Annotated in this window: 47 protein-coding genes; 38 read left to right on the forward strand and 9 right to left on the reverse strand. The window is 47.6% G+C overall.

The window, feature by feature from the left end:
• Positions 1–140 precede the first annotated feature (140 nt).
• Complete coding sequence (locus GT1_RS18375; protein ID WP_075757765.1) at positions 141–593, forward strand: hypothetical protein; 453 nt, start codon at positions 141–143, stop codon at positions 591–593.
• A gap of 455 nt (positions 594–1,048) precedes the next feature.
• Entirely contained in the window at positions 1,049–1,384 is a 336-nt protein-coding gene (locus GT1_RS18380; RefSeq protein WP_188399932.1) for a DUF3969 family protein, read from the forward strand.
• 269 nt (positions 1,385–1,653) lie between these two features.
• Here GT1_RS18380 and GT1_RS18385 read toward each other — a convergent pair whose 3' ends face one another.
• Together GT1_RS18385 and GT1_RS18390 are read right to left on the reverse strand one after the other, a co-directional pair.
• Positions 1,654–2,544 (reverse strand): LysR family transcriptional regulator, encoded by an 891-nt coding sequence (locus GT1_RS18385; protein ID WP_188399933.1) that lies wholly within the window; start codon positions 2,542–2,544, stop codon positions 1,654–1,656.
• A 208-nt stretch (positions 2,545–2,752) separates the two neighbouring features.
• Positions 2,753–3,715, reverse strand: coding sequence for a 2-hydroxyacid dehydrogenase (locus tag GT1_RS18390; protein ID WP_188399934.1), 963 nt, complete (start codon positions 3,713–3,715; stop codon positions 2,753–2,755).
• A gap of 346 nt (positions 3,716–4,061) precedes the next feature.
• On the opposite strand from GT1_RS18390, the gene GT1_RS18395 reads away from it, so the two are divergent.
• Positions 4,062–5,738: an L-lactate permease gene (locus GT1_RS18395; protein ID WP_188399935.1), complete on the forward strand. Its 1,677-nt coding sequence runs from the start codon at positions 4,062–4,064 to the stop codon at positions 5,736–5,738.
• 465 nt (positions 5,739–6,203) lie between these two features.
• Entirely contained in the window at positions 6,204–7,049 is an 846-nt protein-coding gene (locus tag GT1_RS22660; RefSeq protein ID WP_188399936.1) for a methyl-accepting chemotaxis protein, read from the forward strand.
• 15 nt (positions 7,050–7,064) lie between these two features.
• On the opposite strand, the gene GT1_RS18405 is transcribed toward GT1_RS22660, so the two are convergent.
• Entirely contained in the window at positions 7,065–7,556 is a 492-nt protein-coding gene (locus GT1_RS18405) for a YbaK/EbsC family protein (RefSeq protein WP_075756655.1), read from the reverse strand.
• Positions 7,557–7,705: 149 nt separating this feature from the next.
• On the reverse strand, positions 7,706–8,101 hold the full coding sequence (locus tag GT1_RS18410; RefSeq protein ID WP_075756656.1) for a pyridoxamine 5'-phosphate oxidase family protein: 396 nt from the start codon (positions 8,099–8,101) through the stop codon (positions 7,706–7,708).
• Between the two features lie 268 nt (positions 8,102–8,369).
• On the opposite strand from GT1_RS18410, the gene GT1_RS18415 reads away from it, so the two are divergent.
• The 4 genes from GT1_RS18415 to GT1_RS18430 all read left to right on the forward strand — a co-directional run bounded on the left by GT1_RS18415 (position 8,370) and on the right by GT1_RS18430 (position 13,023).
• The gene (locus tag GT1_RS18415) at positions 8,370–9,593 is read left to right on the forward strand and encodes an MFS transporter (RefSeq protein WP_188399937.1); all 1,224 of its coding nucleotides are present in this window, start codon (positions 8,370–8,372) and stop codon (positions 9,591–9,593) included.
• 293 nt (positions 9,594–9,886) lie between these two features.
• Positions 9,887–10,183, forward strand: coding sequence for a hypothetical protein (locus GT1_RS18420; RefSeq protein ID WP_188399938.1), 297 nt, complete (start codon positions 9,887–9,889; stop codon positions 10,181–10,183).
• 474 nt (positions 10,184–10,657) lie between these two features.
• A complete protein-coding gene (locus GT1_RS18425) occupies positions 10,658–12,070 on the forward strand; it encodes a glycosyltransferase family 39 protein (RefSeq protein WP_188399939.1) in 1,413 nt (470 codons plus the stop codon).
• Positions 12,071–12,090: 20 nt separating this feature from the next.
• A complete protein-coding gene (locus tag GT1_RS18430) occupies positions 12,091–13,023 on the forward strand; it encodes a glycosyltransferase family 2 protein (protein WP_188399940.1) in 933 nt (310 codons plus the stop codon).
• A gap of 88 nt (positions 13,024–13,111) precedes the next feature.
• Here the strand turns inward: GT1_RS18430 and GT1_RS18435 are convergent, their stop codons facing one another.
• A complete protein-coding gene (locus tag GT1_RS18435) occupies positions 13,112–13,639 on the reverse strand; it encodes a ferredoxin domain-containing protein (RefSeq protein ID WP_188399941.1) in 528 nt (175 codons plus the stop codon).
• A gap of 187 nt (positions 13,640–13,826) precedes the next feature.
• Between GT1_RS18435 and GT1_RS18440 the strand changes: the two genes are divergently transcribed.
• Positions 13,827–14,195, forward strand: coding sequence for a helix-turn-helix domain-containing protein (locus GT1_RS18440; RefSeq protein WP_188399942.1), 369 nt, complete (start codon positions 13,827–13,829; stop codon positions 14,193–14,195).
• 207 nt (positions 14,196–14,402) lie between these two features.
• Here the strand turns inward: GT1_RS18440 and GT1_RS18445 are convergent, their stop codons facing one another.
• On the reverse strand, positions 14,403–15,275 hold the full coding sequence (locus GT1_RS18445) for a hypothetical protein (RefSeq protein ID WP_188399943.1): 873 nt from the start codon (positions 15,273–15,275) through the stop codon (positions 14,403–14,405).
• Between the two features lie 14 nt (positions 15,276–15,289).
• Complete coding sequence (locus GT1_RS18450) at positions 15,290–15,673, reverse strand: response regulator (RefSeq protein WP_075756905.1); 384 nt, start codon at positions 15,671–15,673, stop codon at positions 15,290–15,292.
• Positions 15,674–16,005: 332 nt separating this feature from the next.
• On the opposite strand from GT1_RS18450, the gene GT1_RS18455 reads away from it, so the two are divergent.
• Positions 16,006–17,190, forward strand: a complete 1,185-nt coding sequence (locus GT1_RS18455; protein WP_188399944.1) for an acyl-CoA dehydrogenase family protein — start codon at positions 16,006–16,008, stop codon at positions 17,188–17,190.
• 119 nt (positions 17,191–17,309) lie between these two features.
• The gene (locus GT1_RS18460; protein ID WP_188399945.1) at positions 17,310–17,840 is read left to right on the forward strand and encodes a hypothetical protein; all 531 of its coding nucleotides are present in this window, start codon (positions 17,310–17,312) and stop codon (positions 17,838–17,840) included.
• 13 nt (positions 17,841–17,853) lie between these two features.
• On the opposite strand, the gene GT1_RS18465 is transcribed toward GT1_RS18460, so the two are convergent.
• Positions 17,854–18,795, reverse strand: a complete 942-nt coding sequence (locus tag GT1_RS18465; RefSeq protein ID WP_188399946.1) for a LysR family transcriptional regulator — start codon at positions 18,793–18,795, stop codon at positions 17,854–17,856.
• A gap of 475 nt (positions 18,796–19,270) precedes the next feature.
• Between GT1_RS18465 and GT1_RS18470 the strand changes: the two genes are divergently transcribed.
• From GT1_RS18470 to GT1_RS18520, 11 genes are all read left to right on the forward strand, one after another.
• Positions 19,271–20,575 carry an MFS transporter gene (locus GT1_RS18470; protein ID WP_223226366.1) on the forward strand — a complete coding sequence of 435 codons (1,305 nt, stop codon included), beginning with the start codon at positions 19,271–19,273 and terminating at the stop codon, positions 20,573–20,575.
• A gap of 241 nt (positions 20,576–20,816) precedes the next feature.
• On the forward strand, positions 20,817–22,094 hold the full coding sequence (locus tag GT1_RS18475) for an MFS transporter (RefSeq protein ID WP_188399947.1): 1,278 nt from the start codon (positions 20,817–20,819) through the stop codon (positions 22,092–22,094).
• A 418-nt stretch (positions 22,095–22,512) separates the two neighbouring features.
• Complete coding sequence (locus GT1_RS18480; RefSeq protein WP_188399948.1) at positions 22,513–23,301, forward strand: SDR family NAD(P)-dependent oxidoreductase; 789 nt, start codon at positions 22,513–22,515, stop codon at positions 23,299–23,301.
• 79 nt (positions 23,302–23,380) lie between these two features.
• Positions 23,381–24,430: a zinc-binding dehydrogenase gene (locus GT1_RS18485; RefSeq protein ID WP_188399949.1), complete on the forward strand. Its 1,050-nt coding sequence runs from the start codon at positions 23,381–23,383 to the stop codon at positions 24,428–24,430.
• A 109-nt stretch (positions 24,431–24,539) separates the two neighbouring features.
• On the forward strand, positions 24,540–25,712 hold the full coding sequence (locus GT1_RS18490) for a CaiB/BaiF CoA-transferase family protein (RefSeq protein WP_188399950.1): 1,173 nt from the start codon (positions 24,540–24,542) through the stop codon (positions 25,710–25,712).
• Positions 25,713–27,203 carry a UbiD family decarboxylase gene (locus GT1_RS18495; protein WP_188399951.1) on the forward strand — a complete coding sequence of 497 codons (1,491 nt, stop codon included), beginning with the start codon at positions 25,713–25,715 and terminating at the stop codon, positions 27,201–27,203.
• Positions 27,204–27,372: 169 nt separating this feature from the next.
• Positions 27,373–28,506, forward strand: coding sequence for an acyl-CoA dehydrogenase family protein (locus tag GT1_RS18500; RefSeq protein WP_188399952.1), 1,134 nt, complete (start codon positions 27,373–27,375; stop codon positions 28,504–28,506).
• A gap of 36 nt (positions 28,507–28,542) precedes the next feature.
• On the forward strand, positions 28,543–29,331 hold the full coding sequence (locus tag GT1_RS18505) for an electron transfer flavoprotein subunit beta/FixA family protein (RefSeq protein WP_188399953.1): 789 nt from the start codon (positions 28,543–28,545) through the stop codon (positions 29,329–29,331).
• Between the two features lie 16 nt (positions 29,332–29,347).
• Positions 29,348–30,358: an electron transfer flavoprotein subunit alpha/FixB family protein gene (locus tag GT1_RS18510; protein ID WP_188399954.1), complete on the forward strand. Its 1,011-nt coding sequence runs from the start codon at positions 29,348–29,350 to the stop codon at positions 30,356–30,358.
• Positions 30,359–30,413: 55 nt separating this feature from the next.
• Positions 30,414–32,054: a medium-chain fatty-acid--CoA ligase gene (gene fadK / locus GT1_RS18515; protein WP_188399955.1), complete on the forward strand. Its 1,641-nt coding sequence runs from the start codon at positions 30,414–30,416 to the stop codon at positions 32,052–32,054.
• A 44-nt stretch (positions 32,055–32,098) separates the two neighbouring features.
• Entirely contained in the window at positions 32,099–33,322 is a 1,224-nt protein-coding gene (locus GT1_RS18520; protein ID WP_188399956.1) for a CaiB/BaiF CoA-transferase family protein, read from the forward strand.
• 78 nt (positions 33,323–33,400) lie between these two features.
• On the opposite strand, the gene GT1_RS18525 is transcribed toward GT1_RS18520, so the two are convergent.
• A complete protein-coding gene (locus tag GT1_RS18525) occupies positions 33,401–33,640 on the reverse strand; it encodes a DUF2164 domain-containing protein (RefSeq protein ID WP_075756664.1) in 240 nt (79 codons plus the stop codon).
• Between the two features lie 198 nt (positions 33,641–33,838).
• On the opposite strand from GT1_RS18525, the gene GT1_RS18530 reads away from it, so the two are divergent.
• The 16 genes from GT1_RS18530 (at position 33,839) to GT1_RS18605 (ending at position 51,876) form a co-directional block, all read left to right on the forward strand.
• The gene (locus GT1_RS18530; protein ID WP_188399957.1) at positions 33,839–34,567 is read left to right on the forward strand and encodes a GntR family transcriptional regulator; all 729 of its coding nucleotides are present in this window, start codon (positions 33,839–33,841) and stop codon (positions 34,565–34,567) included.
• 3 nt (positions 34,568–34,570) lie between these two features.
• Positions 34,571–35,218, forward strand: a complete 648-nt coding sequence (locus GT1_RS18535; RefSeq protein ID WP_188399958.1) for a B12-binding domain-containing protein — start codon at positions 34,571–34,573, stop codon at positions 35,216–35,218.
• 25 nt (positions 35,219–35,243) lie between these two features.
• The gene (locus GT1_RS18540; protein WP_188399959.1) at positions 35,244–35,942 is read left to right on the forward strand and encodes a DUF1638 domain-containing protein; all 699 of its coding nucleotides are present in this window, start codon (positions 35,244–35,246) and stop codon (positions 35,940–35,942) included.
• Positions 35,943–36,326: 384 nt separating this feature from the next.
• Positions 36,327–37,139, forward strand: coding sequence for a methyl-accepting chemotaxis protein (locus GT1_RS18545; protein WP_188399960.1), 813 nt, complete (start codon positions 36,327–36,329; stop codon positions 37,137–37,139).
• Between the two features lie 30 nt (positions 37,140–37,169).
• Positions 37,170–38,303, forward strand: coding sequence for a uroporphyrinogen decarboxylase family protein (locus GT1_RS18550; protein WP_075756669.1), 1,134 nt, complete (start codon positions 37,170–37,172; stop codon positions 38,301–38,303).
• Between the two features lie 126 nt (positions 38,304–38,429).
• Positions 38,430–39,854 (forward strand): sigma-54-dependent Fis family transcriptional regulator, encoded by a 1,425-nt coding sequence (locus tag GT1_RS18555; protein ID WP_223226367.1) that lies wholly within the window; start codon positions 38,430–38,432, stop codon positions 39,852–39,854.
• A 309-nt stretch (positions 39,855–40,163) separates the two neighbouring features.
• Complete coding sequence (locus GT1_RS18560) at positions 40,164–41,738, forward strand: acyl CoA:acetate/3-ketoacid CoA transferase (protein ID WP_188399961.1); 1,575 nt, start codon at positions 40,164–40,166, stop codon at positions 41,736–41,738.
• On the forward strand, positions 41,738–42,886 hold the full coding sequence (locus GT1_RS18565) for an acyl-CoA dehydrogenase family protein (protein ID WP_308507636.1): 1,149 nt from the start codon (positions 41,738–41,740) through the stop codon (positions 42,884–42,886). The genes GT1_RS18560 and GT1_RS18565 overlap by 1 nt, the downstream gene beginning before the upstream one ends.
• Before the next feature lie 32 nt (positions 42,887–42,918).
• Complete coding sequence (locus GT1_RS18570) at positions 42,919–44,058, forward strand: acyl-CoA dehydrogenase family protein (RefSeq protein ID WP_188399962.1); 1,140 nt, start codon at positions 42,919–42,921, stop codon at positions 44,056–44,058.
• A gap of 64 nt (positions 44,059–44,122) precedes the next feature.
• Positions 44,123–44,899 carry an electron transfer flavoprotein subunit beta/FixA family protein gene (locus GT1_RS18575; RefSeq protein ID WP_188399963.1) on the forward strand — a complete coding sequence of 259 codons (777 nt, stop codon included), beginning with the start codon at positions 44,123–44,125 and terminating at the stop codon, positions 44,897–44,899.
• Positions 44,900–44,920: 21 nt separating this feature from the next.
• On the forward strand, positions 44,921–45,853 hold the full coding sequence (locus GT1_RS18580) for an electron transfer flavoprotein subunit alpha/FixB family protein (protein ID WP_188399964.1): 933 nt from the start codon (positions 44,921–44,923) through the stop codon (positions 45,851–45,853).
• Positions 45,854–45,880: 27 nt separating this feature from the next.
• Positions 45,881–47,164, forward strand: a complete 1,284-nt coding sequence (locus tag GT1_RS18585) for an FAD-dependent oxidoreductase (RefSeq protein WP_188399965.1) — start codon at positions 45,881–45,883, stop codon at positions 47,162–47,164.
• A complete protein-coding gene (locus GT1_RS18590; RefSeq protein ID WP_188399966.1) occupies positions 47,161–47,451 on the forward strand; it encodes a ferredoxin family protein in 291 nt (96 codons plus the stop codon). The genes GT1_RS18585 and GT1_RS18590 overlap by 4 nt, the downstream gene beginning before the upstream one ends.
• A gap of 163 nt (positions 47,452–47,614) precedes the next feature.
• Positions 47,615–48,904, forward strand: coding sequence for an MFS transporter (locus GT1_RS18595; RefSeq protein WP_188399967.1), 1,290 nt, complete (start codon positions 47,615–47,617; stop codon positions 48,902–48,904).
• Between the two features lie 44 nt (positions 48,905–48,948).
• A complete protein-coding gene (locus GT1_RS18600; protein WP_188399968.1) occupies positions 48,949–50,406 on the forward strand; it encodes an S-layer homology domain-containing protein in 1,458 nt (485 codons plus the stop codon).
• Between the two features lie 108 nt (positions 50,407–50,514).
• A complete protein-coding gene (locus GT1_RS18605; protein ID WP_188399969.1) occupies positions 50,515–51,876 on the forward strand; it encodes an MFS transporter in 1,362 nt (453 codons plus the stop codon).
• The last annotated feature ends 149 nt before the right edge of the window (positions 51,877–52,025 follow it).

Raw genomic sequence — 52,025 nt, forward strand, 5'->3', positions numbered from 1 at the left:
TGAAGAGCCGGATGCCTTAGTTGGGCCCGTCCGGTTCTGTGAGGGTTGTCGGGCCGTGAGGCCCGCTTCTACTCGACTTGATGTCCCTAGGGCAGACGAGATTCCCGCAGAATAAAAAGGAGAGGAGTATGTAAATTAAAATGTTTAAGGATGACTTAATTTTTGAATTTATTAAATGGCGAAATGCTAATCCACAGAATTTTAATTGGTGGAATTATGTAAATTTAAAATCGGATTTGCAAACTGCACTAGGGTTTGCCAAATTCTATTATCCTGAAATTGTGGAATTAGATGGTTGTATTTTATTAAAAGATAAGTTTTCAAAAGAACTATATGAACTTTGGAGAGATGAATGCAAGGGAGAAAAAACATGCATAGAAAAAATGATGAATTTATATCAATTGAGAGATTTTTTTCATCGTAATACTCAGGATGATGGAAACCTAGAATCTCAAATTAAAGTTCTTGGAGATGTTTTAACACTGTTTTGGAGCATGAGCTTTAGGAATAGATTTCCTGGTAGGTCGATTAAAGTAAAAGTATTTGAGGAAACCGATGGAGAGAGTTTTATCACTGTATATGAAGAAATATAAATTGTAGATGTCATAACGGATGGGCTTTTGACAAATTTTTAGGTTAAGTTATGAAGATGTCAGTGGACGTAAAAATCCGCTGACCATTCTTTTTTAAGGATAAAAGAGACAAAAGGGGACGACAGACTGTGCGACAATGGTCTAGCCAACGCGTCTAACTGTTGAAAAATAAAAAAACGACAAATCCTAAACAGAAAATGTCGTTACCATCCTTAATTGACTCTATCAAATTTTTCGGTCCCCGCAATTTGAGCACGCGTTTTAGGTTATACATTAAGCAATGCATAATCGCTTCACCTTTCAGTGCGCACGTTGTGCGCTTCATATAGATTTCATAGAAATCATCGCTCCTGCAACGTGATGTAAGACAACCGACTGAAAGTAAATCTGGAAAGGTCTTTGATGTTGATGTAAAATCTGAATGGAGTAACCTGTAATAATGAAAGGGTGATTGTGTGGATATTACTATAAGTGCCAGAAATGAAAGAGAAGTTGAATGCCTTATGCTTATACTAATCTTAGGTTTTTCAACAGCATTGGAACGAAAAGTAATTTCAATTGAAGAGGCAGAAAAGCTCCTGTATAGTCCTTATTCGATGAAGAAATTAAAGGAAATTGGTGTAAACGAAAATATAGTTGATTTGATTCATCTCGGTTGTGAACTGGAAAATGTTGAACGATTAATTCCAGATAAATTATTAATGTCAATTGAAGATATAAAGGAAAGAGCCTTGGAAATATTACAAAAAATGCCTAAAGCTACTATACCTACAAAGAAGTGGATTGATTAAATAATTGTACTTCTTAAATTTAGGGCTGATATAATAATAAATAGCTTTGTTCTGATTATGTTGTAAGGTCAGCAGACGTAAAAATCTGCTGACCTTTCTTTTCCTTCTCAGGTATCGTCTGGTGATTAAGCCGGTTAGGGTGGTTCAGAAATCACTTTTGACTGGCTTTTCTTTGTTGATGCGAGGGCAATGGTGGTTATATAGAAAAACAACCTTCAAAGACTTGCAGCGCAAGTCTTTGAAGGTTGTGAAAAAGTGAAATTAACAGATTAGGCTGCTGACAAAAGTTTGGAAACGAATTGAAGCCATTGACGGGCCGCAAATGATAGATAGCGGTCTTTGTGCCAGATAATTGAAAGCTGTAAAAGAATCTGGGGATCATTAAAGGGTATTGATATGATTGTTTTTGGGTCAAATTGGTCGCATATTTTTCCGGGGAGCAGGGCAACGCCAAGGTTGGCTGCCACCATTTGGGTCATAAATTCACGCTGAGAAGTCTCACAAATGATTTTAGGTTGAAATCCAGCCAGCTTGCAACGATTATGGATGTGGTCGTACAGGCTAAAGTCTTCTCTGTAAAGGACAAAAGATTCATCCCTTAAATCAGCAAAATCAATCTGCTGGTTATGAGCCAACGGGTGCTCGGGATGGACGATTACTTTAAGCGGATCTTCGATAAAGGAAATGAATTCAAAAGTATCAGTTTTCGTAGGTGTGGTGCAGACGATGCCAATATCCAGCGTACCGTCATAAACACCTAATTCTACCTTTTTGGAACCGTATTCAACGAGTTGTAACTCAATATTGGAGTAATTCTTTTTAAATTCGCCGAGGATGGGTGGAAGAATACTGGAAGCGGCGATTGGCGGAACGCCGAGGCGGATTTTACCTTTCTTAAGCTGGATGACATCGTCAAGTTTTACAGTCAAATTCTGAACTAGGGTTACAATTTGTTGAGCCTGTTCGACGATTGCTTGCCCGGCGTCTGTAAGCTCAAGCGGCTTCACGTTCCGGTTAATTAATACGACCCCTAGCTCGTCTTCTAAATTTTGGATCATCTTGCTAATCGAGGGTTGGGTTATGTACAAAGTAGAGGCAGCTTTGCTGAAACTGCCTTGGCGAATCACTTCGAGGAAGTATTCCAGATGATGAATATTCAATTCTTCTCACCTTCTTTACGTTCATTTTAATATAGTTAAAAGCAATATACAACATTAAAAAAATGAAATTTATCTATAGTAGAACGTTTGAAGGCATCTTCTCACAGTTTTGTTTCAATATTTTATGTTAAAACCCCCTAAAGTAGCCGCTCTATTTTACCGCAACTACTTTAGGGGGTACTTTGCTGTCTCTAAGTGATTCTTGCCGTTAATTTACGATATTCACAGGCTTCCCTTGGGAAAACGCGGTAATATTGTCGGCAACCAGATTGAACAGGCGCTGGCGTGATTCAAAACGCCTCCAGCCGATGTGAGGGGTCATGATGACGTTATCCAAATGGAATAAGGGATTGTCCGGAGTCGCCGGCTCGACTTCCTGAACGTCAAGTGCGGCACCGGCAAGTTTTCCTGTCTTAAGGGCTTCGACCAAATCAGCCTCATTGACCAGTGGTCCGCGTGAAGTATTGACGAGATAGGCAGAAGGCTTGACAAGGTTCAGTGTTTCTTTATTGATGATATGTTTTGTCGACGGCATCAGCGGGCAGTGGAGGGAAATAAAATCACTGTTTTTGAGTAACTCTTCTAGCTGAACATACTGGACAGCGGCGTCGCCCCAGGGCTGCGGAAACGGATCACAAATAAGCACATTCATACCTAGGGCCAGCCCGGCTTTTATTGTTTGCCTGCCGATGGCACCGCCGCCAATTACCCCGAGGTTTTTACCAAGCACCTCATAATGGGGCACCTGCAGGTACTTTGAAAAGTTATCGTAATTGCCTTTGTCCAGCATCTTTTGCTGGAGGTGCAACGACGCACTTAACATTAATACAAATGTGATCGCCAGATGGCCAACAGATTCGGTACTGTATGAAGGTACATTACAAACGGCGATGTTCTTTTGTTTGGCAGCTTCAAGGTCGATGTTGTTAAAGCCTGTTCCTGCTTCGCATATAAGCTTTACCGATGCCGGGAATTTCAGAATGAGATCCCTGCCGATAGACATTTCCTTGGTAATAACAACTTCTTGCCCTTGAACCCGTTCCAGAATTTGTTCGTCGGTGACGGTATCATCGTATTTCGTGAATTCGGTTGCTTCCTCAAATTTTGAATAATCTAGTTTTTGATCAAAATCAACTTTTGCCGAGTTGAGAAAAACGGTTTTCATTTTCATCAGAATACACTCCCTTTGAAATAATATCATATTCTGCGTCCAAAACACCTATTAATATACCATCAAAAATCAAACCGGTAAAATAGAATATTGGAATAGTCAGTATGCTTTAATACAATAGCCATATCCTCCATCAAACCGGAGGATTTTCGAATTTTCGGGAGAAATTCATTCTTGTAAGAGCTTGATATTTATTTCACAATTTGTCATCGAAAAGGAGGTTGTATTTGACCGAATTTGCTATACAGCAGGGCAAGCAAAAAGATGGTTTCTATTTGCTATTGTTTAGTCATGCTTGCACCTAAATGTACCCCAGTACAAAAAAACAAAGGAAAGGATTGATAATATGCAGTGGCTACATAACTACTCAGCTTTAGGAGACAGCCTCGGCCTCACCGCTATAACAGTATCGATTCCGATTTTTTATCTTTTTTGGGCTCTTACCGTTAAACGAATGAAAGGACATATTGCCGGCCTAACCACTTTGCTGCTTACCATTGTCGTTGTAGTTGTTGTTTACGGTATGCCGGTAAATGTCGCTATTTCCGCCTCGGTACTTGGAATGCTCAACGGGCTTTTTCCGATTGGCTGGATCATTCTTACTGCGGTATTTTTGTACAATCTGACCGTGGAAACGGGACAATTCGACATTATAAAAAGCTCTATTTCTTCTTTGTCACCTGACCGGAGAATTCAAGCCTTGCTGGTTGCTTTCTGCTTTTCCGCATTTATGGAAGGTGTTGCCGGTCAGGGTGCGCCGGTGGCTGTTGCTGCAGCAATGTTAATCGGTTTGGGCTTTCCCGCGCTGCCTGCCGCAGCTATCTGCCTTGTCGGCAACACGCCCCCTGTTCCTTTTGGTCCTGTGGGTACGCCGACCATTATGATGGCTACCGTTACTGAACTCCCCAACTCGATTGTCGGGAGGGCTATCGGCTTGGATATGACGATTTTAGCTCTTGTTATCCCGATTTTTATGCTGGTGGTTGTAGCCGGACGGAAGAACGTCATGGGAGCTTTGCCGGCGGCTCTGGTAGCCGGCATCAGTTACGCAGTCACTAACCATCTGGTAAGTCAGAACTTTGGACCAGAGCTCCCGGCTATTTTTTCATCCTTCGTGTCCATGATCTGCTTAGTAGTCTTTCTCAAGTTCTGGAAGCCCGCTACGATCTGGCGTTTTCCCAACGATTCGGACATTGCGGAAGATTCTACCCATCGATATAGTGCCGGACAAATCATCAAGGCCTGGTCGCCGTTTATCATCCTTATGATTGTTATGGGCATCTGGGGAACGCCTGCGTTCAAAGCCTGGGTCGCCCAAGAGCTTAAGTGGTTCATTACAATTCCCTCCTGGCCTGGTCTGGACGGAATCGTATATCGTGCGGCACCCATTGTGGCTGTGCCGTCAAAATACGCAGCCAGCTACCGGATGGACTTTTTCTCTGCCGCCGGGACGGCAATGCTGATTTCTTCTATACTCTCCATGGTTGTGCTGGGTCTCAGCCCGGCTGCAGGTGTAAGAGTATTCAAAAAAACCTTTAACCAACTGATGTATTCCCTGATTACTCTGACTGCGGTTCTTGGCGTTGGTTTTTTGGCTAACTATTCCGGTATGTCGTACACCCTCGGCCTTGCTTTTGCCACCTATACCGGCATGTTCTTCCCGATTTTCTCCCCGGTCATCGGTTATCTCGGGGTGTTCCTGACCGGCTCGGTCACTTCTTCTGCCGCCCTGTTCGGAAAGTTGCAGCAAGTCACAGCCTCCCATCTGGGTCTTAATCCCCTGTTGACCATATCTGCAAACCTGTTCGGCGCCGTTATCGGTAAACTTATTTCCCCTCAGTCGATAGCTGTGGCCTGCGCTGCTACTGGCCTTGTCGGACGGGAAACTGATATTTTCCGGCTGACGGTGAAATATTCGATCTATCTCCTATTGTTCGTTATCGTTATCATTTTACTGCAAGCTTGGGCATTCCCGAATATATTGCCAAAGATTGCAGCGGTCATGCTTACCCAATTCTCATGATAATTGCTGCAGTTAAGCGTTACCCCGGGAAAATCTAACAGCGGGGAATCCACACAAAAAAGAAAAGACAGTAAAAGTCTTGAAAAATTAGTATATACCCTCTAGGCAGACCAAGTTTAAAATCTCATAAAGAACCATAAATACCTCAACGATAGAAGTGTTTATGGTTCTTTACTATTAGCGTTTATTGCAAGAGGCTCTGCGTTTCATTTCCGAAATTGCCGGTGCAGTCTTCACAGGCTCATATATAAGCCAATCGCTCGGAAGGTGGCTCATATGTGAGTCTGCGGGAAGGTGCGGTTCTCTGCGGAACGGCTGCTGAAAAAGGCGGCGCAGCCCGATAACACGCCAAAACCCCGGAACCGGCTTTTCAATACCGGGTCTTTCCCTGCTTATTGGCATAAAAAATGCATAAATTATTGCAATCTTAACTACTATCATGCCAATTTAAGGGGGAGGACAAATATGCAGCAAAATTTCGATCAAGATATTCTTGATGCAGTTTTACGGGCCTATCCTATCTTTCTGCAGTCTCTGCCATACAACATTGGAGTAACAATCACAGACAGGGAAAAATACCTGGTTTACAAACCGGCAGACCGGTTGCAGTTAAACCTGCCCGTAGGTCAGCCAATCCGGGAAGGCAGCCTTGTCGATAAAGCTATGAAAGAAGAGCGGAAGATCTTCTTGAAAGTTGACAAGTCGGCCCGTGGCTTGCCCTATATCGGCTGTGCGCAGCCAATCCGGAACGAAGGCGGCCAGGTAGTGGGCGCCTTTGCCACTTCCATGCCTGTCGACACTTATGAAAAAACCAAAGATATGGCCTGCAATTTGAATAATCAGGTCAAAACCCTTGCTGAGACATGTGAAACGATATCCGGTCAGACCGAAGAAATTACGGCAATTATTAATATGCTGCTGCAAACGGCGAAAGATTCCCAGCAACAAGCCAAAGAAACGGAACAAGTGCTGTTATTGCTGAAGGGAATTGTTTCGCAGACAAACCTGCTTGGCCTGAACGCCAGTATCGAGGCGGCAAGGGCAGGGACATCTGGTCGGGGCTTTCAGGTAGTGGCCGAGGAAATCCGGAAATTGGCTACAACCGGATCGTTGTCTGTTAAAAACGTTGTGGACATTGTCAGTATTATCCAGTCAAACAGTATCAGAGTCACGGAGGAAGTTACCTCAGTTGAACAGGCAGTGGTTAATATCGCGAATGCTATGCTGAGCCTAACGACGATCACACAGGATGTCAGCGTTTTGGCTGGGGAACTGGATAATGTGGCTAACGAACTTTGTGAGCAACTCTGACATATATCTTCTTAATCAATCATTGTATTCCGGCTGCCAGCTCTTACAGACGTCCACCCATTCGAGGGCCTGCGCATACCGGTAGAGTTCGTCACAATTGAGTTCTATAGCCGAGCTGCTGCTGCCGCAGGCGGGGAAAACCGTGGCAAAACGCTTAAGGGAAATATCCAGGCAGGTTTTAACACCGGCCGGGTTGGCAAAAGGGCATACCCCGCCGACAGCATGGCCGGTCAACTGGGCAACTTCATCCGGGGTGAGCATCTTGGGCTTTAAACCAAAATGCCGTTTGAATTTGCCGTTATCCACCTTGGCGTCGCCGGCGGCGACTACCAGAATACAATTGCCGTCGGTATTGTTTTGAAAGGAAAGTGTTTTAGCGATACGGGCCGGTTCTACATTCAGTGCTTGGGCCGCCAGGTCCACTGTAGCGCTGGAAACGGCAAATTCCCGCACATCCTGAGCCCTGCCCAGAGCGGCAAAATACATTTTAACTGTTTCTAATGACATAAAGCATGTCTCCTTTACGAAAAAAATAAAAACAAGCCGTAATTACTGTTAAATCATATACTAGCTTAATTTTTACAAAATGGCAAATCCACTCCCGGGCAAAACAGCAAAACCCCGCCTCCAAAAGAGGCGGGGCACAGGGATGACTTTTACAGCTTGATGGTCCGCGAGCCGCCTTTCATGTCACTGAAGGTTGCTTCCGCGTCTTCAATGTAAAACAGTTCAAACAGGGAATCGTCCACGCTGTACATGTTTTTAAGCATCGGCATGGCATCAAGGGCAGCCTGTTTGGTTTGTCTGGTGGTATTAAACACGGCCTTGCCTTTTAAACGCAGCCATTCGTTCGTTTTTGAAGTTGTGCATACTTCAAAATTAGGATTGGCTTTAAGCTGCCGGAAGACAGGCTTTTGGTTGCTGGTGCAGAAATACAGTTTGCCTTCAAAGTTCATGGCAAAGCCGAAAGGCCGCACCTTGGGAATATTGCCCTCCACCGTAGCCAGGTAAAACACGGGATTGTCTTTCAGAAATGCTAGCACTTCATCCATGAATCAACACTCCTTACTTTAATTTCATTTATGGTAATATTATACAATAACGATACCAAGAATCAAGTGGTTTATGAGTATCACTGCTAAAGACAGGAAAGAGCCATTGGAACAAGGTATGCGGAGAATATGTGGTAGTTATGTTATATTGGAATAATAAATACCCAGAGAGCCGCGTTTTTCTGCAGGCTCACATGTGAGTCTATTTCTATGTGAAAATAATAGATGTAATTTGATAAGTGAAAAATTATAAAGGACGGTAATTACAATGGAAGAAAAGAAAGGACCGCTGGGTATTCCCAGACGTATTTGGATTCAATTGTTTTTTCTGGCTTTGGGCTATGCGTTTTATTCTGCAAACAGACTTGCCTTCGGCGTCGGTCTTAAGTCCATCGCAGCCCAGTTCGCCTTGACCGCCATGCAGGTAGGTATGCTGGGTACTATCTTTACCCTTGGACAAGCGCTTATTGATATTCCTGCCGGTTATTTGTCCGACCGTTTGGGCCGCAAAAGAATGCTGCTGCTCGGCATGTTCGGTATTGGGTTTGCGACGATGGCCGTTACTACTGCCAACAGCTTCCTGGCTGCAGCTACCTGGAGATTTTTGTTTGGAGCTGCTGAAGGCATCTGGAACATCGTAATGTATTCAGTCGCAGGTTCTATATTCCCGGCCAGTCGTGCAATGATTAACGGCTTAATGATGACTTTTTACTCGGTAGGGGCCTATGTTGGACCCAGCTATTATGGGTGGACGCTGGAAATGAACCCCGGCAATTGGGGAGCAGGCCTGCTCAGTATGGGGGCTACGACGGTTTTATTTGCCTGTGTTCTTATTTGGGGACTTAAAGCTAAAGACACCGACGTTTCCAAGGATATTAAAACCATGCATATTACTGAAGCACTGCGGACTGTTGGTACTAATCGTGGCGTCTGGCTTGCCGTTCTTGTCCAAATTTTAAATGTTGTGCCGTATTGGGGTTTTGCTGCTATGGGTCCATACCTCTTCATGTCCTTCAAGGGTTTCTCGGCTACGATGGCGGGACAATTTTTTGGTATTATCTATGGTATCGGTGGCTTGAGTTCGGTGGTATTAGGACACTTTGCCGATAAGTTTGGCCGCAAGCCTGTTATTTTGACAATGGCAATTTTAAACGTCATTTGCGGCTATCTTATTTTCCATGTTATTCCCAACGACAACCTGCCTGTTTTGTATCTGGTTGGCGGTATGATGGGAATAGGCCTGCATGCCTTGTACATTCTAGGTTACACCATTGGACAGGATGCGGTGGATGCCCGTCAGGTAGGTCTGGCAACCGGCCTTGTCGGTGCGTGCATGTATTTTGCTTCCTTTTTCTCCGGCCCGGCGATGGGATATCTCAGCAAGGCATATGGCTACATGGCTGCTCTTGACATAATTGTAATAGGTTTTGAAGTTGCGCTGGTCGTAGTGGCTTTGCTCATGCGGGAGACAAAGCAGAAAGTGTTACAATAAAGACGGTAAAATTAACTATTGACTCGACAAAGTGAAAGACTTACCTTTGATCCCCGCAGGAAGCAGCACTGAGGAGTAGAGCAAATGCTCTGCTCTTTTTAGTTTGTCCCCATTTCCTGCGTACAACGCAGCAGCAAAGATGTTTATTTTTGCTTCTTAAATCAAATTGTGATAAGATAATCTAAAACCTAAGGGATAATATGGAATGATGTGCGGTGCAAACAGCAATTGCCGGTTTATTTAGCTTGTTTCAGCATATATTATAGTGACATTATGTTTAGGCGGGAGATTGTATGCAGAGATACCGTTCAACAGGGCAGTACCAGGAAGCGGATTCAGCAATAGAAGTTCAGCAGAGGCTTAGCTGCTGCTTTACGAACGACACAGCAAATTCTGTACAACTAAGAAGCCCGGTTGTCGGCAATGAATTGCAGCAGCTTGCGGAAACGTTTCAGCTGATTTGCAAAAAGATAGGCGCTCTTGACAGCACCACGCCGGAAGTCATACAGATTGTCGGGCAGATAACTTCTATCGCAAAAGAAATACATGAGCTGACAGGATACGAAGTCCCGACAATGAAAAAACCATAATTCTTTTGTCCTAAAGCCAGCATGTCTGGCCGGCTATTTGCAGCATTGGTCTGGCTGGCCGAAGCAATAAATTTTATATAAAAAGCCAGGAAAATGCACTTTGGATAGCAGGTGCATTTTTTATTTGGCAATATGTCAAATAAATTGATAACAATGCCACCGCATTCCGTATATAGTGAAACCATATTTCCGGCCTTAGGGTTTAGAGGGTTAAATTTTTAAACTGGGAGGGCTTTAAAGCCGGAATGGAGAATTATGCTTAATGCCAATTAACGTTATCTCCGTTGTTCGTCAGGGGCAGGAGGCTGACAGTAACGGTGATGTTATTGGCAGGAAAGGGTGTTAGCAAAGTTTATGCACAATTATCGAAGCTTTACATTAACAGACAGATTGGACCGGTACTGGCAGTTAGGCTATGCAGGGCTACTCTTTGCCGGGCTTTTATTTTTCGTCTCATGTGCCTTTTATAAGGAAATGTGGTTTGATGAGGCGTATACCGTAGCTATGGTCAGACATGATTTTTTTAGAATTTGCGAAATCACAGCCCGTGATGTTCATCCACCTTTGTACTATATGCTGGCCAAACTGGCGTCCTTGGTCTGGGGGCAGGATATTGTGGTTTACCGGCTGGTGTCGGTAAGCGGGATGCTGCTGTTTGTGCTGCTGGGCGTTAGCCATATCCGCCGGCTGTGCGGTGACCGGGCGGGTCTCTATTTTACCTTTTTTGCCGTATTTTTACCGGTGATGCTGGAGTATTCAGGGGAAGCCAGAATGTATTCGTGGGCCATGTTTTTTACAACCGGTGCCGGGATATATGCTTATCTGGCCTACCGGCAAAATCAATGGTACCATTGGGTATTGTTTGCAGCCTTGTCGCTGGGCAGCGCTTACACCCACAATTATGCTTTGCTTGGCGCTTTTTTTATTAATCTTAGCCTGTTGATTGCGGTTTTTACCAGGAACCGATATTTGCTCAAACGCTGTCTGTTGGCAATTTTGGCCCAGATAATTCTTTATTTGCCTTGGCTGTTTGTATTAATCAGCCAGATAGTTGCGGTGACCCAGGAATACTGGATTGTCATCAATTATCAGCATCTGCTCAGGGATTTGCTGGTGTTTTATTTTGCTGAAAACCTGCCGTCACTTGCTATCAAGCTGCTGAGTTTTGGCTGGCTGGCGGTATGCGGTTTTGGGTTGTACACGGCTGTTAAAGAGAAGAAGCATTATACGGGAATTGCACTTAACAGCCTGGCTATTTATCTGGCCGTGCTTGGTCTGGCGCTCATTTTGTCCCAGGTAAAGCCCATTTTCATAACCCGGTATTTAATGCCAAACTCGGGATTTTTATTTATTGCCCTGGCCTGTGGGCTGGCTGCAGTCAGGCGGCAGGGTGTGGCTGCTGTTTTATGTACAGTGATTTTCATTGCTTCATCAGCGAATTTTTATTTGCATTATGATAAAATTTACAGTCCTCAAAACAATGCTTTGCGGGCTGATGTCACTTACAGCCTCAAGCCTGACGATATCTTTTTGTACACAGACATTCATCCGGCAGGGATTTATATGGTTGCCTTTCCTCAGCATCAGCATTACATGTTCTTTCCGGGCGGGCAGGAGGAGTCTAAGCCTAATCCCTTCCAGCCGGAGCTTAGATTTATATATGATTTAAATGCCCTGGCAAGCTACCAAGGGCGAATTTGGTTAATCGAAGGTGCCAATTCCCAGCTATTGTACGGTCATTTGGGAAAAAGCGAGCCGGTGTTTAAGGTTATTGATTTTGCCCGTGTTTACGATATGCCCTATTTAAGCCACAAAGGCTTTGTGTTTGTCGGATCACTGCTGCAAAAAGAACCGGGGCCTGTGCCGCCCTTGCCTGCGCAGGAGTAACACAGAAGGAGGTCTGACTGATGAAACCATTAATCTCCATTGTTGTGCCTATGTACAATGAGAGCCAGAATATAGACTGTTTTTATCAAAAAATAGCTGAGGTCATGGATGCTTTGACGGCGTATGACTATGAAATTATCTGTATCAATGACGGCAGCACTGATAATACCCTGGAGAAAATTGAACTGCTGGCAGATAAAGATAAAAAGGTCAAAATAATTGAACTGTCCCGGAATTTTGGCAAGGAAATTGCTCTGACTGCCGGTATTTTTGAAGCCAAGGGCGATGCCGTTATTCCCATTGATGCCGATTTGCAGGACCCGCCGGAACTCATCCCGGCGTTAATCGAAAAATGGCAGGAAGGCTATGATGTTGTTTACGCTACCAGGCTGGTGCGGGAAGGGGAAAGCAGTTTAAAGAAAGTGACCGCCTTCCTGTTTTACCGGGTCATGCGCCGTCTTGCCAAAGTGAATATACCCCCCGATACCGGCGATTTCCGGCTTATGACCAGGCAGGTAGTGGAGGCGGTCAACCAGTGCACCGAATCCCACCGGTTTATGAAAGGGCTGTTTAGCTGGGTAGGCTTCAGGCAGACCAGCATTCCTTACCTCCGCAACCGCCGCCACAAGGGCATAACCAGTTTCAACTACTGGAAGCTTTGGAATTTTGCTTTGGAGGGGATTACCTCCTTTTCCTTTGTGCCGCTGCAGCTGGCAACCTATGTGGGGTTTCTGACAGCTTTGTTTTCCGGCGTATATATCGCCTATATTATTGTGAAAACCTGGCTGTACGGCGATCCGGTGGCAGGTTATCCTTCCATGATGGTAGCCATCTTCTTCTTTGGCGGCGCTCAGTTGATGACCCTGGGGGTCATCGGCGAGTATATCGGCAGGATTTATAATGAGTCCAAACGCCGGCCGCTGTATTTTATCAGAAAAAAGACTAATTTTTGATACAAGATGACGGTTTGTAGGACGAAGGGGGTCGCTTTGCGCTTTATGAAAAAAGTGCAAAGCAGCCCCCTTGCTTCATATGTACTTACTACCGGTCAAAGAACGGGCTTTTGCCGGTTATACTAAGCGGAATTCCATAAGCTATTTTGACTTCTTCTGCAAACAGGCCAATATTGATGGCGGCTTTACCTATACTGAACATAATCCGGTTATCGGCATGATGCAAAGCAGCGGTATTAGCTGCTGAGCTCAGGGCTATTCCCAGATCTCCGGTGCTGATAGCACACATCCCTGTACCTTGTGCACACTCTGCACAGTTAGCATAACCACAATAGCCACAGGGCTTGGTTCCTAATGGTTTCACTTTTTGTCCTAGCAATACAACTACCGGTGACTTATCAAGGCAATTGGCATCACGTTCGAAAAATTGTGCGCCTGATTCTTGAGCAATACGCCGCATTTCTGCTGATAGCTGTTCTTTTTCTTGCCCGTTTACAACCAAAGTTACCAGATCATCAATTCCCCGCGCTTTGGGGGCTGTTCTTGCCGCAACGCACATCAGACAGGCAATCTGCTCAACTGCGCGTTTCTCAGCCTCTTGATTACTAATAATCATCACAAATCCTCCATTCTTTCTGCAAAGTACAGATAAACAAATTAGCAATTCCTTTTCATAACAGGTCTTCTCTGATATAATAGTAAACCATAGGATATATTTGAGCAACTACGCACTTAATTGTATCATAGTATCTTTTGTATACTGTACATTGTAATTATAACTAAAACTATTGGAGTGACCGCACATGATTACCTTCAAAAATGTCCAATATCAGTGTTCGATGGAATTAACACTAGACCTTATTGGCGGCAAATGGAAAGCTTTGATTCTCTGGCATTTAGGGGAAAACACCCTGCGATTTAGTGAGTTAAAAAAGACCTTGCCCAAAATAACGCAAAAAATGTTGACCCAACAACTGCGGGAATTGGAAGCCAGCGGACTGGTGAAACGATTCATCTATACACAAATTCCGCCGAAAGTAGAATATTCTCTTACGCCAGCAGGTAAAAGTCTCTTGCCGATATTAGATACTTTATGTCAATGGGGTCTTACCTATGCTAATACAGCAGAACCGATAGCATCCCAAACACACAATGCTTCCTGCAAGCGGTAGTCAGCTAATTTTTTTCATGCGTTGGCCGCGGCTAGAGGCACTGGCGCCTGACAAATTTTCTTGCTGCGATACATACTGGATACGATACCGTATTGGGGATAGTTTACAACAAAAAAATGGCAACCGGCAATTTTGATATGCCGGTTGCCATTTTTTGTTGTTGCACGGAACTTTTAGAGCGACAGCCCCTTGCTCTGGTTTGCCGGCTTAGGTGATGGAGAGTACGAGTTCAATCGAGCCGGAGGTGAGAGTAATAGGAATCCGGTAGCCACTCACGCTGGCGGAACAGACCTGAATAGTCTGAGGTTTAAGGTCGAGTTCTAAACCTCTGTCCGACATATTGATTAAGAAAATACCGTTATGCAGATTCAAAAACTCGGCCACACTGTCTTTCGCCAAATCGTCAACCTGGGATATTTCTTCCTGGCTAAAACGGGTGGCAAGGTCAATTAGTGATGAATCGCTGAGCACTAAGGCAGTAGAGAGGGTATGATCACCAACAGCCTGCTGGGATATAATCCAGCCTTCCGGCTGCTTGGGCAGCGGCACAGGGCGGGACAGCAGCGGCCGGTCGTTAAGGAACCGGACGATATTTTTTAATAACAGGGCCACATAGTCATAGTGCAATCGGCCTATTTCATCTTGCGAAAAGTCGAGGAATAAGGGCACGATTTGGTCAATATCGGTGCTTTGTAAGGCCTGCAATTGCCCTTGTGACAGTCCGGTGTCCTGTTTAAAGTTTTCGAGAGCGGTTTCCAACTGGCTGAGTGTAAGACAGTTTCTATCAAGAATAGCCTGATTTAAGCCTAAATGGCGGCTGTTTTGCTGACTAAGCAGGTTGTCAAGCTGTGGCTGGGTAAGGTAGCCTTTGCTTAAAGCAATTTCGCCGAAACGGCGGTCCATGGTTCGCTGCAGCTCATGCACCTCTTCAATTTGGGCCGCTGTCATTAGCCCCGAGTTGAGAGCCAATACGCCAAGCTTTACATGGGTGGATTGTTCATAAGCCAGCAAATCACAAAGCTGATCGGCTGAAAGAATGCCTTTATTGAAAAGATATTGGCCAAAATATTGCGTAAACATGCTTGTCTCCTTTACTATTCAGAATAGCCGATAGCCTTGGCAATCTGGTCTCTGGTATAGGGCTTTTGAATAAAATCAGTTGCGCCGTGTTTCAGTGCCTCCAATACCTTGGTTGAGGTGCCGGTGGATGACAGCATGATAACTTTAGCGCACTTATCAAGTGTTTTAATTTGTTTAAGTGCTGCCAAACCGTCTAATTCAGGCATAACAATATCCATAAAAACTGTGCCTGGTTGATGATTTTTAAATAATTCTACACATTCGGCCCCGTCTTTAGCTTCATACACCTGGCAGTGCATTTCTTCCAGCAAATCACGAAGTTTTTTGCGAACAAGCATGGAATCATCACAAATTAACACCTTGGAAATACAAGAATTCACCAGAAAAACTCCTTTCATCACAATGTAATCTTTAACATATATTCTAAAGATTTCCGGCAAATCCTGCAGTTCATTTATTTTAATATGCAATCCAATGAGAGAGCATAGGATCGTTAAGATTCCTGTGCTTTTTTTGCGGGGATTGATTAGCTTGCCTAATAAGTGTCCGGGACAATGTAGTTTTATTTCATAATCAAATTCTCTTTACAATTATTAAATTGTTGTAAATATTTAACTATAGTATATTGAGCTTGCGAGGAAGAAAAACAAAAAGTCCAAGGCGTGAGGCCTTGAACTATAGATGCTTTCGGGTGGCCGAAAGTGTTTAGCAATAATAAGGGGGCAAAAGAATGGGAAAATTGACTGAACAGGAATTTAAGGCGTATCTAAAACAAATCAGAGAATTGACAGAAGGCACCTTCGACAAGATGCAAAAAGACATTGAGGTTACCAATGTGTTCCCCGAGGAGTTCTATCAACTGGGCATCGAAAATAACCTGTACCGTTGTTCGCTGCCGGTGGAGTATGGTGGCTGGGGCCTGTCCGAGCTGGAAATTCTGAAGGTCCAGGAAGAGTTTAGCCGCGGCCCCGGCGGCATGCGGATGCACCTGCATTATGCCATGGATTTGAACTGGCGCCCTTTGTACGATTTCGGCAGTGAAGAGCTCAAGGCCGAATTAATGCCCGGCTTCCAGGACAGATCGGTCTTTACCTGCTGGGCTGTTACCGAGGAAACAGGCGGCACCGGCGCCGATATTAAAACAACAGCGATAAAAGATGGCGACGATTATATCATTAACGGGGAAAAATTCTTAATCTCGCATACCGACTGCTGCAATTATGCGTATATTACCGTGCTTACCGACCCTAATGCTGATAAGGACCACCGGCTCTCCACCTTCATGGTTCCCTGTGACACCCCGGGCTATGAAGTTACTCCCATGCCCCACATGATGGGCTGCCGTGGGTCAGGCCACACCGGCTTAAAGTTTACCAACATGAGAGTTAACAAGAAATACTTGCTTGGCAAAGAAGGCGACGGTCTTCATATTTCTATTCACTCTTTATCTGTTTCCCGTGTTCACATTGCCGCCAGCAATTTAGGTATGGCACAGCGTATGCTGGAAATGTCGCTCAAACGTGCCCATGACCGTGTTACCTTTGGTAAACCCATTATCGAACGTCAGGCCATCAGAATGAAAATTGCCGATATGGCGACGCATGTCCATGCACTGCGTACCATGGTGTATGACTTTGCCAAGGATTACGAACAGAATCCCCAGGGAGAATACATTGAAGAAAAGGCGGCTATGTGCAAGCTGTTCAGTATCTGGGTTACCAGAGTGTGCAGTGATGAGATGCTGGAAATCTTCGGGGGTATCGGCTATTTCGAAGATTGTGAATATGGCCCCACCGAACGCCTGTACCGCGACGCCCGCGCCATGTGGTTAGAGGAAGGTACTCCCACCGTACAGCGCATCACCATTTCCCGCCAGACTATCAAACATGGTGGCTGCTTGGAGTACCTCGATTAATCCTTAGCGATTCTGCGGACATGCCAGAGGGTCATCAGTGTCAAGCCGATGCCCCTCTTTTATTTTACCTAAAATAAAAGCTTGCCGGGAGATTCAGAAAGGCACTGGGAGGGCTGACTTTGGCAGACCAGGAATTTGGACCGTTAAGAAGCAGGGCAGCCAGAAAACCCTGGCCGGAATGCCCCGATATTGTAATCTGCCGCTGTAGTCATTGCGGCAGGCTTTACCAGGGATTGGGCTATGATGTGCCGTCTCAGGCGCCGGCCTGTTGTGGTGCGTCCACAGAACAACTGAAGCCGCTCCACCTGGGGGACGTTTCGCCGGCAATCCATGTGGACTATAAGATCGTTGGCGGTTTCAATCAGAGTGCGGTGCAGGTGTTCTGGGAAACACAGCAGCCGGAAGACAATCCGGAGTGGATTTTACTGAAGTCCTTCACCGGCGGTTACATCAAGTATGTTGCTGCCAGGAAGCGGCCGCCCCTGGTATTCCCTTTGTCTGACGAGGATGCCTATGTGTATTGCGGCAGAAGTACCTGTCAGGAATGCGTCTTTCGTTGCAAGCGGGGCTTTATCATCTATTTGTATTTCAAAAAACAGGGGCTGCTGGCAGTACCTTTGGAAAAGCTGTCAGACTACTTTAAGTCCTAGCAGCATGTCTGGTTTACCGCAGCGGGCTTTCCTGCTTATCAAACGGAGTGCAGCGCAGTTCATTTTCCTGCACCCAGTGAATAAAAAAGTTTTTGAAATTTGAAAGCACCGGGGACGGTTTTTTCTTTTTGGGAAAGACCACCGAAAGAGTCCTGAGTGCTGTGGGTTTAAAACGGACAATAGCAATGTTTTTCCGCGGCGCCGCCATAACTGTCCGCGAGGAAATCATCGCAATGCCCATTCCTTCAGCAACAAGTCCCAGACAGGTATCTGTATACTGCGTGTCATAACCAAAATTCGGTTCAAAGCCAGCCCGCTTACAAGCCTCCAGCGTATCCAGAAAAAGACCGGAAGCTTTGGAAAAGCAAATAAACGTTTCTTCTGCGGCCTCATGCAAATCAATGAACTCTCTGGCAGCAAACGGGTGAGCGGTGCTGGTGATCAGTACTATTTCGTCATTGACCAAAGGATATGATTCCAAAGGTATTTTTTCTGGCTTGTATTTATTGAATGCGGTAAGAAACGCTACATCAATCTTCCCGCTATACAGTAACGGGTATAAATCAAAGCATTCTGCCTCGTGAAAATCCAGGGATATTTTCGGATAGGTTTTCTGGAATGAGGCAATAAGCGAAGTGATACCATAAGCGCCAAGCGCAGGCGTATTGCCAATGAATATTTGCCCGCTTTCACCAACCACATATTTTCGCATAGCCATGTTGATGCTGTCAATGTTCAGCATGATGTTTTTCGCATTTTCAACAAACTCAATGCCCGCCGGTGTCAGGTGAACTGAGCGCGTAGTTCTGCCGAATAAAACGACACCCAATTCATCTTCCAGTTTTTTTATTTGCTGCGACAAAGACGATGGTGTCACACAAACTTCAGCGGCTGCGCGGGAAAAACTTTGGTACTTGGCTACCGTCAATACGTACTTAAGTTGATATATTTCCATAGCCAGTATTCCTTTCTGGTGTCATATTTTAGTAAATATTCTGGAAAAATCACCAATATCCTGCCAAGAGCGAATAGCCTGTCTATTCCAGAACTTTGACACATTTACGACTGTCAAAGTTTTTTCATGCTGTTTTATAATCAATCATTATTAAGTTTTGCTAATTAATCCTGAAGGAATGTTGCCAGGGCGCCGGCGGGGCGCCTGCTGGTGTTGGCGGTTTATGTAGTGGCGCTAACGATAGGAGTGACTATGTAGCCTGACTTCATAATATTTTAAATAGTTAAACTTATTAAATTGTTGTAAATCATTAAGTATAGTACATTGAATATGACAAAATAAAGGAATGATATCCGGACAATTTTAAATGAAAGGAGTCGGCGACCCCCCGGAAAGCATGGCCTGAAGGGTATAGCGAAGAAAAAAACAACAGGTCTATGCTGGTAATTAAGTTATACTTAAAGGAGGAAAAATTGTGAATGCAAAGCTGGGAAATAAACGTTGGATTATTGTCGCGTTGATGTTGCTGAGTTATGCTGTTATGTATATCTGTCGCACCAGTATGTCTATTGCCGGGCCTGTAATGATGAAGGAATTTAACTGGACTGCCACTCAGTTTGGTTTGGTCTCGACCGCATTTTTCATAGGCTATGCCCTTACTATGCTACCTGCCGGTTATTTGGCCGACCGGTTTGGCAGCGGGAAAATCATGGTATTCGGTATTGTACTGTACTCTTTATTTACTTTCCTTACTCCTTTTGGCGCGACAATCGGCATGTTGGTCCTGCTGCGCGCCATAGTAGGTATCGGCCAAGGGGTAATTTTGCCCTGTAATGGCTCCTTGCTGGCGCAGTGGGTACCCAAAAAGGAATCGGCAACAGCCCAGGGAATAGTTATGATCGGTACACCGATGGGGATAACGCTTACTATGCCGCTGGCCATCTTCTTTATGCAACACTATGACTGGCAAACCGTATTTTATGCGTTCGCCTTTTTGGGTCCGATTTGGATTTTGTTATGGAACCAGTTAGGAAAGAATAAACCGGAATTGCACCCCTCCATAACCAGGGAAGAAGTAGAGTATATAAGAGCCGATCAGGGGGCTGCACAGATAACAGGTGCGGCTGCCAATGTGACGCCGGGAGAGGTTTTTAGAAATGTATCTGTATGGACTTCCGCCTTGGCCTATTTTACCAGTAATTATCTCTTTTTCCTGTTTTTTGCCTGGTTGCCAACCTATTTTGTAAATGGCCGTGGTTTTACCCTTGTCAAAAGTGGGTATATGACCATGATCCCCTATATGTTCGCCATGATCGCCTACCCGCTTGGCGGGATTTTGGCTGACTATACCGCAAAAAAATACGGTAATAATATGGGCCGGAAACTATTTCCCATTATCGGATTAATTGGGGCCGGCGTCTTCCTGGTGCTGGGGACTCGTGTGGCAAGTGCAGAGGGGGCTATCGCACTCATTACTATATCAATATTTTTCTTATCCATAACCCAGGCTCCCTTTTTCTCGATGCCGCCGATTTTTTCTTCCAAGAATGCGGGTAAGATTATTGGCTTGTATGGCTTCTGCGGTACTTGCGCCGGTTTGAGTGCACCGATATTAACCGGGGCTATTATTGACTATACCAAGAGTTATGATTATGCCCTGTACTTTGGTGCTGCAGTAGCTGTGGCCGGTGCGCTTATTTTACTTACCGTCTGCAGTGTTAAGGCAGTCGAAAGTAAATCTTCGGCTGATATTCCTCCGGCTGCCTCTAATTTTCAGTGAATTTCCGGTAGGCCAGAACCGGGCTTTCCCGTACTTTGCTGCGATACTCTCGCTCTATGTTCCCGCCACCGCTCATCTTCACTGCTTAGACTTCTGTTTAGAGCTGGAATGTCGCCTTGAGCCTGGTTAAACATTATGTCGTTTCTGTTTGGCAATAACAAGCTGCTGTGGTGACGGCACTGCCCGGTTGCTAGCCGGCTTAACTAAACAGGGTTTAGAAATGGGTGAGGAGGAGAATCTCATGGACGCAAAGATTGGGAATAAACGGTGGGGGATTATTTCTCTGATTGTCTTATGTTATGTAGTTCTGTATATGGATCGATCCTGTATGTCGATAGCAGGCCCGGTGATGATGAAGCACTTTAACTGGACGGCTACCGAGTATGGCCTGGTTTCCACCGCGTTTTTTATCGGCTATGGTTGTACCCAGATTCTTGGTGGCTGGTTAGCCGACCGGTTCGGCGGCGGCAAAGTTGTCATAATTGGAGCTTTATGGTGGTCTGTTTTTGTATTTCTGACTCCGTTTGGCTCAACCCTGGGGTTAATGATCTTAATCCGTATTGCCATGGGGTGGGGTGAAGGGGTCACGTTGCCGGCCAATTCTTCCATCGTGGCGCAATGGATGCCCAAGAAGGAATCCGGTCTGGCCCAGGGTTTGTGCCTTATGGGCGTTCCGATCGGGCTGGTCATTACCATGCCGCTTTCCATCTGGATTATGGAGAAATGGAGCTGGCAGATGATCTTTTATTCCTTTGCGTTTATTGCGCCGTTTTGGGTTTTGCTGTGGCTGAAATTTGGGGCGGACCGGCCGGAACAGCACCCGACAATCAGCCGGGAAGAGCTAGCTTATATTAGAGCCGATCAGGGGTCACAGGATGCGGCGGCTCTGCCGGCAAATCTGACTGCACGGGATATATTTTCAACAAGCTCGGTATGGAGCTGCGCTATTGCCTATTTTTGCGCCAACTACCTGCTCTACTTGTTTATGACCTGGCTGCCCAATTACTTTGCCTTGGGCCGGCAGCTTGATATGACCACAACAGGCCTATACTCCATGTTCCCTTATGTTGTTGCCACCTTCACGTATCCGTTGGGCGGCTATTTAGCCGATCGTGCCGCGAAAAAATTTGGCGACAATATCGGCCGGAAGCTATATCCTATTGCCGGTATGATTGCAGCCGGGTGCTTGCTGATTATTGGCTCCCAGGCGCCCAGTGCCGGTGCCGCTATGGCCCTCATATCAGCTTCTAATGGCCTGTTATGCCTGACAATGGGCGGGTTTTACTCTATGCCAATGGTTTTTTCCCATAAAAATGCCGGTAAAATAACCGGGCTGTTTGCTACTTTTGCCACAGTTGGTGGCATAAGTGCCCCCACTATTACCGGGTTTATTATTGACTATTTCGGCAGCTATGAATATGCTTTGTTTTTAGGTGCTGCCGTTGCTGTGGCGGGAGCGATTATTTTGTTAACTACCTGTAAGGTGGAAGCAATTAAGCCGAAACTCTTAGCCGGTTAAGCTATTAGCAATGGCGCCTGCACTGTCTGAAAGGTACTGAGCAGGCGCCATTGCTAATTCAATTTTTCAAATCCGCATGAAGACTGCAACAAACAAATAAGACCGCCTCCGGGCGGTTTTTTTTTGCTTGTTGTTGCCAAACAAGCAAATATGCACAATTCAGTAATTTTAAATAAAAAATATTTATGAAGAATAACACGGATAATCTGCGACTTATTAAAATAACTAACAATCCGGCAGTGGTTTAGCGGTAATTAACACTGAATTTTACTTTACAATTATTAAATTGTTGGAAATATTTAACTAGCGTATAGTGAAACTGAAAAGTAAAGAAGGTCTTGTGGGGAGGTGGGGAATTTCTCTCAAGGCTGTGTTGGGTAGTTGCGTATATGTTAAAGATTAAAAAGGGGCTGAAAACATGAATAATCCAGCTAAAGGAAATTGGGTGAATACCGCTCCTCTGCAAGGCCAGGTTGCCATTGTAACCGGCGGCGGGACCGGGATTGGACGCGGCATTGCGGAAACCTTCGCTGCTGCCGGAGCCAGGGTGGTGGTTGCCGGACGCAGGGAAGAGAAACTGGCAGAGGTCTGTGAGGCAATTAAGGCCGCTGGCGGGGAAGCCCTCGGTGTCCGTACCGACGTTACGGTCCAGGCAGATATTGATAATCTGATGGCAGAGACCTGCAAGGCATTTGGCACCGTTACTATTCTTGTGAATAATTCAGGTATGGCACTCCCCAGGTGCAACACACTGGAAGTGACCAGGGAAGACTGGGAAAAACTCTTTGCCCTTAATATGACCTCGGCCTTTTTCGTCTCTCAGGCCGCGGCCAAGGTTATGGCCAGGAATGGTGGCGGCCGCATTGTAAATATGACCTCGCAAAGAGGTATCAATGCGCTGCCGGGCATTGTCGCCTATTGCACAGCCAAAGGGGCCTTGATGGCTATGACCAGAGCGCTGGCCATAGACCTGGCGCCCAACAATATCAACGTCAACGCTGTAGCCCCCGGCTATGTTCAGACAGATATGGTTGCCGGTTTATTGGCTGATCCTGCCAGGCTCAAGTTTGTTATCGACCGTACTCCTTTAGGAAAAATGGGAACAGTGGATGAAATGGCAGCCGCTGTTTTGTATCTGGTCATTCCGCAATCTTCATACACCACCGGCCAGACCCTGATCCTGGATGGCGGCTGGTCCTGTTATTAAAAACACCGGCAGGTGGCTGCAGGGCGGAATGCCGGTAAGAATTAAACAAGTAATCAAAATAAAGAGGAGATGATTTATTATGCAAGGCATGATGGATGCTGTTATTAAGACTAAGGCTGCTCCCCATAACATGGAGTTTGCTTCTGTTCCCATTCCCGAAATTACCCCTGATCAGGTTCTGGTTCAGATTAAGGCCAGTGGGATATGCGGTACAGACCACTCCTTATATCACTGGAATGAAGCCATTGCCAATTCCTATAAACTGCAATTTCCTTCCATCTTTGGTCATGAATTTTCCGGCGTCATTGCCGAGGTAGGCAGCCAGGTAACAGGCATGGCTGTGGGCGAACGGGTCACTGTCAACCCCATACTCTATTGCGGCCAATGCAGCTATTGCGCCGAAGGAATTATCAATATCTGTGATAACCGTCCCTTTTTAGGCACCGATTATGATGGCGGCTTTGCCCAGTATGTTGCGGTGCGGGCCCAGAACATAATCAAACTGCCTGATTCGGTAAGCTTCAAAGCCGGCGCTTTAATGGAGCCGCTTTGTGTTGCCATCCATGCTGTGGAAAGAGTCAAGCCGGCCTTTGGCGAGACCGCTGTTGTTATTGGTCCGGGGGCCATTGGCTTACTAATGCTGTTAGTTTTGAAAAATATGGGCGTTGGTAAGGTAATCGTGACCGGTGCGGGTGCAGACAAGGAAAGACTGGCAACCGCGGCAGCCTTAGGTGCCGATTACACGATCAATGTGGATGAGCAGGATCCTGTGGCGAGAGTAAAAGAGCTTACCGGCGGCAGGGGCGCCGATGTGATTTTGGACGCTGCCGGTCATCATTCCGTAGTGCCGCAGGCAGTTCAGATGGTAGCCAAGCACGGCAAGATCGGGGTATCCGGCCTGCCGGCCAAGCCCAGTGAGCTGCTGATGACGCAAATCGCCATGCGGGAAATCAGCATTGTCGGCAACCGGGCTTATGAACGCAAGACCTGGTTCCAGGCCGCCAAAATGATTGACGGCGGTTTAAATGTCGAGCCAATCGGCACCCATACACTCCCGCTTAAGGAGTGGGAAAAAGGTATGGAGCTGCTTGACCAGAGACAGGGTCTGCGGATAATCCTGGAGCCCTGATTGGTTGCCGTAAGGACACAATAGTAAGCTTGGTCCCAGAGTGTTTGGGACCAAGCTTACTATTTCAGCAGCAGGTCAACTGCATGTAAAAAGTGGGAGGGGTTACATAATGAGTACAAAGTCATTTGCCGGCATAAAGGTTCTCGACTTAACACGGTATTTGCCGGGAGGGTACGCAACCCAGGTATTTGCCGATCTGGGGGCGGAAGTAATCAAAGTGGAGGAGATCGCAAAAGGCGACTTTTGCCGGGGGGATGAGCCCAAAATAAATGATGTCAGTTACTATTTTGCCGCTTTATGCCGCAACAAAAAAAGCCTGGCCATCAACCTCAAAAGTGACGATGGCCGGAAAATCTTTAAACAGCTGGCGTCAGAGGCTGATATAATCATTGAAAATTTCCGGCCCGGCGTCACCGGGCGGTTGGGTATTGACTATGAGGGAATCAGGCAGATAAACCCTAGAATTATTTACTGCTCTTTATCCGGTTTCGGACAGAACAATTCGTTAAGCGTCAAGGCAATTCATGATTTAAACCTGCAGGCACTGAGCGGTTATTTATCACTAAACGGCGGTAAGCCTTCGCCCATCCATTTAGTTGACGCCGCCACCGCCATGGTTGGGGCGCTGGGGATTTTCACCGCCCTGTTTCACCGGGAAGTAACAGGGGAAGGTCAGTATGTGGATGTATCCATGTTTGAATCCTTTGTCTGGTGGCTCAGCCTGCTCTACAGCAGATTCCACTTTCAGGACAATCAGATTTCTCCGGAAACCATCGAATATCCGGCGCTTTGCTACAACACCTATGAAACCAAAGACCACAAGCTGATGGCTTTTGGCATGGTGGAAGATAAATTCTGGAAAGAATTTTGCCAAAATACCGGCATGGAAGAGTTAATTCCTAAGCAATTTTTACGGCGCCAGGAGGATCCGGCGGCGTGGGAAAAGATGTGCGCCTTAGTCGCCGGCAAGACGCAGGCAGAGTGGCTGGAGTGGCTTAACGGCCGGGACATTTGCATAACTCCGGTCAAGACCATGGGGGAGGCTGTACAGGACATTCTGGCGGCAAATACCGGTATCATGAATTATCTGGAGTTCCCGGTGGTTGGCAGGATACTGCAAACAGGACTGCCGTTAAACCTGTCGGCCATTCCGGTATCGCTGGCGGCGGCCACTCCGCCGCCGGCTTTAGGAGAGCACACGAAAGAACTGCTAATACGGCTGGGCCTGGGCGAAGACGAGATTCAAGCTCTGGCCAAACAGGGCGTGGTCGGCGGTCTGTAAATGGAAAAAGCGCCGACTGTCCATGATCTGCGTTCCGCACTTGCATTACTCAAAGCAGTTCCCGGCCAGCTTATTGAAACCGATGAACCGGTAAATCCTTTTGCCGAGATTTCCGGGGTGTATCGCCATGTCGGCGCCGGTGGAACGGTGGCCCGGCCGACCAGAAAAGGACCGGCAATGATTTTCAATAAGGTGAAAGGTCATGAAAACGCCAGAGTGGCTATTGGGCTTTTAGCCAGCCGGGAGCGGGTGGCACTGCTGCTCAACAGCGCGCCGGAGTGTCTTGGCTTTCTGTTAAAAGCAGCCGTGCTGCAGCCGATTGCGCCGGTGACTGTTTCACCGGCCAGGGCCGTGTGCCAGGAAGTGGTTCATTATGCCGGCGACCCGGATTTTGATATCCGTGCCTTGCTGCCGGCGCCGACCAATACAGTGGAAGATGCCGGCCCGTACATTACTCTGGGGATGTGTTATGCCAGTGATCCCGAAACAGGCGAGTCGGATGTCACCATTCACCGCCTCTGCCTGCAAAGTAAGGATGAAATCTCCATGTACTTCGTGCCGGGCCGGCATCTTGACGTGTTCCGGTGCAAAGCAGAAGCGGCGGGAAAACCCCTGCCGATCTCGGTCAGCATTGGGGTGGACCCGGCCATTGCAATTGCCGCCTGCTTTGAACCGCCGACCACGCCGTTGGGCTTTAATGAATTAAGCATTGCCGGCAGTATCAGAAACAAAGCGGTTGAACTGGTTGACTGCCTGAGTATAAAAGAAAAGGCAATTGCCCATGCGGAGTATGTCATTGAGGGGGAATTGCTGCCGGACGTACGGGTGGCCGAGGATCAACATACCAACACCGGTAAAGCCATGCCGGAATTTCCCGGCTACACCGGTCCTGCCAACCGGTCCTTGCCTGTTATTAAAGTCAAAGCCATTACTCATCGCCGCCACCCGATCATGCAAAGCTGTATCGGACCCAGCGAAGAGCATGTCAGCATGGCCGGTATTCCGACTGAAGCCAGCATTCTGCAAATGACCGAGCGCGCCATGCCGGGCCGGGTGCTGAATGTATACGCGCATGCTGCCGGCGGCGGCAAATATATGGCGGTGCTCCAGTTCAAAAAGACAGTACCGGCCGACGAAGGCCGGCAACGCCAGGCCGCCTTGATTGCCTTTGCCGCTTTTTCGGAATTGAAGCATATTATCCTTGTCGATGAGGATGTTGATATTTTTGACAGCAACGATGTACTGTGGGCCTTAAACACACGCTATCAGGGAGATGTCGATACCATCTTCATTCCCGGGGTGCGCTGCCATCCGCTTGATCCTTCCCAGTCGCCGGAATTCAGCCCCAGTATTCAGGACAAGGGGATTTCCTGCAAAACAATCTTTGACTGCACGGTGCCTTTTAAGCTCAAGCGCAAGTTTGAACGCGCAAAATTTTTGGATATAGACCCGTCCCGGTTTGCGCCCGGGTTATTTACCAATAGTCTGTAATTTATTAGTACGGCTACAGAGCTGTTTACCATTTACTTTTACTTCAAAATTGCCGGATAATTTAAAACTGTTAAATTGTTGTAAATAATGAAGTATAGTACATTGAACATGACAAGTCAAACCGCAGTCCGTTTTTGCAGTACAACTATATGCTTTGGGGGGATTTATTATGGGACACATATTGACAGTTGAACAAAAAGAACTGGTCGAAATGGTACGAAACTTTGCGATTAAAGAAGTAAAGCCGCATGTTAAAGAGCTTGATGAAAAAGGCGAATTTCCGCTGGAACTGCTCAAGCCGGCGTTTGACATGGGCCTGCATTGCCTGGAAATACCTGAGGAATACGGCGGTTCAGGTTTGGACTATCAGACGACAGCCGTCATCTTTGAAGAGTTGGCGAAAGTGGACGCCGGCTATGCCATTTCGCTTGTCACTACCTTTGTTGCCTTACGGTCGGTTATTATGGCAGGCAATGAAGCCCAGAAGAAGCTGTTTGCCGACATTATCATTCCGGGCGCCTTTGGCGCCTTCTGCCTGACAGAGCCCAATTCCGGCTCAGATGCCGGGGCAATGCGGGCCACCGCCGTTAAAGACGGCGATGAATATGTAATTAATGCCAATAAATGCTTTGTTACCAATGGCGGCGTAGCCGACGTATTTGTGGTATTCGCCTCTACCGACAAGAGCAAGGGCATCAAAGGCATATCGGCCTTTATCGTAGAGCGAAGCCGTCCGGGTATTACCATTGGCAAACATGAAGACAAGTTGGGGCTGAGATTGTCAAACACCACTGATGTAACTTTTACCGATGTAAGAGTTCCGGCAGATCATTTACTGGGAAAAGAGGGAACAGGCTTTACCACAGCCATGAATACGCTGAATGTTTCCCGGGCATTTGTCGGCGCTTTGGCTGTTGGTATCTGTCAGGCCGCCATTGATGAAGCCGTGAAATACGCCAAAGAAAGAGTACAATTCAAAAAGCCTATCGGGCAGTTCCAGGCTGTACAAATGATTCTGGCCGATATGGAAATTCAGACCGAGGCCGCCCGGCAACTGGTTCACCATGCCATGATTCTCATGGATGATAACAAACCTGTCGTTAAAGAAGGCTCAATTACCAAAACCTTCTGCGGCGATACTGTGGTGAGGGTCACTACCGATGCTGTTCAGATTTTTGGTGGCTATGGCGTCAGCAAAGAATATCCGGTGGAAAAACTGATGCGGGATTCCAAAGTATTCCAAATTTTCGAAGGCACCAATCAAATCCAGAGAGTGGTCATTGCCAGAGAAATGCTCAAGTAACCGTACTTGCATATGGACTTAAAGGAGGAAGTACTTATGGATATTTTAGTGTGTGTTAAGCAAGTTCCGGATACGGCGGAAATCAAGATTGATCCGGTAACCAATACGCTGATTAGAAGCGGTGTGCCTAGCATTGTCAATCCGTTTGACGCCAATGCCCTGGAAGCCGCCGTGCAGCTTAAAGAGGCCCACGGCGGCACTGTCACTGTTCTCAGCATGGGACCGGAACAGGCTAAGGCTGCTTTGAAAGAATGTCTGTCACTTGGCGCAGATAAGGCCGTGCTCATTAGCGACAGGTTGTTTGGCGGTTCAGATACCCTGGCAACAAGCTATATACTGGCAACTGCTATCAAAAAACTTGGCAATTTTGATCTGATTCTGTGTGGCAAGCAGGCCATTGACGGCGATACCGGCCAGGTTGGGCCGGAGATCGCAGAACATCTGGGGATTGCGCAAGTAACCTTTGCCGCCAAGCTGGAAGTTAACGCAGGCAGCATTACCGTCAACAGAGAGCATGATGAAGGCTATGAAATCGTGGAAGCCGGACTGCCGGCGGTAGTTACGGTGGTAAAATCAATTAACAAGCCCAGATACCCGACCATCAAGAGTAAAATGGCTGCCAATAAAGCAGTCATACCGGTATTCACCGCTGCCGATTTGCCGGAAATCAATAAAGAGCGTATCGGGCTTAAAGGCTCACCCACCAAGGTAAAGAAAACCTTCACGCCGCCGCGTAAAGAATCCGGCATCAGGATTGAGGCCGAAACAGGCTGCGAATGCGCACTGACGCTGCTCGGCAAGTTAACGGAAGCCAAGCTGGTTTAAAGGAGTGTTATTGAAGATGAATATTGCTGATTATAAACATGTATGGGTATTTATCGAGCAGGCTTACGGTGAAGCCAAAAATGTGGGTTTGGAGCTGTTAAACCAAGGAAGAATTCTGGCCGGAGCTCATAATGAGAAGCTCATTGGCGTGGTTATTGGCCAGGATGTGGCGGCTGCCGTCAAATCAGCTATTGCCTACGGTGCTGATGAGGTTATTCTGGTGGAAGGTGAAGAATATAAAGACTACAATACCGACGGCTACACCAATGTAATGGTGAAGTTAATCGAAAAATATAAGCCTTCGGTATTATTAATCGGGGCTTCCAATAACGGCAGGGATTTAGGCCCGCGGCTGGCAGGCAGGCTGGCAACCGGCCTGACAGCCGACTGCACCGGCCTGGGAATTAATGAGGAAACCGGCGATGTCGCCTGGACCAGGCCGGCATTCGGCGGCAACCTGATGGCTACCATCCTGTGTTCTCATACCAGACCGCAAATCGGCACAGTACGGCCCGGAGTGTTTAAAAAGGCCTGCCCCGATCTTGCCAGGAATGCACCTGTCATCAGGGAAGAGATTAGAACACCTGCTGCTGAAATCCGCACCAAAGTCATTGGTTTTATCAAAACAATGGGTGAGGCGGCCGTTAATCTGGAAGAGGCTGAGATCATAGTTTCCGGCGGCAGAGGTATGGCTAATCCGGAGAACTTTGCCCTGCTCAAAGATCTGGCCGATCTTCTGGGCGGGGCCGTGGGGGCCTCCAGGGCGGCTGTGGATGCCGGCTGGATGCCGCCTTTGCAGCAGGTAGGCCAGACCGGCAAGACGGTTGGTCCCCGGATTTATATTGCCTGCGGCATTTCGGGTGCGATTCAGCATCTGGCCGGGATGTCGTCTTCCGATATCATTGTGGCCATCAATAAAGATCCGGATGCGCCCATATTTGATATTGCCGATTATGGCGTTGTCGGTGATTTGTTTGAAGTTATTCCCGTACTGATCGAAGAAATCAGGAAACTTAAAGCAAGCTGACAGCTTCTTTTTATTCTGCTTAATTAACTTGAAACCAGAGAGGGAGTTGAGCCAGATGTCGGCAGGGATTACGTTTAATGAGTCCCGGAAACAGGAATACCGCCAAAAGGGCTACTGGGGGGATGCCACGCTGGCCGATTACTGGAAAATGTCGGTATTAAGCTCCCCGGACAAGACAGCGGTAATTGACCGCCAGGGAACTCGCTATACCTATGCCGAACTTGATGACGCCGCCGGCAGAGTGGCCTCCTTTTTACAGGTGACAGGAGTGGCGCCAGGCGAGTTTGTCTCCTTTCAAATGCCTGGTTGGGCTGAATTTACAGTAATTTATGTAGCCTGTCTGAAAGTGGGGGCGGTGGTAAATCCCATCCTGCCATGCTATCGTGCTGATGAATTATTACATATCCTGACTACATGTGAAACCCAAGTATTCTTTTGCCCATCCGAATTTCGCCGTTTTGACTACCTGCCCATGGTACAGCTGCTGATTTCCCAGGTCCCCAGTCTCAAGGAAGTTGTAGTTGTGGAAAAAGAAAAAGCAGTACAGGCAGGCTGCACCTTAAGCCGGATCATCAGAGAATATCCGCCGCTGGCTGAACACAGGGCCTGCCAGGCAGATGATTTGGCTGCTGTCCTGTTTACTTCAGGCACAGACGGTTTCCCCAAGGGGGTTATGTTTACCCACAATACAATTATTGCAAGTGAAAAGGCTTTTGCCGCTGCCCTGAATTTCACCTATCTTGATGTTATGTTAATGACCGCACCCCTGGCCCATGCCACCGGTTTTCACCACGGTGTGACGGCTCCCTTTTTGTTCGGTGCTACAAGCGTGCTTCAGGATATATTTACCGCAGATACCAGCCTGACATTAATTGCGCAGGAGAGGTGCACCTGCAGTATGGGGGCTACCCCGTTTGTTCATGATATCCTTCGTTCTTTGCAAAACGGGAGACATAATATATCTTCCCTGCGTTTCTTTTTGTGCGGCGGCGCGCCCATACCCCGGCACCTGGTTGAAGAGTCATGGGCAGCAGGGCTTAAGGTGATAGGGGTTTACGGCTCCACCGAGAGTATACCCCATACGGTCGTACGCCTTCATGATCCGCCGGACAAAGTGCTCCATACCGATGGCGCGGCTGTACCGGGTGTCGAGGTGAAGGTAGTGGATGCAGCCCGGCAGCCGGTGCCGTCAGGCGGCGAGGGTGAGGAAGCTTCCCGCGGGCCGGGTGTCTTTGTGGGTTACCTGAAGGAACCTGAGTTGACAGCACAGGTCCTGGATGAGGCTGGCTGGTACTACAGTGGCGATCTCTGCCGGATGGATGAGGACGGCTATATCAGAATTACCGGCAGAAAAAAGGACGTGATCATTCGCGGCGGGGAGAATATCAGCAGTGTCGAAGTCGAAAACATTTTACTCCAAATGCCGACTGTGCAGGAGGCAGGTGTTGTGGCTATGCCGGACCCCAGACTGGGGGAAAGAATCTGCGCGTATGTGGTTCTTGCGGCGGCTGCGGGCGGACTTTCGCTGGCCGATATCCAAGCATTTTTTGCGAAAAAAAAAGTGGCCAAATGTAAATGTCCTGAACGTCTGGAGATTGTAGGCAGCCTCCCCAGGACGGCGTCAGGCAAGATCCAAAAATTTGTGTTGCGTCAGGATATTAAAAATAAACTAAGCCAGCAAAGGTTGGGGAGCTGACCTGGATTACCATCAATGAGCTGGTAAAGGAGAGAGTTGCACAGATGAACGGTTTAGAGGGAATACGGGTAGTTGAGCTGACCTCCTATGTGGCGGCGCCGGCCTGTCCGAGAATTCTTGGTGAAATGGGTGCGGAAATCATTAAGGTTGAACCATTTACCGGCGATGAACAACGTACCCAGGGGCCCGGTTTTGGTATGAAACGGAATGATATTGAAGATCCTGCCTTTGATATGAGCAGTCTCAACAAGAACTGGGTCAGTGTGAATCTGAAAAATCCCGAGGGTCTTGCCTTTGTCTATAAGCTGGTAGAGAGCGCCGATATTGTTGTCACCAGCTTCAGGGATAAAGCGCTGGTAAAATTGGGTCTGGACTATGAAACCCTCAGCGCCAGATTTCCCCATATCGTTTACGGTCATATGCGCGGTTATGGGGAAAGAGGACCGGAAAAGGATTCCAAGGGTTTTGACGCTACGGCTTATTCGGCCCGCGGCGGTCTTATCACCAGTTTTCCGCAAAAGGGTGAAAGCCCGGTTAACGTGCCGGCAGCCTTCGGCGACTTTAACGCGTCCATTGCTTTGACAGCCGGCGTCTTAGCTGCCTTGGTTAATAAACAAAGGACCGGCAAAGGTGACAAAGTGGTGGTCAACCTCTACCACATGGCCGTTTGGGCCATGCAGATCGCCATGGTTTCACGCCAGGCCGGGGCTGAATATCCAAGATCGAGAAAAGAAGTTCCCTGCCCCACCAATAATTGTTATAAGTCCGGGGACGGTATCTGGTTTTTGATCTGTAACGGCAACTATAACAAGTATTTTGATGAGATGTTTACCGCCTTCGGTTTGGAACACCTTGTCGGCAACACCGATTATAATACCCTTGAGGTAATCGGCGAGCATAAGCGAACAGGCGAAGTAATTGCCATGCTGGAAGCAGCCTTTGCTAAAAAAACTTTTGCCGAATGGGAAACCATCTTTAAACAGCATGAGATTCCCTACCAGAAATGCCATACTGTGGATGATGTTCTTGCCGATGAGGAAGCCTATGCCAATGACATCCTGAGACCTTTGCATTACCAGGCGTTTGGCCGGCGGGTCATTCCCACCAGTCCAATCCGGCTGAAGAGTGTCGGTGATCCTGAACTGAGAACCTCCAAACCTATCGGCTACCACACCCGTGAATATCTGCTGAAATATGGCTACACGGCGGCAGATATCGCCAGACTGGAAGCGGCCGGTGCTGTTAAATGCTTTCAGGGTGAACTGTAAATTTTCAATTGATATACAATATAGCGGCCGGCGGAAAAATCCGCCGGCCTTCTTGCAGCTTATCCCTATGCCTTCGCATTATTTACTTGCAGGAGACTTCTCCAAAGTAAACAGTTCATCAATTTTTTCGCCCATAAAGCTGTGGGCGTCTGTTAGTGCCTGATTGTAGATATGCGGCCCAATGTTTTTTACGATGAAGTCAAGCAGCAGTGTGGCAGCTAATTCTGTAATTTCCTCCTCTCGCTCATTAAAGTAGTAACTTTTTATAGCTTCAATAGATTCTTTCTGCTGCTCTTTGGTGAGTTGCAGGGGTTTCATAATTTACCTCCGTATTATAATTTAATATTGGCCGTCCGGCATACCGGTAACAGGCAGATATACTTTTCGGACCGTTTTCTATCCGCAGTAACTAAAATCAATAAATAAATTGACAGAATAGTAAGTGCTCGTATAAAATCTATATATAGATGTATATACTGTGGTTTTACCCAGTATTCCGAAGGAAGGTTTATTATTATGAGAAGTCGTGAAAATCTAATCCCTGTATATTATCGTTTGGCCGAAGATTTAAAAAAACAGATTGAATCCGGTGAATTAAAGGACGGAGACCTTTTGCCAACAGAGGCGCAACTGGGGGAAAAATACGCCATTAGCCGGATGACAGTGCGGCAGGGGCTTGCTTTGCTGGCTGAAGCGGGACTCATTGATACCGTCAAGGGCAAAGGCAGTTTTGTGACCCGGCCCCGCCTAAATCAGCTGGTTATTGATCTTAAACATAGTGCAGCCAACAATGGGCAGCTGCGCCCCAAACTCCTGGCCGTTAATTTAATCCGCAATAATCCGGAATTAGCCAATGACTTGGGGTTTACCGGAGAATCCAATGTGATAACAGTAAAACAGCTTTTATTTAATGAGAGCATGCCGGTGGCTATTGAGGAAAAATTTTTGCGGTACCAAAAAGGCAAGCCCTTATTGGAAACTCAGCTGGAGTACGCTGATTTTCCGGAACTGATTGCCAAACATCAGGAAAGTGTGCCGGTTCGCAATGATATGGTGATATCGGTGGCAGCGTTGTCAGCCGAACAGGCGAAACTGCTGGAGGCGGACGAAGCATTGCCGGCGCTGGTAATCAAGCAGGTTATTTACTCGAAAGACGACATCCCGCTGGGGGTCTCTGTCACGCTTTGCCATAAAGACCGGTTTGAATTAAAGGCGACTTCCTATCCACTTTCAGGGAGGTTATAAATTATGCTGAAAATCCAGAAGATGCTAGTTGGTGCCATGGCCAGACTGGATGAAGCCATGGTAATGAACCTGGTGACGCAAGGCCTTAAGATGGGAATCAATCCTTATGTGCTGCTGGAAGAAATCCGGCAGGGCACTGACAGGGTGGGTGAGCTGTACAGCAAGGGCGAGTACTTTTTGTCAGATCTCATTATGGCTTCCGAAATATTTAAGGATGTGCTGGCACTGGTAAATCAGGATAGGGTTGTTACCGCCCGCAAGATTTATCCTACTGTTATTTTTGGTACGGTGGAAGATGATATTCACGATATTGGCAAAAATATTACAACAGGTATTATGCAGTATAATGGTTTTGGCATCTGTGATTTGGGCGTAGATGTGCCTGCCAGGAAATTTGTTGAGGCCGTCACCTTGCATAACAGCCGGGTTGTATGTTTAACCGGGCTTATTACTGACGCTTATGACTCTATGCGTGATACGGTAGTATGTCTGGAAGAGGCGGGGCTTCGTCCAATGACTACTGTTATTATCGGCGGCCTGGTAAATGAAAGTGTGAGAAAATATACAGGTGCTGACTATTGGGCGACTGATTGTGCCAAGGTCGCGGAACTTTGCCGTAATATCCTGGTTGCCGATAAGCAGATTGTGTAATTGTATATAAAGGAAGTGGCAGAGGATGGGGACGGCGATACTGGCATGCCAGACACTCAGAGATGAGCTTAAACTGACCATTAAAGAAACCGGCGTAAGTTTTCCTACCATTTATGTTGAATCAGGGCTGCATAATACCCCTGAATTATTACACAAAAGAATTCAGGAAGAAATCAATAGAATTGATAATATTGATGTAATATTACTATTATTTGGATACTGTGGCAATAGTTTGCTGGGGATTAAATCAGATAAAGCCAACCTCGTAATTCCTAAGGTTGATGATTGTATTCCGCTGCTCTTAGGTTCCTGCGAAGCCAGAAAAAATATATCCAAGGAAATGGGAACCTATTTTTTGACAAAAGGCTGGCTTGATTATGAGAATAATTTATTGCGCGAATATGACCGTTGTATTGAGCGGTACGGGCAGGTTAGAACCTCAAAGATAATGAAAATAATGCTTGGCCATTATAAGCGGTTTATGTTGATAGATACCGGTGCTTATCCGGTAGAGGAAGTACTGCCCCGAACACAAGCTTTTGCCGAACGGCTTACCATGCAGCATGAGGTGGCGCAAGGCTCCCTGCGTTTATTCCGTAAGCTGTTGACAGGTCCCTGGGATGAGGAGTTTTTGGTACTGGAACCGGGAAATGCCGTTACTATGAGCGATATATGCGGCAGTAGTGATGGTCAGTCTCAAGTTAATCTCCCGAAATCTCTATAATTACCAATGACAAATACAAACAGAGCAGAAAAATATACTTTTGTGGTTACCTGGGAGGTAGCCTTTTTATTTTGCCATCGCTTATCCTTGCGGGTGAAGTGTGACGCAACAGTGTTATCCCAAAGAGGGCAGGCAATCAATTAAAGTTATTGTTTAAAATTAAAAGAAAAGTCAAAAAAATATTGACAAGTCAAGTATCACAGATTATTATATAGATGTATATACAAGATAACCGGACATAGTTACAACTACTTGTTTTATGGTATTCATTCTATAGTGGATAAGCGTACTTAAGTCTGCTTTATAGCTGGTACCCATAATGGCACTGCAATTGCATTGGGGTAAAGGATATTCGGGAACATCTAAGTCAAAGGAGTGCAGGGTATGAAACTTGAGGATGTTATAGAAGCTGCCGATATTTTTCGTGAACTTAATGTGTTTGATTGCTCTGTTATGGTATGTGATACTGAGGGACGAATTCTTCATTATTCACCGGCAGAAACATTTTACGCTGAGGTCAAAATTGGTGAAATTGCCAAAGGCGGGGCTATGCTGGAATGTATCAAGACCCGTAAGAAAGTAGTGGCTTCGCTGCCTAAGGCGATATACGGAATTCCGTGCAAAGCCATTGTCAGGCCCATATTTGATGAAAATCAGCAGTTTATTGGCATAGTCGGCGCGGCTATAAGCATGCACACCCATGAAATCCTGCAAAATGCCGCGCAAACGATTGCGGCAACTTCTCAGCAATTGAGCGCAACAGTTGAAAATCTTACAACAACAGCCGGCCAGCTTTCCGGGGATCTTGCCCAGGTTCGCCTGGACGGAGAGAAAGTTCTGGCAGACATTCATAAAACAACCGATATTTTACGGTTTGTCAGCGACATTGCCGCCAACTCCAACCTGTTGGGGCTTAATGCTGCGATTGAAGCAGCAAGAGCGGGCGAACATGGCCGCGGCTTTGCCGTTGTCGCGGAGGAAATCAGAAAAATGGCTGTTAATAGTGGAAATTCGGTCAAAGATATAGCTGCCATACTTAGCACCATACAGCAGGATACTACCAATGTAGTGGAGGTTTTAGTGAAAACCGCGGTATTGGGCAGCACACAAGCCGTTTCTACAGGTGAAATCTCGGCATCCATGCAGCAGCTGGCCGCGACTGCGGCTGATATACAGAAGGTTGCAGACTCTGTGTAAGATAATTAAACATTTGGGGAGTGGGATGAAATGAAAGATGTAATGACTGCAGAAGAGAGACTGGTGGCCTCAATTAATCTTCAACCGGTGGACAGGGTAGTCTGTGCACCTATTATTGAGCAGTATGCGGGACAACATGTGGGGTTAACCAACAAAGAATTCCTCTGGAACTGGGACAAAGCCCAGGCGGCTATCCACAAGGTATGGGAGGATTACCCGGTATGGGATAGCAATGCCTACATGCTGCACGGAAGAATTGGGCCGGTAGCTACGAAATGCGGCCCGGGCCAATTCAGAATGCCTGGCAAAGAACTGGAGGAAAACGCCCAATACCAAATCCATGAATATGAGGCAATGACCCGTGAGGATTACCCCCTGCTGAAAGAAAAAGGCTGGGCCGAGTATCGTATGACTTTTCTTGAAAGAATTCATAACGTAAGTCGTGAGGAAGTGCTTGCCGGTCAGCAGGAAATGGCAAAACTGCGGCAAGATGAGATCGATCGCAGCCTGGCACGCGGTCAGAGCTTAACCTGGGGAGCCATCATGGGTACGGTGCCGTTTGATGCATTATCTATTGTACGCTCCATGGAACGTTTTTATAAAGATATGTATCAAATCGGGGATCAGGTGGAAGAACTGCTATGGATTATTAATGATGCTGTGATTGCCGGCAGTGAGGCGGCAGCCAAGGCAACCGGGATAAACCGCATATTTGTCGGCGGGGTAAGAGGCGCCGGCCAGTTCATTAATAAGAAAAACTTTGAACGTTTTGTCTGGCCGCAATTGAAGGTTATGGTTGAACGGCTGGTGGAAAAGGATATTGTTCCTGTTCTTCATTTTGACGCTGACTGGACCAAGAATTTAGAATACTTCCTTGACCTGCCTAAAGCTAAATTTATCCTGGAATTGGACAGTGCGACAGATATCTTTAAAGCCCACGAGATACTTAAGGGGCATTGCGCCATCAAGGGGGACGTAAGCCCGGCATTATTTACCGTTGCTGCTCCCAGTGAGCTGGACGAATACGCGAAAAAATTAATTAACACCTTCCGCAATGGTGAAGGGTTGATTTATTCATCAGGCTGCAATCTGCCGATGAATGCCAAACGGGCCAATGTGGATGCCTTCTTTGCCGCAGTGGAGAAATACGGCCGCTATAATTAACCTGTATTTTGCAAAACAGTTTCACCATGCGTGGAACTGTTTTGCCCTGTTTCGGGGTTATTTTTCTTTACAGGAATATTGTCGTAATATGCCGAATATTCCGAAGTACTGAAAGGAGGTGGTTCTGTGCCGCGCGTTGCAAAAAAGACGAGGCGTAATTATCAACTGGCAAAACAGAATTTGGATCAAATATTTGCTAATCTGCCTGATCCGATATTTGTTACTGATCGGTATGGTAATGTGTTGTTGTCCAATTCAACGACTGCCTTGACGCTGGATATGTCACTGGATCAACTGTTAAAGTCCAATGTGCGCGATCTGGTTGATAAGGAGTACTATAATAAATCGTACGCAGTAGAGGCTGCTGCCCAAAAATGCGTGGTAAAGGGCGAACTGACAACTAAACTCGGCATTAAACAGCTGTCCACCAGTACGCCGATTATGGATGAGGAAGGAAACGTTATTCTGGTATTGACTACAGGCAGGCCGGCAGAGTCTACGGAGAAAAACACGGGGGTGGAGGAACGGGAGTGCAGCAATCGGCGTAAACGGGAAATGGAATACCTGCGAAGCTATGTGCTGGATAAAGAAACAATTGTAGCTGAGAGCAAAGTTATGAAGCAGCTCTTGCTGAAGGTGCATGCCGTTGCCCAGACAGACAGCACGGTGGTGTTAAACGGCGAGTCGGGAACAGGTAAGGAAATTTTGGCAAAATATCTGCACCGTCACAGTAAACGTTCCGGCGAAGCCTTCATTGCCGTAAACTGCGCCACACTGCCTGATCATCTGGTGGAATCGGAATTATTTGGCTATGAAAAAGGAGCTTTTACCGGTGCAAGCACAGAAGGGAAAATCGGCTTATTTGAAGCCGCTCACCGGGGTACGTTATTTTTAGACGAAATTGCTGAATTGCCGCTGCCGCTCCAGTCCAAACTTCTCCGGGTACTGGAAACCCGCGAAGTAAGACGGTTAGGCAGCCATATTGACCGGAAGCTGGATTTCCGGCTAATTGTTGCGACTCACAAGGATTTGCACAAAATGACCCAGGAAGGAAGCTTTCGTACCGATTTATTTTACCGACTGAATGTCATACCTGTGCAGATACCGCCGCTCAGGGAGCGGCCGGAAGATATGATCGCACTGGCTTTAAAGTTTTTTGATTACTTCAAGAAGAAATACGATTTGGATGTCCAGCTGGACCCGGATACCATTCAATCCCTGTATAAACACAACTGGCCGGGCAATGTCCGTGAACTGAGAAATGTTATTGAACGTCTGGTGATTAACAGTTTGCAAAATTATTCTGCGGAGTTTCTGGAACTTGAGCAGCGTATGGCGGGCTTTAAGCAGGAAAATGGTTATTTGCAGGCAGCCGGACTTAACGGGACCTTAAAGGAAGTTATGAAGTCTTTGGAAAAGCAGTATATTTACCAGGTGTTGAACCAATGTGGCGGCAGAATCGGTGAGACGGCTGAAAAACTGGGGATTTACCGTACTGTTTTATACCGGAAGCTCAGAGCGTTTGAGCAGGATGATGAAAAAAACAAATAGCGCAGCATAGTCGTGTAATACGATTACGCAATAGCGGCTGAATGGTATGGTCTTACTGTACCTTCAGTTTTTTTTTGCAAAAGCGGATGGTGCTGTAACAATCCGCTTTTGATGTACCTGTTTAGGTACATCAATTTTTTGAATTTTGGTAAATGTCGCAATATTGGTACCTAACCTAACACAAGCAGTAAATGGCAGGCCTTATTATGCCTGAATGTATTGAGGTTTACGGTTTTTTTTTGCGGTTGGCATTAATTTTGCAATATATTGTAGCGCAATCAGTTTTTAGAATAGAAAGGAGTACATCGTATGTCAAAAATTATAACAGCCGAGCAGGCAGCCAACCTGATTCAAGATGGCGCCACCGTAGCGGCAACCGGGTTTGGGCTTGCCGCCTGGGCGGAAGAGATTGCGCAGGCAATTGAAAAAAGATTTGTGGAAACCGGCCATCCCAGGAATATAACCCTGACACATGCGTCAGCTATTGGTGACTGGAAAGAACGCGGGACAACCCGCCTGGGCAAGGAAGGTCTTGTCAAGCGATGGATTGGCGCCCATATTGGTTCATCGGCCGGTATGTCCAAATTACTGGCAGAAAATAAAATAGAAGCCTATTGTTTGCCACAAGGGGTTATCGTCCAGTTATTCCGCGAAATTGCCGCCAAACGCCCGGGGCTGATTACCAAAGTAGGGATGGGAACTTTTGTCGACCCGCGGGTTGACGGCGCGAAAATGAATACCGCCACTACCGAAGATATTGTAAAAGTCGTCGAGTTTGAAGGGGAGGAATGGCTTTTCTATAAAACCTTCCCCATCAATGTGGCTCTCATCCGGGGAACAACGGTAGATGAACACGGCAACCTTACCATGGAAAATGAGGGCGTGCTGATGGAAGCCCTGCCGCTGGCCCAGGCTGCGAAAAACTCCGGCGGCATTGTTATTGTGCAGGCTGAATATCTGGCGAAAGCCGGTTCGCTCCATCCTAAGCAGGTAAGAGTTCCGGGAATTCTCGTGGATCATATTGTGATCGCAACCAAACAGGAATGCTGCTGGCAAACAGAAGGCTTGTATTTTAATCCTGCCTTTTCCGGTGATATTAAAGTGCCGCTTAACAGTATCCCCGAATTGGCGCTTGACGAACGCAAAATCATCGCCCGCCGCGCCGCTATGGAATTGGCCCCCAATACCATTGTCAACTTAGGAGTGGGTATTCCCAGTGATGTGGCGGCCATTGCCGCCGAGGAAAATGCCACAGAGCTGCTGACCCTGACTACCGAGGCCGGCGGCATTGGCGGTGTACCGGCAAGTCTTCCCCATTTTGGCCAGGCCTATAACGCGCAGGCCATTGTCGAGCATCACTCGCAATTTGACTATTATGACGGCGGCGGGATTGATGTAGCCTTCCTGGGGCTTGCCCAGACAGACAAAGAAGGAAACGTGAATGTCAGCAAATTTAAAGGCCGGCCGATGGGCTGCGGCGGCTTTATCAATATTACGCAAAGCTCTAAGAAAGTGGTGTATTGCGGTTCCTTTACCGCCGGGGGGCTTGAGGTTGCGGGACAGGATGGCAAGCTGGTCATCATTAAAGAAGGAAAAAATAAAAAGTTCATTGAGCGTGTTGAGCAGATTACTTTCAGCGGTAAATATGCCGCCCGGGTAAACCAACCGGTGGTCTATGTAACCGAGCGCGCCGTATTTGTCCTGGAAAATGGCCAGGTAATGCTCACTGAGATTGCCCCCGGCATTGATTTGGAACAAGACGTATTAGCGCTTATGGATTTTAAACCGGTTATTTCTCCTAACCTGACAACCATGCCGAGCGAAATTTTCCAGCCCAAATGGGGCCTGCTCAAGCAGATTATTGAAGCCAACACGAAAGGTTGATGATTATGGTTGATATGTCGCTCACCCCTGAACAACAAAGAATACAACAATTAGCCCGGGATTTTACGGCACAGCACATTCTGCCGGTAGACCGGGAGTGGGATGAAAAAGGTGAGTTTCATGAATTCATCCTGGAAGAAGTGAAAAAAGCCGGACTGAACTGCATGGCCGTTCCCCAGGAATACGGCGGTCCCGGCTATGACGCCGTTACGCAGTCTTTGGTAGCCGAAGAATGGGGCTATGGCTGCGCGGCCTTTGCCACAACGCTTGGCGGCAACGGCCTGAGCTCTTACCCTCTGGCGATAGCCGGTACGGATGAACAAAAGCGGCTGTATTACGGCCGGCTGGTAAACGGCGGTATGGGCGGCTTTGCCCTTACCGAGCCGGGGGCGGGCTCTGATGCCGGGGCTTGCGCCACCATTGCCAAACTTGATGGCGACGAATGGATTATTAATGGGACGAAATGCTTTGCCACTACCTGCGGTTATGCCGATATCATGGTGATTTTCGCTTCCACCGACCCCACTAAAGGGGTTAAAGGCTTAAGCGCCTTTATTGTTGAGAAAGAGCGTGAAGGCGTCGTTGTTGGCGCGGTGGAGCACAAAATGGGAATTCGCAGCTCCAATACGGTGGAATTGCTGTTAAAAAATGTAAGGGTGCCTAAGTCCCACCTGCTGGGCAAAGAAGGCGAAGGCATGAAGCTGGCCATGAAAACACTGGATATGGCGCGTCCTATCGTGGCTTCGCTTGCCGTTGGCGTTGGTCGGCGGGCGCTTGATGAAGCTCTCAAATATGCCAAAGAATATCTTGACATTAATGGCAAGCCTATCGGCCAGCATCAGGCGGTGGCTTTTAAACTGGCCGATATGGCTACCCGGGTGGAAGCCGCGAGACAGCTGGTGCGCAACGCGCTGCGGCTGAAAGATGCCGGTGTGCCGTATACCAAAGAAGCCGCCATGGCAAAAACCTTTGCCACCGATGCCGCCATGCGGGTGACCGCCGATGCGGTGGAACTTATGGGACAGTACGGCTACTCCCGGGATTCTGTCGTGGAGAAGCTCATGCGGGATGCCAAGGTTACGCAAATATATGAGGGCACCAATCAGGTTCAACGGATTGTAATATCCGGCATTTTGCTTAATTCTTAGATTGAGCGGCATAAGGAAAAGGAGGGTAACGCATGGGTTATCTATTAACGGAAGAACAACAGCTTATTCAGCAGAATGCCCGGGATTTTGCCCAGGAGTATATAGCGCCGGCAGCTGCTGAAATTGATCATACAGGCGCACATCCGGCCGATATTGTAGCAAAAATGGTGGAACAGGATTTTCTCGGCATTTTTATGCCGGCAGAATTTGGCGGTGCTGAGGCCGGCTATCTCAGTTACTCACTAATTATTGAGGAAATTTCCCGGGTCAGTGGAGCGGTGGCTGCCATTCTTGTCAATCATGCCTCGCTGGCAGCCTACAGCATTAGCCGCTGGGGTTCCGGCGAGCAAAAGAAAACCTATCTGGCGGCGCTTTGTCAGGGAGAAAAACTGGGTGCTTTTGCGCTGGCGGAGCCGGGTGCGGCTCCCGGTGCCGGTCAGCAAAAAGTAGTGGCACACAAAGACGGCGACGACTATGTGTTAAATGGCCGCAAGTGCTATGTCGCCAATGGTGGTGCCGCCGGAGTCTATATTGTAATTGCCCAGACCAAGCCGGAGGCCGGTGCACAGGGAATGAGCGCGTTTATTGTGGACAGTGGCACAGCAGGGTTGTCGGTAGTGCGGACAATTGGCAAAATGGGCTTGCTCGGCTGCCAGTCGGCCGAACTGGAGTTTAATAATGTAAAAATACCGGCCGCCAATCTTTTAGGTGCGGAAGGCACCGGGCTGGCCATTGCCGCAGAAGCCCAGGCGGCGGCAGCAATCGCCGAGGGGGCCATGGTGGTGGGGATTGCCCAGGCGGCTATGGAAGATGCCGTGAAATACGGCAAGCAGAGAATTCAGTTCCGGCGTCCTATTGCCAGCTTCCCGGCAATTCAAACCATGCTGGCCGATATGGCTGCCAATATTCATCTGCTGCGCCTGGCTGTCTATGATGCCGCCAGTCTGCTGGAAAAAGGCGAGCCGTTTGCCAATGAGGCGGCCATCATCAAGCTGTTTGCCGCCAGGGCCGGGCAAAGCGCGCTTATTGATGTTATTCAGGTGGAAGGCGGTTATGGTTACAGCCAGGAAATGCCGGCTTCCCGCCTGTATCGCGATGTCAAAGGCGTGGTTATTAAAGACAGTTCACTGGATTTCCCGGAAAAAATCATTGCCGGCAACCTGCTGGCCTGATATTGGCAAGTCGACTATGAATTGGAAGGAGAGGCTCTCTCCTGTATCAAGAAAGGGGTAAACCATGCAAAAGCTTCTTGTCTGCTACAAGTGGGTATTGGACGAACAAGATATAAAAATAGCGGGAGATCTGTCTCTCGACACCGGCAGGGCCAAATACAAAATCAGCGACTATGACAAAAATGCAATTGAAGAAGGTGTACTGTTAGCGGAAAAGCATGGTGCCAGCGTTGAAGCCCTTACTTTTGGGACTGAGGTGGCCAAACAATCACTGAAAGACGCTTTATCCAGAGGTCTGGACAAAGTGTATTGGATTGGCGATGAAGCGGGCAAACAGGCGGACGCCTTTGTAACGGCCAATATATTGGCCGCCGCTGTCAATAAAATCGGGGTTTTTGACCTGGTTCTGTGCGGCGAAGGCAGTTCTGACTCCTATAGTCAGCAGACAGCCCCCCGGCTGGCTGGTTTACTCGGGGTTCCGGCCATAACCTATGTTCAACAGCTTACTGTTGTTGACGGACGCATTGTGGCAATCCGTAAGCTGGGTGATTGCACCGAAGAAATAACTGTAACCGGCCCGGCCGTAATCAGCGTCCTGCCGGAAATTAACAAGCCGCGTATACCCGGTCTGAAGCAGGTTATGGCTGCCGCCAAAAAGCCTTCCGAGGAAATAAAAGTGACCGACCTGGGACTTGCCGCCGAAAAATTGACGCCTAAAGTGCGCTCTACCAGTCTCAAGGGCTACAGCATGGATCGGAAAAAGGTCATTTTTAAAGAAGCCAATCCAGCCGATAATGTCGCCAAATTAGTTGCCAGTCTTGCCCAAGAGGGACTGTGCTAAAGGAAAGGGGTAGTTTTGAACATGCCAGGAATTTGGATTTATTCTGAAGACAGCGCAGTTGTCAGGCAGCTTTTGACGGCCGGCCTGGAATTAAAACAAGTCATGCAGCAGCCTGTTAATGTAATTACACTTAACCCTGAGGCTGCGCCAGGTTTCGCTAATGCCGGCGCCGATAGGGTATATGTGCTTGCAGGCACCAATCCTTGGCCGGAAAGCTATGTTGCGGCTATCACCGGTATTTTGGAGCAAGAGCAGGCAAGTGTATTTTTGGCCGGGGCGACCATGCGCGGCAAAGATCTGGCCGCACAGGTTGCGGCAGGTCTCAATACCGGTCTGGTTACCGATGCGTTGAGCCTTCAATATCTTGACGGTGCAATTGAGACCACACGTTTGCTGTATGGCGGTTTAGCCGTGTGCACGGAAACGGCTGCCTTACCGGCCCTTGTGACCATTCCCCCCCGGACTTTCGCTGAAGCTGCGGCTCAGGCCGGACAAGGGGAAATACGTACCATTGAAGTCAACAATACGGATGACAGAGTGACGGTCAGCAATGTCTGCCCGATCCTTCGCCAGGGCGCCGATATTGCCGCCGCCGGCCGGGTGGTGTGCGTGGGCCGCGGCTTGGCCAGACAGGAAGATCTGACAATGGCAGAGCAGCTTGCGGCTGCCGCCGGCGCCGAAATTGGCTGCACCCGCGGTATCGCGGAGGATTACCACTGGCTGCCCAGTGATCGCTATATCGGCATTTCCGGTCAGAAAATCAAGCCGGAGCTGTATATCGGGATGGGTATTTCCGGCCAGGTGCAGCATGTTGTCGGTATCAGGGACGCTAAGATTATTGTCGCCATTGATACTAATGAAAAAGCTCCGATTTTTGAAGCAGCCGATTACGGCATAGTAGGGGACATGTACGAAATCGTTCCCTTGTTAACCGCCGCTTTGCAGAAAAAATAGAAACAGGGTTACAGTAGGGGGGATATTATGTCAGACGATGAAAAATTTGATGCCATAATTATCGGTGCCGGCCCGGCCGGCACCGCCTGCGCCTACGTTCTGGCGAAAAACGGAAAAAGTGTTTTGCTGGTAGAACGGGGCGTAAGCGCAGGCAGTAAAAATGTTACCGGCGGACGCTTATACACCTATGCGCTGGAACTGGTTGAACCCGGCCTGTACAGGCACGCGCCGCTGGAAAGAATTGTGGTACGCGAGCAAATTATGATGCTGGGAGAAAATAGCGCAACAACTATCGATTATGTGAATTATGATTTCGGGCAAAATGTTCCCCAATCTTATTCTGTGCTGCGGGCGCCTTTCGACGAGTGGTTTGCCGCGCAGGCCGAAGCCCGGGGAGCCATGCTGGCGCCGGGAGTTCTTGTTGATGAGCTGATTGAAGCTGACGGTAAAATTGTCGGGATAAAGGCCGGTGAGGATGAAATTTATGCGACGGTAGTCGTTGCCGCCGACGGAGTAAATTCCTTTATCGCACAAAAGGCCGGGCTGCGACGGGATATTGACGCCCATACCGTCGGTGTGGGCGTCAAAGAGGTCATTGAATTGCCGGCAAACGTCATTGAAGACCGCTTCCAGGTAACCGGCGGCGAAGGTGCGGCCCGGGTGCTCATCGGCTGTTCGGACAATGTCCTCGGAGGCGGCTTTCTTTACACCAACAAAGAGAGCATTTCGCTGGGGCTTGTGCTGAATCCGGCCGACCTGACCGGTCAGGGCAAACAAATTCACGAGATTATGCAGGAACTGAAAATGCATCCGGCCATTTATCCGCTGATTAAAGATGGCACAACCGTCGAATATGGTGCGCACCTTGTACCGGAGGTCGGTTATCATGCCATGCCTGAAAAACTATACCGGGACGGTTTGCTGCTGGTTGGCGATGCCGCCGGTATGGTTGTCAATACCGGCACCATCATCCGCGGTATTGACCTGGCCATTGTGAGCGGTGTGGCGGCGGCGCAGGCAATTCTTAAAAATGAAAACAGCAGCAATGTCGGGCCGGCCTACCGTAAAGAACTGGAAAACCTGGAACTGCTGGCAACCATGAAGCTTTATGCGAAATTTCATGAACTTATGAGCAACCGGCGGATGGTAGCCACCTACCCGGCCATGGCTAATGACATGCTGCAGGTTTTGTTTGCGGTGGACGGCAGGCTGCCTGAACGGATGGACAAGGCTATGCTGAAAGTATTGAAAAAGCATGTTACCTTCGGCCAATTGCTTGCCGATGGTTGGAAGGGGTTTAAAGCGGTATGACAGTAAAAAAACTTTCGCCGGAGGAACTGCTGGGACTGAATAAATTTGCCGTTGATGAGGAAGAACCCCATATTGTTCTTGATAAGTCCATTTGCGCAGGCTGCAAAGAAAAACCCTGTCTGGTTGTTTGTCCGGCGGTGCTATATACCCTGAAAGACGGTGAAGTCAACTTTGACTATGCCGGCTGTCTGGAATGCGGAACCTGCCGGGTGGTTTGCAAAAACAAGGGAATTATCAAGTGGAACTATCCCAGAGGTACGTTTGGTGTCACTTTCCGCTACGGATAACCGGACATAGTTGCAGGGCGCAGGCAATATTCGGCCTCTGATTAGTTGGATTGTTCTGAAATGTCAGAAGAAAAGGGTTGACAAAGGATAGAAGCTGCAGTACTATTTATATAGATGTATATACATTATAACAAATAGTTGATTATTAAAGGGAGGCATGGCAGTGGGAAATGGGCAAAAGTTTTATGGTTGGAAGCTGGTTGGGGTCTTATGGACTTTATACTTGCTCAATATGGGGTTTCCTTTGTACGGCGGCGCAGTTATTAATTCCTTCATGCTGAAGGAAATCCCGATGGATCGCGCTACTTACGGGTTAGGCTTTTCATTGCTGAATTTATTTGTGGGCACGTCAGCCATTCTGGTTGGTATGTCAATTACTAAGTGGGGAGTTCGCAAGACCTTTGTTATTGGCTCCGGCTTGCTGGCTGTCGGTACAATATGGTTGTCGCAGGTCGCCTCACAACCCTGGCATTATTTAGTGGGTTTTGGTTTTTTAGTAGGCTGCGGCCTTGGTTTTAGCACCATTGTGACTTTATCAACAACCGTTACGCGCTGGTTTGTTAAATTCCGGGGCAGAGCCATGGCCCTGGCCATGACGGCTTCGGGTTTTGCCGGTTTTATTGGCGCGCCGGCCATAAATCAACTGATTTCGGCTACCGGCGGCAACTGGCGGCTGGCTTGGCTGGTGGTGACCGGGATTGCTGTTACCAGCGCGGTGATAGCCTGGCTGTTTGTAAAAGAACGTCCTCAGGATATCGGACAGATTCCTGATGGAGAGGAGGCGGAAGCTACGGCAGCAGCGGCGCCGGTAAACAGCGCGCTGGTGACGAAATATGCCTGGCAGCCGGCGGAGGTATACAAATCGGTTACCTACTGGCTGACCGTGCTGGCCGCGGCTGCCAGCCAATGGCCGTTTTTCTTCTTTACCGCACACTGGATTATGCATTTGAAAGGCAAAGGCATTTCGCCTGCCGATGCAGCGTTTGCCATGGGGATGTTCACCATGGGCGGGATTTTTGGGCGGCTGATCAGCGGCTGGCTTATGGATAGAATTGCGGCCCGCTATGTGTTCATGCTGGGAATTTGCTGCTACTTCGTCGGCTCGTATCTCGCCGTGCAGGCGGCTCCCGGCGCGCTGACGGCAGCCTATGCGGCAGCTATATTGTATGGCGCCGGCTTTGGCTGGTCTTTTGTGGCACAAAACACGATGCTGGGCCATTTCTTCGGCTCGGCAGCCTTCCCGAAAGTTAACGGCATGCTGCAGGCAATCTCGGCCATAATTGTTTCAGCTGCCGGTGTGGTTGGCGGAAAATTATTTGATGCTTTTCAAAGTTATACCCCGGCATTTCAACTGAATGCGGCTATCTGCCTGGTGGGGATTATTTGCCTGATTTTTACCACCATGCCTAAGGCGCCGTCTGCTAAATGCTCGGACGACACAGCAAAAGTTTAATTTATATGCGATTCATAAAAAAATAAAGACAGGGAGAGATTTTCATGAAGAAAACGAGAGCATTGAAAAGGTGGATGACAATTGTACCACTTGTCCTGATGTCGGTGACTATGGCCGGGCTGCCGGCGCTTTCCACTCCGGTGCAGGCTGCTGTTTCCCAATCCTTTAGTGATGTCCCTGCCAATCACTGGGCCTATGACGCGGTGGATAAGTTAGCCAGAGCCGGACTTGTTGACGGTTATGCCGACCATACTTTCCAGGGTGGCAGGACGTTGACCCGTTATGAATTCGCGATTGTTGTGGCGAAGGCCATGGATAATTTTGACGGCGCCAGTGAGGCCAACAAGGAGCTTATTGATAAGCTTTCCGCCGAATTTGCCGGTGAACTCAACCGTTTGGGTGCCAGGGTGGCAAAAGTGGAAACCAAGACCAATACCTGGATCGGCGGCGAAACCCGCTTCCGGGTGGTGGGCAATGATCCTAGCATAGGCAACAAGCTGTCCGGTTCGGATACGTTTGAATTTAGGCAGCGGATTAAATTCTGGGGCAATGTCAATGATAATATGACTTTCTTTGGGCGTATCGCCACTACCGGCGGCAATAAATTCGGCAATGCCGAGTATGCTTCCGGCTCGGAAATCGCGCTTGATCAAATGACAGTGACCGCCAAGGATACGCTTGGGTTTGATTCCATCCGCGTCGGCCGCAGCGCGTTGGATTTTATCACCACCGGCCTGATTGGTAAGCCGATGAATGTGGACGGCATTTTGCTGACCAACAGCTGGGATAAGCTCAGCTTTAAAGGATGGACCGGCAATATTAAAACCAACAAATGGGATGCGGCTAATGCCAGATATGGCGATAATGACTCCTACCAGTTCACCACCGGCCAGTTAGGCTATAAACTTTCTAAAAACTTTACGCTCTATGGCGGCTACTACTGGGCGGATGTTCCGGGAAGCAGCGACCCGAGTGGCAAAGGCTTACTTAATACCAATCGCGGTTCTTTTGACAGTTCCCAAGGCTGGACAAGCTCTGTAGTTTATAAAATGGGCAAATACACGCTGCTGGGCGACTATGTGGGCAGCAAACTGGACAGAGCGGTCGATTTACCTAATAATCCTAAAGGCTGGGCTGTCCAGTTTAGTAACAGTCAGGCGCCACCGGCCATGTATCAGGCAGTCGGTCTGGTCAATCCGGCCAAAAAAGGCACAGATGCCTGGATGGTTTCTTACCGCAGTGTGGATGCGGGCGCTCTGCCGTCCGGTGCGGGCGGTTTTGACACTACCTCGGTAGCTAACCCCGGCCAGCCTTACAATGTGTTTACCCACAGCACCGACAATGTTAATGCCTGGTTCCTGGCCTATCAAAAGGTTGTCGCCAAAAACGTGGTATTGTCTCTCGAATATCAGGATTACAAAATTAAGGATAGAGGCTTAACCTCCCTGACCAAGGACAGACTGGATAAAACCTACATGACGAAACTCGAATTCTTCTATTAAAATGCAATAAAGCCTGGCAAAGTGCAGCCGGGCCGGTTTAAGGGCCCCGACTTGTTCGGGGTCGTCTTCTGCCTCTATCACTAACGCTCAAAGGAGGTTTTAGAAATTTTGAAGAGCTTTACCGTTTCTGAGGTAATTGATTCTTTGGGGGTCAACAAGTTTACCTGGTCCGTATTTTTCTTTCTCGGCATGGCAATGGTCTTCGATGGTTATGATTACATGGTCGTATCCTACACTATGCCGCAAATATCTGCTGAATGGGGCTTAGACAAGATACAAACCGGTAGTCTGTCTTCCTGGAGTCTCTTCGGGTTGATCATTGGTGGAGCGCTGGCTGGTATCATCTCTGACAAAATTGGCAGAAGGAAAACTTTGATATACTCAATCGCCGCATATTCACTTTTGACCATTCCAATCTACTTTGTCCAGAGCTTTGAGTGGTTTGCGTTTTTCCGTGTGTTGACTGGAGTGGGATTAGGCGCTTGTATCCCTGTTGTTACTACAATATTTTCTGAAACTACACCGACCAATCGTCGGGCTTTGTTTATTACATTTGGTATGGCGTGGATGATTGTTGGTTGGGTGCTGGGCGGGCTTATACCCACCCTGCTTGTTCCCCTGTACGGATGGAGAATATGTTATCTGATAGGAGGGCTACCTTTTTTATATGCCATTTTCCTGCATTTCAGGATGCATGAAACTGCTCACTGGCTGGCCAATAATGGACAGAAGCTAGAAGCTGTAAAAGTTCTCCAGCATATTGAAAAAACTGCCGCAGGAAGAGTTACTGAGTGGGATCCTAATGCCTTAATAGTTCCGCCAAAGTCCAAGATTGTTGGCCCTAAAGCCCTTTTTTCCAAAGATTATAGAGTGGCAACTGCCGGTGTCTGGATCACCTATTTCTGCGGTTGCTTCATCGTTTATGGCATCAATGCTTGGCTGCCTTCTCTAATGCTGGAGAAAGGTTTAAAGCTATCGTCTGCCTATGGGTTGGCAATCGCCAATAATGCTGCGGCAGTAATCGCTAATTGTTCGACTGGCTTTGTCGCTGAAATAGTTGGTCGCAGAAAAAATCTCATTTTTAGCTATTTTATTGGTGGTGCTTCTATTCTTATTATGACCTTCGTTCCCAGTAATTTTGCTGCCATCCTGGCAGCCAATATTTTTATGGGTTTTGCTATTAACTATGCGATTACCGCTGTTCAACCTCTGATGGCAGAGAGTTACCCGACCGAATTTAGGAATACAGGGGTATCCTGGTGTCAGGCATTTGGTCGGCTTGGGGGGGCTTTGGCGCCTATTGTTGCCGGAATAATAATGACAATGAACCTAGGACCTCAGATGTCGTTTCTATTTTACATTATTCCGGCAGTTATTGGTGGGTTAGCAGCCTATGTTTTTGTTAAAAGAGAGACTAAGGGGAAATCCCTTGATCAACTAGCTCAGGAACACGTTAGTATTATACTATAAGAATAACAGGGCATATGAGCAAGGATTATCCGTTAGTTTTTTGCAAGGTACAACTTGCTATTTAGTTAGAGTGGGACAAGGGACCTGTCAGACTGTGTGAAAAGTGCATTTAAAAATTATATGAAATTACAAATATGTTAAAATATAGT

The organism is Sporomusa sp. GT1 (assembly GCF_014634905.1).
Lineage (GTDB): Bacteria > Bacillota > Negativicutes > Sporomusales > Sporomusaceae > Sporomusa > Sporomusa sphaeroides.

Excerpts from the sequence above, each read along its gene's own strand:
- GT1_RS18520 (WP_188399956.1), top strand. The coding sequence starts at position 32,099 with ATGAACGGTTTAGAGGGAATACGGGTAGTTGAGCTGACCTCCTATGTG.
- GT1_RS18570 (WP_188399962.1), top strand. The coding sequence starts at position 42,919 with ATGGGTTATCTATTAACGGAAGAACAACAGCTTATTCAGCAGAATGCC.
- GT1_RS18540 (WP_188399959.1), top strand. The coding sequence starts at position 35,244 with ATGGGGACGGCGATACTGGCATGCCAGACACTCAGAGATGAGCTTAAA.
- GT1_RS18465 (WP_188399946.1), bottom strand. The coding sequence starts at position 18,795 with ATGGAAATATATCAACTTAAGTACGTATTGACGGTAGCCAAGTACCAA.
- GT1_RS18525 (WP_075756664.1), bottom strand. The coding sequence starts at position 33,640 with ATGAAACCCCTGCAACTCACCAAAGAGCAGCAGAAAGAATCTATTGAA.
- GT1_RS18545 (WP_188399960.1), top strand. The coding sequence starts at position 36,327 with ATGAAACTTGAGGATGTTATAGAAGCTGCCGATATTTTTCGTGAACTT.
- GT1_RS18445 (WP_188399943.1), bottom strand. The coding sequence starts at position 15,275 with ATGTTTACGCAATATTTTGGCCAATATCTTTTCAATAAAGGCATTCTT.
- GT1_RS18550 (WP_075756669.1), top strand. The coding sequence starts at position 37,170 with ATGAAAGATGTAATGACTGCAGAAGAGAGACTGGTGGCCTCAATTAAT.
- GT1_RS18440 (WP_188399942.1), top strand. The coding sequence starts at position 13,827 with ATGATTACCTTCAAAAATGTCCAATATCAGTGTTCGATGGAATTAACA.
- GT1_RS18600 (WP_188399968.1), top strand. The coding sequence starts at position 48,949 with ATGAAGAAAACGAGAGCATTGAAAAGGTGGATGACAATTGTACCACTT.
- GT1_RS18495 (WP_188399951.1), top strand. The coding sequence starts at position 25,713 with ATGGAAAAAGCGCCGACTGTCCATGATCTGCGTTCCGCACTTGCATTA.
- GT1_RS18425 (WP_188399939.1), top strand. The coding sequence starts at position 10,658 with ATGTGGTTTGATGAGGCGTATACCGTAGCTATGGTCAGACATGATTTT.
- GT1_RS18590 (WP_188399966.1), top strand. The coding sequence starts at position 47,161 with ATGACAGTAAAAAAACTTTCGCCGGAGGAACTGCTGGGACTGAATAAA.
- GT1_RS18510 (WP_188399954.1), top strand. The coding sequence starts at position 29,348 with ATGAATATTGCTGATTATAAACATGTATGGGTATTTATCGAGCAGGCT.
- GT1_RS18410 (WP_075756656.1), bottom strand. The coding sequence starts at position 8,101 with ATGGATGAAGTGCTAGCATTTCTGAAAGACAATCCCGTGTTTTACCTG.
- GT1_RS18430 (WP_188399940.1), top strand. The coding sequence starts at position 12,091 with ATGAAACCATTAATCTCCATTGTTGTGCCTATGTACAATGAGAGCCAG.
- fadK (WP_188399955.1), top strand. The coding sequence starts at position 30,414 with ATGTCGGCAGGGATTACGTTTAATGAGTCCCGGAAACAGGAATACCGC.
- GT1_RS18490 (WP_188399950.1), top strand. The coding sequence starts at position 24,540 with ATGAGTACAAAGTCATTTGCCGGCATAAAGGTTCTCGACTTAACACGG.
- GT1_RS18455 (WP_188399944.1), top strand. The coding sequence starts at position 16,006 with ATGGGAAAATTGACTGAACAGGAATTTAAGGCGTATCTAAAACAAATC.
- GT1_RS18375 (WP_075757765.1), top strand. The coding sequence starts at position 141 with ATGTTTAAGGATGACTTAATTTTTGAATTTATTAAATGGCGAAATGCT.
- GT1_RS18390 (WP_188399934.1), bottom strand. The coding sequence starts at position 3,715 with ATGAAAATGAAAACCGTTTTTCTCAACTCGGCAAAAGTTGATTTTGAT.
- GT1_RS18530 (WP_188399957.1), top strand. The coding sequence starts at position 33,839 with ATGAGAAGTCGTGAAAATCTAATCCCTGTATATTATCGTTTGGCCGAA.
- GT1_RS18420 (WP_188399938.1), top strand. The coding sequence starts at position 9,887 with ATGCAGAGATACCGTTCAACAGGGCAGTACCAGGAAGCGGATTCAGCA.
- GT1_RS18505 (WP_188399953.1), top strand. The coding sequence starts at position 28,543 with ATGGATATTTTAGTGTGTGTTAAGCAAGTTCCGGATACGGCGGAAATC.
- GT1_RS18435 (WP_188399941.1), bottom strand. The coding sequence starts at position 13,639 with ATGATTATTAGTAATCAAGAGGCTGAGAAACGCGCAGTTGAGCAGATT.
- GT1_RS18405 (WP_075756655.1), bottom strand. The coding sequence starts at position 7,556 with ATGTCATTAGAAACAGTTAAAATGTATTTTGCCGCTCTGGGCAGGGCT.
- GT1_RS18585 (WP_188399965.1), top strand. The coding sequence starts at position 45,881 with ATGTCAGACGATGAAAAATTTGATGCCATAATTATCGGTGCCGGCCCG.
- GT1_RS22660 (WP_188399936.1), top strand. The coding sequence starts at position 6,204 with ATGCAGCAAAATTTCGATCAAGATATTCTTGATGCAGTTTTACGGGCC.
- GT1_RS18560 (WP_188399961.1), top strand. The coding sequence starts at position 40,164 with ATGTCAAAAATTATAACAGCCGAGCAGGCAGCCAACCTGATTCAAGAT.
- GT1_RS18450 (WP_075756905.1), bottom strand. The coding sequence starts at position 15,673 with ATGAAAGGAGTTTTTCTGGTGAATTCTTGTATTTCCAAGGTGTTAATT.
- GT1_RS18580 (WP_188399964.1), top strand. The coding sequence starts at position 44,921 with ATGCCAGGAATTTGGATTTATTCTGAAGACAGCGCAGTTGTCAGGCAG.
- GT1_RS18535 (WP_188399958.1), top strand. The coding sequence starts at position 34,571 with ATGCTGAAAATCCAGAAGATGCTAGTTGGTGCCATGGCCAGACTGGAT.
- GT1_RS18480 (WP_188399948.1), top strand. The coding sequence starts at position 22,513 with ATGAATAATCCAGCTAAAGGAAATTGGGTGAATACCGCTCCTCTGCAA.
- GT1_RS18415 (WP_188399937.1), top strand. The coding sequence starts at position 8,370 with ATGGAAGAAAAGAAAGGACCGCTGGGTATTCCCAGACGTATTTGGATT.
- GT1_RS18575 (WP_188399963.1), top strand. The coding sequence starts at position 44,123 with ATGCAAAAGCTTCTTGTCTGCTACAAGTGGGTATTGGACGAACAAGAT.
- GT1_RS18485 (WP_188399949.1), top strand. The coding sequence starts at position 23,381 with ATGCAAGGCATGATGGATGCTGTTATTAAGACTAAGGCTGCTCCCCAT.
- GT1_RS18500 (WP_188399952.1), top strand. The coding sequence starts at position 27,373 with ATGGGACACATATTGACAGTTGAACAAAAAGAACTGGTCGAAATGGTA.
- GT1_RS18395 (WP_188399935.1), top strand. The coding sequence starts at position 4,062 with ATGCAGTGGCTACATAACTACTCAGCTTTAGGAGACAGCCTCGGCCTC.
- GT1_RS18565 (WP_308507636.1), top strand. The coding sequence starts at position 41,738 with ATGATTATGGTTGATATGTCGCTCACCCCTGAACAACAAAGAATACAA.
- GT1_RS18475 (WP_188399947.1), top strand. The coding sequence starts at position 20,817 with ATGGACGCAAAGATTGGGAATAAACGGTGGGGGATTATTTCTCTGATT.